This window comes from Gordonia oryzae (genome assembly GCF_003797185.1).
Taxonomy (GTDB): domain Bacteria; phylum Actinomycetota; class Actinomycetes; order Mycobacteriales; family Mycobacteriaceae; genus Gordonia; species Gordonia oryzae.
The window spans coordinates 1-56,020 of the sequence record NZ_RKMH01000002.1; the positions used below are offsets into that span (position 1 = coordinate 1).

Annotated in this window: 59 protein-coding genes, 1 tRNA gene and 3 pseudogenes (1 of these 63 cut by a window edge); 46 read left to right on the forward strand and 17 right to left on the reverse strand. The window is 67.2% G+C overall.

What is annotated here, in order from left to right; genetic code table 11:
- Positions 1–186 (forward strand): annotated as a pseudogene (locus tag EF294_RS21640) (hypothetical protein); the annotation flags it as partial.
- An 84-nt stretch (positions 187–270) separates the two neighbouring features.
- A pseudogene (locus EF294_RS21785) lies at positions 271–363 on the forward strand (HNH endonuclease); the annotation flags it as partial.
- A 230-nt stretch (positions 364–593) separates the two neighbouring features.
- Here EF294_RS21785 and EF294_RS01930 read toward each other — a convergent pair.
- Complete coding sequence (locus EF294_RS01930; protein ID WP_123925341.1) at positions 594–1,673, reverse strand: UDP-N-acetylmuramate dehydrogenase; 1,080 nt, start codon at positions 1,671–1,673, stop codon at positions 594–596.
- 68 nt (positions 1,674–1,741) lie between these two features.
- Here EF294_RS01930 and EF294_RS01935 point away from each other — a divergent pair, with 68 nt between their 5' ends.
- The 6 genes from EF294_RS01935 (at position 1,742) to EF294_RS01960 (ending at position 6,579) form a co-directional block, all read left to right on the forward strand.
- On the forward strand, positions 1,742–2,236 hold the full coding sequence (locus tag EF294_RS01935) for a DUF2505 domain-containing protein (RefSeq protein WP_123925342.1): 495 nt from the start codon (positions 1,742–1,744) through the stop codon (positions 2,234–2,236).
- A 15-nt stretch (positions 2,237–2,251) separates the two neighbouring features.
- The gene (locus EF294_RS01940) at positions 2,252–2,761 is read left to right on the forward strand and encodes a DUF2505 domain-containing protein (protein ID WP_123925343.1); all 510 of its coding nucleotides are present in this window, start codon (positions 2,252–2,254) and stop codon (positions 2,759–2,761) included.
- Positions 2,762–2,795: 34 nt separating this feature from the next.
- Entirely contained in the window at positions 2,796–3,548 is a 753-nt protein-coding gene (locus tag EF294_RS01945; protein WP_123925344.1) for a class I SAM-dependent methyltransferase, read from the forward strand.
- Positions 3,549–3,557: 9 nt separating this feature from the next.
- Entirely contained in the window at positions 3,558–4,385 is an 828-nt protein-coding gene (locus EF294_RS01950; RefSeq protein ID WP_123925345.1) for a carbon-nitrogen hydrolase family protein, read from the forward strand.
- A gap of 33 nt (positions 4,386–4,418) precedes the next feature.
- Entirely contained in the window at positions 4,419–5,699 is a 1,281-nt protein-coding gene (locus EF294_RS01955; protein ID WP_123925346.1) for a hypothetical protein, read from the forward strand.
- A gap of 73 nt (positions 5,700–5,772) precedes the next feature.
- Positions 5,773–6,579 (forward strand): DUF1542 domain-containing protein, encoded by an 807-nt coding sequence (locus tag EF294_RS01960; protein WP_123925347.1) that lies wholly within the window; start codon positions 5,773–5,775, stop codon positions 6,577–6,579.
- Positions 6,580–6,664: 85 nt separating this feature from the next.
- On the opposite strand, the gene deoC is transcribed toward EF294_RS01960, so the two are convergent.
- Complete coding sequence (gene deoC / locus EF294_RS01965; protein WP_123925348.1) at positions 6,665–7,342, reverse strand: deoxyribose-phosphate aldolase; 678 nt, start codon at positions 7,340–7,342, stop codon at positions 6,665–6,667.
- Between the two features lie 28 nt (positions 7,343–7,370).
- Between deoC and purU the strand changes: the two genes are divergently transcribed.
- Positions 7,371–8,327, forward strand: a complete 957-nt coding sequence (purU, locus tag EF294_RS01970; protein WP_123925349.1) for a formyltetrahydrofolate deformylase — start codon at positions 7,371–7,373, stop codon at positions 8,325–8,327.
- A gap of 94 nt (positions 8,328–8,421) precedes the next feature.
- On the opposite strand, the gene EF294_RS01975 is transcribed toward purU, so the two are convergent.
- Positions 8,422–9,387 carry an NAD(P)/FAD-dependent oxidoreductase gene (locus EF294_RS01975; protein WP_123925350.1) on the reverse strand — a complete coding sequence of 322 codons (966 nt, stop codon included), beginning with the start codon at positions 9,385–9,387 and terminating at the stop codon, positions 8,422–8,424.
- Entirely contained in the window at positions 9,384–10,259 is an 876-nt protein-coding gene (locus EF294_RS01980; RefSeq protein ID WP_246007623.1) for a class I SAM-dependent methyltransferase, read from the reverse strand. Before EF294_RS01980 ends, EF294_RS01975 begins: the two co-directional genes overlap by 4 nt.
- Before the next feature lie 48 nt (positions 10,260–10,307).
- On the opposite strand from EF294_RS01980, the gene EF294_RS01985 reads away from it, so the two are divergent.
- Together EF294_RS01985 and EF294_RS01990 are read left to right on the forward strand one after the other, a co-directional pair.
- Positions 10,308–10,898, forward strand: coding sequence for a helix-turn-helix domain-containing protein (locus EF294_RS01985; protein WP_123925352.1), 591 nt, complete (start codon positions 10,308–10,310; stop codon positions 10,896–10,898).
- A gap of 58 nt (positions 10,899–10,956) precedes the next feature.
- A complete protein-coding gene (locus EF294_RS01990; RefSeq protein WP_123925353.1) occupies positions 10,957–12,213 on the forward strand; it encodes a L,D-transpeptidase in 1,257 nt (418 codons plus the stop codon).
- Between the two features lie 381 nt (positions 12,214–12,594).
- Here EF294_RS01990 and EF294_RS01995 read toward each other — a convergent pair whose 3' ends face one another.
- A complete protein-coding gene (locus tag EF294_RS01995) occupies positions 12,595–13,350 on the reverse strand; it encodes an SDR family NAD(P)-dependent oxidoreductase (protein ID WP_123925354.1) in 756 nt (251 codons plus the stop codon).
- 122 nt (positions 13,351–13,472) lie between these two features.
- On the opposite strand from EF294_RS01995, the gene EF294_RS02000 reads away from it, so the two are divergent.
- The 3 genes from EF294_RS02000 (at position 13,473) to EF294_RS21270 (ending at position 15,720) form a co-directional block, all read left to right on the forward strand.
- Positions 13,473–14,603 carry an ROK family transcriptional regulator gene (locus EF294_RS02000; RefSeq protein WP_123925355.1) on the forward strand — a complete coding sequence of 377 codons (1,131 nt, stop codon included), beginning with the start codon at positions 13,473–13,475 and terminating at the stop codon, positions 14,601–14,603.
- Positions 14,604–14,655: 52 nt separating this feature from the next.
- The gene (locus EF294_RS02005) at positions 14,656–15,468 is read left to right on the forward strand and encodes a transglutaminase-like domain-containing protein (RefSeq protein WP_185090918.1); all 813 of its coding nucleotides are present in this window, start codon (positions 14,656–14,658) and stop codon (positions 15,466–15,468) included.
- 87 nt (positions 15,469–15,555) lie between these two features.
- Positions 15,556–15,720, forward strand: coding sequence for a hypothetical protein (locus EF294_RS21270; protein WP_185090919.1), 165 nt, complete (start codon positions 15,556–15,558; stop codon positions 15,718–15,720).
- A 30-nt stretch (positions 15,721–15,750) separates the two neighbouring features.
- Here the strand turns inward: EF294_RS21270 and otsB are convergent, their stop codons facing one another.
- The 4 genes from otsB to EF294_RS02020 all read right to left on the reverse strand — a co-directional run bounded on the left by otsB (position 15,751) and on the right by EF294_RS02020 (position 19,835).
- On the reverse strand, positions 15,751–16,533 hold the full coding sequence (gene otsB / locus EF294_RS02010; protein ID WP_123925356.1) for a trehalose-phosphatase: 783 nt from the start codon (positions 16,531–16,533) through the stop codon (positions 15,751–15,753).
- Complete coding sequence (locus EF294_RS02015; RefSeq protein WP_123925357.1) at positions 16,530–18,116, reverse strand: alpha,alpha-trehalose-phosphate synthase (UDP-forming); 1,587 nt, start codon at positions 18,114–18,116, stop codon at positions 16,530–16,532. The genes otsB and EF294_RS02015 overlap by 4 nt, the downstream gene beginning before the upstream one ends.
- A gap of 3 nt (positions 18,117–18,119) precedes the next feature.
- Positions 18,120–18,287, reverse strand: coding sequence for a hypothetical protein (locus EF294_RS21275; protein ID WP_185090941.1), 168 nt, complete (start codon positions 18,285–18,287; stop codon positions 18,120–18,122).
- A gap of 120 nt (positions 18,288–18,407) precedes the next feature.
- Entirely contained in the window at positions 18,408–19,835 is a 1,428-nt protein-coding gene (locus tag EF294_RS02020; RefSeq protein ID WP_123925358.1) for a threonine/serine exporter family protein, read from the reverse strand.
- Positions 19,836–19,839: 4 nt separating this feature from the next.
- On the opposite strand from EF294_RS02020, the gene EF294_RS02025 reads away from it, so the two are divergent.
- Positions 19,840–19,914 (forward strand) — tRNA-Thr (locus EF294_RS02025).
- Positions 19,915–20,045: 131 nt separating this feature from the next.
- On the opposite strand, the gene EF294_RS02030 is transcribed toward EF294_RS02025, so the two are convergent.
- The gene (locus tag EF294_RS02030; RefSeq protein ID WP_123925359.1) at positions 20,046–20,882 is read right to left on the reverse strand and encodes an SGNH/GDSL hydrolase family protein; all 837 of its coding nucleotides are present in this window, start codon (positions 20,880–20,882) and stop codon (positions 20,046–20,048) included.
- A gap of 272 nt (positions 20,883–21,154) precedes the next feature.
- On the opposite strand from EF294_RS02030, the gene EF294_RS02035 reads away from it, so the two are divergent.
- The 3 genes from EF294_RS02035 (at position 21,155) to EF294_RS21795 (ending at position 23,003) form a co-directional block, all read left to right on the forward strand.
- On the forward strand, positions 21,155–22,378 hold the full coding sequence (locus EF294_RS02035; RefSeq protein WP_123925360.1) for an arginine deiminase: 1,224 nt from the start codon (positions 21,155–21,157) through the stop codon (positions 22,376–22,378).
- A gap of 2 nt (positions 22,379–22,380) precedes the next feature.
- A complete protein-coding gene (locus EF294_RS21790; protein ID WP_246007624.1) occupies positions 22,381–22,713 on the forward strand; it encodes a carboxylesterase family protein in 333 nt (110 codons plus the stop codon).
- Between the two features lie 128 nt (positions 22,714–22,841).
- Positions 22,842–23,003, forward strand: a complete 162-nt coding sequence (locus EF294_RS21795) for a hypothetical protein (RefSeq protein ID WP_246007625.1) — start codon at positions 22,842–22,844, stop codon at positions 23,001–23,003.
- A gap of 736 nt (positions 23,004–23,739) precedes the next feature.
- Here the strand turns inward: EF294_RS21795 and EF294_RS02045 are convergent.
- Complete coding sequence (locus EF294_RS02045) at positions 23,740–24,486, reverse strand: hypothetical protein (protein ID WP_123925361.1); 747 nt, start codon at positions 24,484–24,486, stop codon at positions 23,740–23,742.
- Between the two features lie 383 nt (positions 24,487–24,869).
- Between EF294_RS02045 and EF294_RS02050 the strand changes: the two genes are divergently transcribed.
- The 5 genes from EF294_RS02050 to rlmB are packed head-to-tail and all read left to right on the forward strand — an operon-like array spanning position 24,870 to position 28,971.
- The gene (locus EF294_RS02050; RefSeq protein ID WP_006372593.1) at positions 24,870–25,358 is read left to right on the forward strand and encodes a CarD family transcriptional regulator; all 489 of its coding nucleotides are present in this window, start codon (positions 24,870–24,872) and stop codon (positions 25,356–25,358) included.
- Between the two features lie 12 nt (positions 25,359–25,370).
- Complete coding sequence (ispD, locus tag EF294_RS02055; RefSeq protein WP_123925362.1) at positions 25,371–26,099, forward strand: 2-C-methyl-D-erythritol 4-phosphate cytidylyltransferase; 729 nt, start codon at positions 25,371–25,373, stop codon at positions 26,097–26,099.
- On the forward strand, positions 26,096–26,566 hold the full coding sequence (ispF, locus tag EF294_RS02060; RefSeq protein ID WP_123925363.1) for a 2-C-methyl-D-erythritol 2,4-cyclodiphosphate synthase: 471 nt from the start codon (positions 26,096–26,098) through the stop codon (positions 26,564–26,566). The genes ispD and ispF overlap by 4 nt, the downstream gene beginning before the upstream one ends.
- A gap of 59 nt (positions 26,567–26,625) precedes the next feature.
- Complete coding sequence (gene cysS, locus EF294_RS02065; RefSeq protein WP_123925364.1) at positions 26,626–28,020, forward strand: cysteine--tRNA ligase; 1,395 nt, start codon at positions 26,626–26,628, stop codon at positions 28,018–28,020.
- The gene (gene rlmB, locus EF294_RS02070; protein ID WP_123925365.1) at positions 28,021–28,971 is read left to right on the forward strand and encodes a 23S rRNA (guanosine(2251)-2'-O)-methyltransferase RlmB; all 951 of its coding nucleotides are present in this window, start codon (positions 28,021–28,023) and stop codon (positions 28,969–28,971) included.
- Between the two features lie 4 nt (positions 28,972–28,975).
- On the opposite strand, the gene EF294_RS02075 is transcribed toward rlmB, so the two are convergent.
- Positions 28,976–29,761 (reverse strand): LamB/YcsF family protein, encoded by a 786-nt coding sequence (locus tag EF294_RS02075; RefSeq protein WP_123925366.1) that lies wholly within the window; start codon positions 29,759–29,761, stop codon positions 28,976–28,978.
- A gap of 23 nt (positions 29,762–29,784) precedes the next feature.
- On the opposite strand from EF294_RS02075, the gene EF294_RS02080 reads away from it, so the two are divergent.
- A complete protein-coding gene (locus tag EF294_RS02080) occupies positions 29,785–31,404 on the forward strand; it encodes a carboxylesterase/lipase family protein (protein ID WP_123925367.1) in 1,620 nt (539 codons plus the stop codon).
- Positions 31,405–31,441: 37 nt separating this feature from the next.
- Here the strand turns inward: EF294_RS02080 and EF294_RS02085 are convergent, their stop codons facing one another.
- On the reverse strand, positions 31,442–32,248 hold the full coding sequence (locus EF294_RS02085; RefSeq protein ID WP_123925368.1) for an alpha/beta fold hydrolase: 807 nt from the start codon (positions 32,246–32,248) through the stop codon (positions 31,442–31,444).
- 85 nt (positions 32,249–32,333) lie between these two features.
- Between EF294_RS02085 and EF294_RS02090 the strand changes: the two genes are divergently transcribed.
- The 3 genes from EF294_RS02090 (at position 32,334) to EF294_RS02100 (ending at position 33,681) form a co-directional block, all read left to right on the forward strand.
- Positions 32,334–32,555 (forward strand): hypothetical protein, encoded by a 222-nt coding sequence (locus tag EF294_RS02090; protein ID WP_123925369.1) that lies wholly within the window; start codon positions 32,334–32,336, stop codon positions 32,553–32,555.
- Between the two features lie 10 nt (positions 32,556–32,565).
- A complete protein-coding gene (locus tag EF294_RS21280) occupies positions 32,566–32,814 on the forward strand; it encodes a hypothetical protein (RefSeq protein ID WP_123925370.1) in 249 nt (82 codons plus the stop codon).
- Positions 32,815–33,162: 348 nt separating this feature from the next.
- Positions 33,163–33,681, forward strand: a complete 519-nt coding sequence (locus EF294_RS02100) for a DUF2599 domain-containing protein (protein ID WP_342774305.1) — start codon at positions 33,163–33,165, stop codon at positions 33,679–33,681.
- Positions 33,682–33,714: 33 nt separating this feature from the next.
- On the opposite strand, the gene EF294_RS02105 is transcribed toward EF294_RS02100, so the two are convergent.
- Genes EF294_RS02105 through EF294_RS02115 form a run of 3 tightly spaced genes read right to left on the reverse strand, consistent with a single transcriptional unit; the run spans position 33,715 to position 36,370 of the window.
- Complete coding sequence (locus tag EF294_RS02105; RefSeq protein ID WP_123925372.1) at positions 33,715–34,602, reverse strand: metal ABC transporter permease; 888 nt, start codon at positions 34,600–34,602, stop codon at positions 33,715–33,717.
- Entirely contained in the window at positions 34,599–35,426 is an 828-nt protein-coding gene (locus EF294_RS02110) for a metal ABC transporter ATP-binding protein (protein ID WP_123925373.1), read from the reverse strand. Before EF294_RS02110 ends, EF294_RS02105 begins: the two co-directional genes overlap by 4 nt.
- Entirely contained in the window at positions 35,426–36,370 is a 945-nt protein-coding gene (locus EF294_RS02115; RefSeq protein ID WP_123925374.1) for a metal ABC transporter solute-binding protein, Zn/Mn family, read from the reverse strand. The genes EF294_RS02110 and EF294_RS02115 overlap by 1 nt, the downstream gene beginning before the upstream one ends.
- A 518-nt stretch (positions 36,371–36,888) precedes the next feature.
- Between EF294_RS02115 and mshA the strand changes: the two genes are divergently transcribed.
- The 8 genes and pseudogenes from mshA to EF294_RS02155 all read left to right on the forward strand — a co-directional run bounded on the left by mshA (position 36,889) and on the right by EF294_RS02155 (position 44,070).
- Complete coding sequence (mshA, locus tag EF294_RS02120) at positions 36,889–38,229, forward strand: D-inositol-3-phosphate glycosyltransferase (protein WP_123925375.1); 1,341 nt, start codon at positions 36,889–36,891, stop codon at positions 38,227–38,229.
- Between the two features lie 56 nt (positions 38,230–38,285).
- Positions 38,286–38,900 (forward strand): type III secretion system chaperone family protein, encoded by a 615-nt coding sequence (locus tag EF294_RS02125; protein ID WP_123925376.1) that lies wholly within the window; start codon positions 38,286–38,288, stop codon positions 38,898–38,900.
- 135 nt (positions 38,901–39,035) lie between these two features.
- A pseudogene (locus EF294_RS02130) lies at positions 39,036–39,874 on the forward strand (AMP-binding protein).
- Between the two features lie 31 nt (positions 39,875–39,905).
- Complete coding sequence (locus EF294_RS02135) at positions 39,906–40,559, forward strand: DUF1361 domain-containing protein (protein ID WP_185090920.1); 654 nt, start codon at positions 39,906–39,908, stop codon at positions 40,557–40,559.
- A gap of 32 nt (positions 40,560–40,591) precedes the next feature.
- A complete protein-coding gene (locus EF294_RS02140; RefSeq protein WP_123925378.1) occupies positions 40,592–41,338 on the forward strand; it encodes a phosphoglyceromutase in 747 nt (248 codons plus the stop codon).
- A 67-nt stretch (positions 41,339–41,405) separates the two neighbouring features.
- Entirely contained in the window at positions 41,406–41,726 is a 321-nt protein-coding gene (locus EF294_RS02145; RefSeq protein WP_123925379.1) for a GNAT family N-acetyltransferase, read from the forward strand.
- 186 nt (positions 41,727–41,912) lie between these two features.
- Positions 41,913–43,307, forward strand: coding sequence for a sensor histidine kinase (locus tag EF294_RS02150; protein ID WP_246007626.1), 1,395 nt, complete (start codon positions 41,913–41,915; stop codon positions 43,305–43,307).
- A gap of 76 nt (positions 43,308–43,383) precedes the next feature.
- A complete protein-coding gene (locus tag EF294_RS02155) occupies positions 43,384–44,070 on the forward strand; it encodes a response regulator transcription factor (RefSeq protein WP_123925380.1) in 687 nt (228 codons plus the stop codon).
- On the opposite strand, the gene EF294_RS02160 is transcribed toward EF294_RS02155, so the two are convergent.
- Positions 44,071–44,910 (reverse strand): DUF3109 family protein, encoded by an 840-nt coding sequence (locus EF294_RS02160; protein WP_123925899.1) that lies wholly within the window; start codon positions 44,908–44,910, stop codon positions 44,071–44,073.
- A 114-nt stretch (positions 44,911–45,024) separates the two neighbouring features.
- Here EF294_RS02160 and EF294_RS02165 point away from each other — a divergent pair, with 114 nt between their 5' ends.
- The 11 genes from EF294_RS02165 to EF294_RS02220 form a co-directional block, all read left to right on the forward strand.
- Positions 45,025–46,002, forward strand: coding sequence for a Ppx/GppA family phosphatase (locus EF294_RS02165; RefSeq protein ID WP_185090921.1), 978 nt, complete (start codon positions 45,025–45,027; stop codon positions 46,000–46,002).
- Positions 46,003–46,079: 77 nt separating this feature from the next.
- On the forward strand, positions 46,080–48,020 hold the full coding sequence (locus EF294_RS02170; protein ID WP_123925381.1) for a GtrA domain-containing protein: 1,941 nt from the start codon (positions 46,080–46,082) through the stop codon (positions 48,018–48,020).
- Positions 48,017–48,928, forward strand: coding sequence for a sugar phosphate isomerase/epimerase family protein (locus EF294_RS02175; protein WP_123925382.1), 912 nt, complete (start codon positions 48,017–48,019; stop codon positions 48,926–48,928). The genes EF294_RS02170 and EF294_RS02175 overlap by 4 nt, the downstream gene beginning before the upstream one ends.
- A 1-nt stretch (position 48,929) precedes the next feature.
- The gene (locus EF294_RS02180; protein WP_123925383.1) at positions 48,930–49,811 is read left to right on the forward strand and encodes a thioesterase family protein; all 882 of its coding nucleotides are present in this window, start codon (positions 48,930–48,932) and stop codon (positions 49,809–49,811) included.
- A 58-nt stretch (positions 49,812–49,869) separates the two neighbouring features.
- Entirely contained in the window at positions 49,870–50,703 is an 834-nt protein-coding gene (proC, locus tag EF294_RS02185; RefSeq protein WP_123925384.1) for a pyrroline-5-carboxylate reductase, read from the forward strand.
- 217 nt (positions 50,704–50,920) lie between these two features.
- Positions 50,921–51,154 (forward strand): helix-turn-helix domain-containing protein, encoded by a 234-nt coding sequence (locus EF294_RS02190; RefSeq protein WP_006372728.1) that lies wholly within the window; start codon positions 50,921–50,923, stop codon positions 51,152–51,154.
- Positions 51,155–51,381: 227 nt separating this feature from the next.
- Positions 51,382–51,483: a 30S ribosomal protein bS22 gene (locus EF294_RS02195; protein ID WP_003402602.1), complete on the forward strand. Its 102-nt coding sequence runs from the start codon at positions 51,382–51,384 to the stop codon at positions 51,481–51,483.
- Between the two features lie 180 nt (positions 51,484–51,663).
- The gene (locus EF294_RS02200) at positions 51,664–52,725 is read left to right on the forward strand and encodes an NAD-dependent epimerase/dehydratase family protein (RefSeq protein ID WP_123925385.1); all 1,062 of its coding nucleotides are present in this window, start codon (positions 51,664–51,666) and stop codon (positions 52,723–52,725) included.
- Positions 52,726–52,975: 250 nt separating this feature from the next.
- A complete protein-coding gene (locus EF294_RS02205) occupies positions 52,976–54,130 on the forward strand; it encodes a lysophospholipid acyltransferase family protein (RefSeq protein ID WP_123925386.1) in 1,155 nt (384 codons plus the stop codon).
- A gap of 57 nt (positions 54,131–54,187) precedes the next feature.
- On the forward strand, positions 54,188–54,862 hold the full coding sequence (locus tag EF294_RS21800) for a hypothetical protein (RefSeq protein WP_246007627.1): 675 nt from the start codon (positions 54,188–54,190) through the stop codon (positions 54,860–54,862).
- On the forward strand, positions 54,862–56,020 hold the 5' portion of the coding sequence (locus tag EF294_RS02220) for a zinc-binding dehydrogenase (RefSeq protein ID WP_123925387.1). It continues 5 nt past the right edge of the window; the window shows 1,159 of its 1,164 coding nt (coding positions 1–1,159); the start codon lies at positions 54,862–54,864; the stop codon falls past the right edge of the window. The genes EF294_RS21800 and EF294_RS02220 overlap by 1 nt, the downstream gene beginning before the upstream one ends.

A 56,020-nucleotide genomic window follows, 5' to 3' on the forward strand; every position in this document is an offset into this window, starting at 1 on the left:
CACGCCCACCACCCAAACGAAGGTGCTCAACACCATTCACCACGCTCCAGAAGGCCGGATCGGTGGATCGAGGCTAAGGCCAACAGGGACTACCGCGACGTCTACGCCGAACTCCTAGGTGCCGTCCTCGGCGCCGACCCGACGCCGTCGGTGGGGCAGGGGCTGCGGGCGGTCGGATTGCGGTAAGCCGAGCGGAGGTGGTGGTTTCAGCTGCGGTGGGTGGAATGCGCTTTGGCGCGGGCGGTCTCGAGGTCTCGTCGAAGAGCGCCTGGAACCGACCGGCATCCGTGGCTGATCCCACCCGCCAGCATCGACTCGCAACGCCGACCCGTGCCCTCGTATCACCAACGGTCCGTGCGACTCGCACGACACCACGCCCTGACCCGCACTGTCCCGCCGCCGATTTCCGCACCCGGCCGGACCGGAGCCGCGTCTGTTGTGAGAACTCCATAGCGATAGCCCCACCCGCTGGTCGAGGATTTCGAGTGCCCGTGGCCCTGATAGCCCTCCTCGGCACCAGGACTCGAGACCGGAGCTATCGCTGCGTCGCACCTCCACCAGCGCAACCACAGTCCTCGCCCGGCTCCCGTGGTCTACAGCGCGCAGGTCACCAAGACCGGCTCCGGGTGCAGGGTGACACCGAAGGTGTCGGCGACGCCGTCACGCACGTCGCGGGCCAGCGAGAGGAGTTCTTCGGTGGAGGCGCCACCCCGATTGGTCAGGGCCAGTGTGTGTTTGGTGCTCAGGCGCACAGGGGAGTGGGGGCCGGGGTAGCCCTTGGCGTAGCCGGCGCGCTCGATGAGCCAGCCCGCGGAGAACTTGACGCCATCCGGTGCCGGATAGGTGGGGACGGCGACTTCGGGACCGAGCCGGGCGGCGATGCGGTCGAGAATGGCCGGTGCGTCGTCGGACCCGACGATCGGGTTGGTGAAAAATGAACCGGCACTCCAGGTGTCGTGATCATCGGGATCGAGCACCATGCCCTTGCCCGCACGCAGCGCCAGGACCGCCTCGCGGACCGCCGAGGCGTCGGCGCGGCCACCCGGCTCGACCCCCATCTCGGCGGACAGTTCGCGATACCGCAGTGGCTGACTGGCGCGATGGTCGTTGAGCCAGAATGACACCGCAACCACGACCATCTCGTCGCGATGCTTGAGTCGCGACGTGCGGTAGGCGAGACCGAGTTCACCCGGGGCCACCCACCGCAGGGTCCCCGAACGACGGTCGAGTACTTGGACCTCGCGCAGTACGTCGGCGACTTCGACGCCGTAGGCGCCGACATTCTGTACCGGCGTCGCGCCGGTCGATCCGGGAATCCCGGAGAGACATTCCAGCCCACCGAAACCGGCCTCGACCGTCGTGGCCACCAGATCGTCCCAGGTGACCCCGGCGTCGGCGGTGACATGGGCCCGGCCCGATTCGCGGCCGGTCCCGAATTCGATGCGGCTGCTCTCGATGCGGATCGCGGTTCCGCCGAAGCCCGCGTCGGCGATGACGAGGTTCGATCCGCCACCCATGACCAAGACCGGCTCGGAGGTGGCGTCGGCGGCGAGGATCTCCTCGACGACCGATCGGGTGTCCTGACAGCGCAGCAGTGCCCGCGCCGGGCCGCCGACCCGCAGGGTGGTCAGGCCGGCCAGCGGCACTCCGGGCTGCAGCGAAGTCTCGGTCACGGGGCCAACGGTAACCCGAGGCGGCGCACGACAGCCGACGTCGGTGGCGTCGAGTAATCTTTCATCCCATGGCGAGCCCGCTGCAGCACTCGGTGTCCTATCCGTTCTCTGCCGACCGGTACTGGGAGATCGTGTCGACCGAGCAGTATTGGCACGACCTGCTTGAGGCCACCAACTCCAGCCACGGCAGGCTCGAGTCCTTCTCGTCGGATGGCACCACGGTAACCGTGGCGATGCTCCAGGGGGTGCCCGAGGATAGGCTGCCGACGGTGGTCACCAAGGTGCGTCCCGGCGACCTCGAGATCCCACGCACGATGACTTTCACCCGGGCGAAGGACGCGGTCAACGGCACGATGCACGCCTCGGTGTCGGGCGCCCCAGCCGACGTCGAGGGCGCTCTGGTGGTCTCCGGTGACCCGGCCGGCGCCGAATACACGGGCACCGCCAAGGTGGGGATTCCCTTTGTCGGCGGCAAGATCGAGAGCGCAGTCATCGAACAACTGGTGAACCTGCTCGACAACGAACGGGAGAAGACGGTGACTTGGGAGGCCGATCACCGCTGACGTAACCTGGCCGTTATGGCACGACGTCTCAGCTACTCCGCACGCTATGCGCATCCCGTGGAGAAGCTCTACGAAGCTCAGAGCACCCGACAGTATTGGGATGACATGATGGCGGGCTTCCAGATGATTTCGCCGCACTGCGAGGTGGAGGATTTCCGGTCCGATGACACCGGCCTGAAAGTGGTGCTCAAACAGCACATCGGCCGCGATCAGTTGCCCCCGATCGCCCAGACCGTCCTGATGAAGGACATGGTGATCACCCGCGAGGAATCATTCGGGCCGTTCGACCCGGACAACACCAAGGGCAACTACACCGCGTCGATCCCCGCGGGCCCCGGCAATTTGCAGGGCTGGCAGGAACTGTTCCCCACCGAGACCGGCTGCACGATCCGCAAGACCACTGAGGTCAAGGTCTTCATCCCGTTTGTCAACGGCAAACTCGAGCAGCTCATGCTGGTCAACCTGGTGGATTTGTTCCGCGCTGAGGCCGAGTACTCCAAGGACTGGATCGACAAGAACCTCTGACCGCGTGACACCCACCCCGAGACCTCACGGTCGGGTGACCCGGGGTACCACCAACATCAACCGTCTGCGCCGCGTCGACCGGTGGATGGCGCACGAACCGTCGATCGTCGCGGCGCTGTCGGCCGTTGCGCGACCGATCGTCGTGGATCTCGGATACGGCGCACGGCCCGACACCTGTGTCGAGATGGCCCGGCGACTTCGGCCCATTGCACCCGACTTGCAGATGATCGGCCTTGAGATCGATCCCGACCGCATCGTCGCCCCGGTCGACGGCGTGCGATTCGCGCTCGGCGGTTTCGAGCTCGCCGGGGTGCGGCCCCAACTGGTCCGCGCCTTCAACGTTCTGCGACAGTACGACGAGCACGAGGTGGCCCCTGCGTGGTCGCAAATGATGACGCAACTGGCTCCCGGCGGGCTGATCGTCGAGGGCACCTGTGACGAGATCGGCCGTCGATGCGCATGGGTACTGCTCGATGCCGACGGGCCGCGCAGCCTGACCCTGAGCTGGTCGCCGGCGCACACCGGCAGACCCTCGGACCTCGCCGAACGGCTCCCCAAGGCGCTCATCCATCGCAACGTCTCGGGTGAGCGTATCCACGAGTTGCTCGTCACCGCCGACCGCTGCTGGGACAACGCCGCCGGTCAGACGGTCTTCGGCCCACGCGCACGGTGGGCGCAGACCCTCACGCTGATGTATGCGGCCGGCGTCGACGTCGCGATTCCGCGCCGCCGCGTGGTCGACAATCTGTTGACCGTGCCCTGGGAGACGGTCGCACCACGCGGGTAGTTTGGCCACATGCGCATCGCGATGGCCCAGATCACCTCCGGTACCGACCCGGACGACAATCTGCGTCTGGTCGCCGAACACACAGCCGCAGCCGCCGCCGACGGAGCCGTTCTCGTCGTGTTCCCCGAGGCGACGATGTGCCGGTTCGGGGTGCCGCTGGGCCCGGTCGCCCAGTCCCTCGACGGGCCGTGGGCCTCAGATGTCTCGCAGATCGCGCGCGAGAACTCGGTGACCGTGATCGCGGGCATGTTCACCCCCGGCGACGACGGGCGGGTCGCCAACACCCTGCTCGTCGCAGCACCCGACGGCACCCGCATCGGCTACGACAAGATCCACCTGTACGACGCCTTCGGCTTCCGGGAATCAGCCACTGTCGCACCCGGAGACGTCGCGCGGACCGTGACGGTAGACGGCGTCCGCGTCGGTGTGGCCACCTGCTACGACATCCGCTTCCCGGCACTGTTCACCGCACTCGCCCGAGAAGGGGCCGAGGTGATCGTCGTCCCCGCGTCCTGGGGTGCCGGGCGCGGCAAGGTCGAGCAGTGGCGGACGCTGGCCACCGCACGTGCCCTCGACTCGACGTCCTACGTCGTGGCCGTCGGGCAGGCCGAACCCGCCGACGACGAGCTCCGCGCGTCGAAAGCGCCGACCGGCGTAGGACATAGCCAAATCTCAGATCCCTTCGGTAGCGTGGTCGCGTCGTACACGGGGGAGCAACGGCTGGGTGTACACGACCTCGACCTGGGTGTTGTCGCCAAGGCTCGCGAGCAACTCGCAGTCCTCGCCAACCAGCGGGAATTCCGAATCGAACCGACGCCCGTCGCGTACGAACTGTGATCACGCAAGACCGACGCCCCTAGGACGGAGTGCATGGCCGACGACACGACCGACGATCCGCAGACCCCTCGTGGTCCCGAGGATCCGGATGCCACCAAGCAGGTCGGTCGGGAGAACGCGCCGCGCGACCACTCCGCGGGAGGGGACTTGCCGGCCGAGCAAGTACCGGCCGATCAGACTCCGGCGGAGCCGACTTCAGCAGCGCAGACTCCGGCCCAGCAGGGTGCGGGAGAGAATCCCGCCCCCGACACCGAGCAGTGGGAGCCGACCACCACCTCCCGCCACGCGCGCGCCTACTCGCAGATCTCCGACGCCACCACGACCCCGGTGACGCCGCCACCACCCGCGGCTCACCCGCAGACCGCGCAGTTCACCACCGGGGAGAACCCGATGGGCGAAGGGGATCCGGGAACGGGTGTGCATGCGGCTCCTCCGACCGGCGACGGCGTGGTCACGACGGCGCCGACGAAACGCGGCAAGGGAAAGTTCATCGCGCTCGGCGCGGTCGGGCTGGTGTTGGTGATCATCATCGCGCTCGTCGGCACCGAACTCTTCTTGCGCAGCCGGGCGACCGATTGCCTGGAGAAACAGTTCGGCGCGCTGACCGGTCAGCCCACCAACGTGTCGATCAGCAAGAAACCCATTCTGCTGCAGAAGTTCTCGAACGATTACCCCTACGTCCAGGTGGACACCAGCGACTCCAATTCGACGCAGATGCAACTGCACGTGCGGGCCGATGGGGTCAGCCAGGACGGGAACACGGTCAAGGTCGATTCGCTCGCCGGCACCGGGTACGTCCCGTTCCAGCGGGTGATCGAGCTGAGCAAGCAGGGGCAACTCTCCGGTGGCTCGACCGACAACAGCGGGACCAACGGAGGCACCACCAACGGCGGCATCGGAACCGAGGGCTCCGGAATCGAGGGCTCCGGGATCTTGGGCAGTACCCAGGTCAGTTCGGTCACCGGCAACGCTGCCGACGGCACGATCAAGGTGGACGCCGCGGTACAGGTCGCGATCTTCCCGGTGCCGGTCAGCCTCACCATGAAGCCGGTCCTCAACCAGGGCAAGGTGCGCTTCCAGGTGGAGCAGGCCAGCGCCTTCGTCTTCGGGATTCCCGCCGACTTCGCCCAGCAGTTCGTCGACGGCTTCGGCGACAGCCTCTTCGGTGAACTCACCAAGGAAATCAAGGTCACCTCCCTGAAGGTCACCGACCAGGGCGTCGACTTCGCCGTCACCGGCAGCAACGTGAATCTCGGGTCGGCGGCCGCATCGACCTCGAGCTCGGGTTCGGCGCCGACCTGCTCGATCCTCTGAGCCGGATGGACCACACCACCTCGCAGGTACGCTGGGAGATGTCCGACTTTCCGACCCCGTTCCGGAGGAATCCGTGGGCCAGCTGCTCCTGATCGCCGTCGTCATTCTGCTCGTCGTGGGGGTGGTGGTGGTCATGCAGCGGCGCTCCGGTGCCAACACCGCCCGCACCCTCGACGATGCGAAGGCCGATGCCCGACAGGCCATCGAACGGCTCGGCGGTCAGGTGTACATGCTGGTCGGTGACTCGCCCGCGGCCAAGCAGGCGCTCGCCGACGCTGCCGAACGGCACACCGCCGCCGGTTCACAGATCGACCAGGCGACCAGCCCCGCGCAGGCACGACTGGCCAAGCAGACCGCCATCGAGGGCTTGTACTACATCCGCGCCGCGCGGACCGCGATGGGCATGGACCCCGGACCGGCGATCCCCGAACTTGACGGCCGGAAAAGTGCTGGCGAGGTCACCGAGAACCGTGAGATCGACTTCGAAGGACGCACCGTGCAGGCCTCGCCGGCGCCGTCGCCGACCACCCCGAACTACTACCCAGGTGGCCGGGTCGCCGGCCGGCCGGTACCGGCCGGCTGGTACTCCGAACCGTGGTGGAAGCCGGCGCTCGTCGCCGGAGCGTGGGGTGTCGGCTCGATGTTGCTGTTCTCGGCACTGTTCTCCGGCATGGCCGGGGTCAACTACGACGCGACCGCCTTCGAGAACGGTATCGGCGACGGCACGGATGCCGGAGCCCTCGATGCCGGGTATTACGGCGGTGGAGGCGGGGGCGACATGGATGGCGGCGACGCTGGGGGCGACGTGGGTGGCGGTGATTTCGGTGGCGGTGATTTTGGTGGTGGTGATTTCGGTGGCGGTGATTTTGGTGGGTTCTGACCGCGAATCACCCATGCGCCCAACTCTTTCCGGGGTGATCCTTCTCCGGGTGTTCTCTTTGGCCTGAACCCGAGACGGCCGATCGCTATTCGGCGAAGCCTTCCAGCACCGCACGGCTGCCCGACAAGCCGAGTCGGGTGGCGCCGGCAGCGATGAGTTCGGCAGCGAAGCGGGCATCGCGGATTCCGCCGGACGCCTTCACCCCGACGCGCCGAGGAACGGCGGCCCGCATGATCTCCACTGCCCGCACACTCGCGCCGCCGGCCGGATGGAACCCGGTCGAGGTCTTGACGAAACTCGCCCCGGCGCGGGCAGCGTGCGCGCAGACCTCGGCCAGGGTGTCCTCGTCGGCGAGGTCGAGCAGCGCCGCCGATTCGACGATCACCTTGAGGACCGTCTCGTCGCCGACGGCCTCACGCACGGTGAGCACGTCGGCGAAGACTTCATCGAATCGTTGTTCCACCGCGGCGCCGACGTCGATGACCATGTCGATCTCGTCGGCACCGGAGTCCACGGCCAGGCGTGCTTCGGCAGCCTTGACCAGCGAATGGTGCTTACCCGACGGGAAGCCGACAACCACACAGGACTTCTGGGCGCCGGTGTCGATCGGCAGCATCGACGGCGACAGGCAGACCGCGTAGACACCGAGCTCCGCGGCCTCGGCGATGGTGGCCTCGGCGTCGGCGCGGGTGGCCTCCGGCTTGAGTAGGGTGTGGTCGACGAGGGCCGCGACATCGGCTCGGCGTAGGTCGGTGATCGTCACACAGACGAGCTTGGCACACTGAAGTCCCGTGACCACCCCCGCCACCGCTGTCCCATCCAGCTCAGTCCTCGCCACCGCGGTACCCACCACCGACGACTCGGGTGCCGACCGTCGCTACGTGCTCACCCTCGGCTGCCCCGACCAGACCGGGATCGTCGCGCGGATCTCGAGCTTCCTCGCCGAGATCGGCGGTTGGATCACCGAGGCCGCCTACCACTCCGACGAGGACTCCGGATGGTTCTTCACCAGGCAGGCCGTCCGCGCCGACACGGTGACGATCCCCCTCGACGAGGTGCGGGCCCGATTCGCCGACATCGCAGCCGAATGGGGACCGCAGACCGAGTGGAAGGTCACCGACACAGGCGAGGAGAAGTCGGTGGTACTGCTCGTCAGCAAGGAAAGCCATTGCCTCACCGACCTACTCGGTCGGGCCGACCGTGGTGAACTGCCGGCGACGGTGTCCGCGGTCATCGGCAATCATCCCGACCTCGGCGAACTGACCGAACGCTTCGGCGTGCCGTTTCATCACGTGCGCTTCACCGGACCCGACGGGAAGTCCGGTGCGCGCGCCAAACGAGCAGCGTTCGATCGGGTTGAGGAGATCGTCGACAGCCATACCCCCGACGCGGTGGTGCTCGCACGTTTCATGCAGATCCTGCCCCCCGAACTGTGCGAGGCGTGGGCCGGGCGCGCGATCAACATCCACCACAGCTTCTTGCCCAGCTTCATCGGTGCCCGGCCGTACCACCAGGCATTCGCCCGCGGCGTCAAACTGATCGGCGCGACCTGCCACTACGTGACCGCCGACCTTGACGCCGGCCCGATCATCGAACAGGACGTCACCCGGATCGATCATTCCGACAGCGTGCGCGACATGGTCCGGCAGGGCCGCGACATCGAGACCCTGGTCCTGGCACGGGGTCTGCGATGGCATCTCGAGGACCGTGTGCTGGTGCACGGCCGCAAGACTGTGGTGTTCAGTTGACCGTGGTGTTCGGTTGACCGTGGTGTTCGGTTGACCGAGGTGTTCGGTTGACCGAGGTGTTCAGATGATCATGCCGGTCAGCTGAGACCAGTGCTCAGCCGGCCGCCCGGCTCTCGATCGCCCGCCGGGTGTCCTCCTCGATGAGGTCGGCGTTGATCATCGCGCCGCACTGTACCCCGGCCGCCGCCGAGGCCCCGACCATCGCGACAGGATCCATGCAATTGCCTGCCGCCCAGACTCCGTCGATCGGGGTTCGTCCGGTCCGGTCGGCGGGGATGATGCTGCCCATCGGGTTGTCCTCGAGTGTGCCGCCGAGCGAGGTGTAGATCTCGGCTCGGGCGCGCATTCGTGGCGCGACGACGAGTGCATCGAGCTCCAGCTCGCGTCCGTCGTCGAACAGCACTGCGCGCAAACGGTTGTCGGCGTCGGCGTCGACCCGCGCGACCGGTCCGCCGATGATCTCGACCCCGCGAGCCTTGGCCTGCAACCGCTGTTCCGGGGTGAGTGGTGGCATGCCGTGATCGATAAGGATGATGTGAGAGGTCAACTGCGAGAACAGCATTGCCTGGTGCATGGCCATCGGCCCGGTGCCGAGGACGCCGACCCGCCGACCACGCACCTCGTAGCCGTGACAGAACGGGCAGTGGAGCACGTCGCGGCCCCAGAGTTCGGCGAGCCCGGCAATGTGGGGGAGTTCGTCGACGAGTCCGGTCGCGATCAGCAGGCGGCGGGCGACGACGGTCGGTCCGCCGGTGCTGGTCACCTCGAAAGTGTTGTCGCCCTGGGTTTCTGATCGTGCCACGGAGGTCGCAGTGCCGTCGCGGATGATCGCGCCGTATCCGACGGCCTCCGCGCGTCCGGCGCGCAGCAGTTCGGTCGGGGCGATGCCCTCCCGGCCGAGGAGGTTGTGCGCACCGGCGGCGGGTGCGTTGCGGGGTGCGCCGGCGTCGATGACGACGACCGTGCGCAGCGATCGCGCGAGGGTGACCGCGGCCGATAGCCCGGCTGCGCCGCCGCCGATGATGGCCACGTCGATGGTCTCGGTTGCCGTGGTGGTCATGAGATCTCCTGGTTCGTGTCGGTGGTCGATGCGGGCACGGTCGCGATCCAGATCGTGCGGGCGGCCCGTACGGGCAGGTCTGGGCGGTGGCGCAGGGAGGTGGGTCCGTCGCCGAGTAACTCGTCGAGGATGGCCGCGTCGGTGTCGGTGAGGTCGTCGGTGAATCCGGTGCGCACCCGGGAGAGCCATTCCTGCGCGTAAGTGCGGGTGAGTTCGGTGGGTTCGAGAATGTCGATTCTCACGGTGTGCCGTCTGCGCATCTCGAATCCGGCGGCGGTGATTGTGTCGGTCCAATCGGGAAAGCTGTTGGCGCCCTTGGTTCGCATGAGCTCCTCGATCCGGTCACTGAGGTCGGAGTGGTGCGGTTCGGCCTGCAAGAATCGGGGCTGATGCGGCATCTCGATGACCGCCAGCACGCCGCCCGGCCGCAGATGGCTCCGTGTGGTGCGCAGGAACGCAGCGGGGTCGGCGATGTGATGCAGCGACGCCGACGCCCACACGACGTCGGCGGCCCCGACGCTCGCCGGCCAGCCGGCGTCGAGGTCGGCGGTCACCGTCCGCACGGTGGCCGGTCCGGCGGCGTCGATGCGTGCGGTCATCTCGGGGGAGCCGTCGATGGCGACGATCTCGGCGTCACCGAAGGCCGCTGCGAGGGCTCGGGTGCCGACCCCGGTTCCGGCGCCGGCATCGACGATGACCTCGATGGGCCGGGCGGCCTCGGTGTGGATGAGGGAGATCGCCTCGGCGAGGTAGGTGCCGGTGACCGCGGCGTCGAGTTCGAGCAGAGCGCCGATGTCGGTGCCGTCATGATCATGTGTCCGATGAGAGTGACGTCCGTGGTGTCGATGTTCTGGTCCGTGTGAGCTGGCCATGATGGCGAGGCTAGCGAGCTTATGCGCAAGGGGCATATCCTCTTGCTCATGGAGCAAGAAATTGATGCGGTGGTCCGTCAGCGCATCCGCGCGATGCGCGTGGCCAAGGGGTGGACCTTGGATTCGCTGGCACACCGCTGTCACCTGAGTCCGTCGACGCTCAGCCGGATCGAGACCGGGCATCGGCGGGTCGCGCTCGACCAGCTCGTCCCGATCGCCCGCGCGCTGGGCACCTCACTCGACGTCCTGGTCGAGCCGGTCGGCGACGCCGACGTGGTGATCCGTCCCGAACCGCACACCACCGAGGGCATCACGGTGTGGCCTTTGTCACGTGACAACGCCCCGGCCGGTGTGACCGTGGCAAAGATGCGGCTCGACGAATCGGTTCGGGACGCTGCCCGCACGCTGCGGGTGCACCCCGGACACGAGTGGTTCACGGTGCTCAGCGGCACGATCCGGCTCCGGCTCGGCGAGCGGACGATCATCATTCCCGCAGGCCACGCCGCCGAGTTCGCATGCACGATTCCGCATTCGTTGGGCCCCGACGACGGGCCCGCCGAGGTCCTCTCGATCTTCGACCACGACGGTGAACGCGCCCATCTGCGTGGGTCGCCGGCGTCGGCGGCATCGCTGTCGTGACCTGGTCGCAGCAGACAGAGAGCCGTTCATCAGCTGGTCTCGGTACCCTGGACCCGACATGAACACGCAGCCGACACCCAGCCGACGCACCGTTCTCGCGGCGGCGGGCATTGCCACCGCGGGCCTCGTGGCCGCCGCCTGTGGACGATCCGACGACACCACCTCCGCACAGAAGTCGAAGCAGCCGACCGTCAAGGTCACCTACACGCCTGCGCTCGATGACCCCGCCGCACCCAACCCGACCGCCACGGTCGAGGTCAAGGCGTCCGGCGGCACCCTGAACCCTGACGTCAAGCTGGTCAACGCCAGCGGCAAGGCGGTCGCCGGCACGCTCTCCGACGATCGCACCACCTTCACCGTCAACGAGGTACTCGGCTACGGCACCACCTACACCTGGCAGGGCAGTGCCGTCGGACAGGATCGACTGACGGTGCCGGTCAAGGGATCGTTCACCACCCTCGATCCCAAGCAACAACTCAACGTCGTCGTGAACATCGCAGACGGGCAGGAAGTCGGCATCGCCGCGCCGCTGATCCTCAAGTTCGACGGGACCGTCGACGACAAGGAAGCCGTCGAGCGCGCACTGACCCTGACCACCACACCCCCCGCGGAGGGCAGTTGGGCCTGGCTCGGCGAGGACAACGGTTCACGCGTGCACTGGCGCTCCAAGGAGTACCTCACCCCGGGCACCAAGATTCACATGTCGGCCAAGCTGTACGGGCTCGATCACGGTGACGGGGCCTACGGTGCCGCCGACGTCACCAGCGACTACACCGTCGGCCGATCGCAGATCGTCAAGGCCGACGCGCCGAGCCACCAGATCGTGGTGGTCCGTGACGGATCGACACTGATGACCCTGCCGTGCAGCTACGGCGAAGGCGACGTCGACCGCAACGTGACCCGCTCGGGTATCCACGTGGTCAGCGAGAAGTACGAGGACTTCTACATGTCCAACCCGGCCGCTGGGTACTTCAACGTCCACGAACGCTGGGCGGTGCGCATCTCCAACAACGGCGAGTTCATCCACGCCAACCCCGAAACCGTTGGCGTGCAGGGTTCGTCGAATGTGACGAACGGCTGCATCAACCTGTCGCTGGACAACGCGCAGCAGTACTTCGCCACCGCGATCTACGGTGACCCCGTCGAGGTGACCGGCACCCGGATCGATCTGTCCGAGGCCGACGGCGACATCTTCGACTGGACCTACGACTGGAACACCTGGAAGTCGATGTCGGCGATCAAGGGCACCCCGCAGTCGGCGTCGGTACCCGCGACCCCGAGTAGTGCCCCCTCGTCGGTGAGCGCTCCGAACTAGCGTGCTTCGCACGCCGCCAGCTCCTGTGCGTCCGTGCCGGTGAGCGCATTGCAGGATGCTCGCCTCGAGCGCTCGTTATCGATGACGACTCTGTGCTGGCCAGGCGTTCTGGGCTCGTGTACCGATCCACGGGTGACCACTTTGTCGAGAAGGGTCGATCACACTTCGAACTCACTTGCTGAGGTCGGCCAGGTCGGTTGACCAGAGCGTCCACCTGGAATTGCGTAAAGCAGTCGTCCACGCACTCATGGACCAGCTCGGCTACCTCGATCGAGAACCCGCCCACCAGGTCGTGCTCGCTGAGAAACACGATCAATTTCTTTGCGCGTCGACAGCGAACCGGAACTCACCTGGCAGTCGCGTCGCGACGCACCCCGCCGCCTAACCGGTCTTGATGTTGCGCCGCGCCGAGGCCTGATCGCGCGGTTTGAGCACGATCTGATCGAGATTCACGTGCGGCGGCCGGGAGGCGACGAAGCCGATGACCTCGGCGACATCGTCGGCGGTCAGCGGAGTCAGGCCTTGGTAGACGGCGTCAGCGCGTTCCTTATCGCCGTCGAAACGCACCAGCGAGAAGTCGGTGTCGACCATGCCGGGCGCGATCTCGGTGAGCCTGATCGGCCTGCCGAGCAGTTCGTAGCGAAGCGTCCGATGCAGCACGCCCTGAGCATGCTTCGCCGAGGTGTAGCCGGCGCCGTTGTCGTAGGCCTCCAGCGCGGCGACCGAGGTGATGGTGACGATCAGTCCGTCGCCGGAGGCCTCGAGCGCCGGGAGTAGTGCCCTGGTCATCCGCAGCGTCCCCAGAACATTGGTCTCCCACATCCAGCGCCAGTCGTCGAGGTTGGCGGTGGCCACCGGATCGAGGCCCTTCGCGCCGCCGGCGTTGTTGACGAGCACGTGCACCGAGTCCAGGCCGTCAACGAATCGGGCCACCGACTCCTCGTCGGTGACGTCGAGTTGCATTCCGGTGCCACCGATCTCGGCGGCCAGCGCCTGAACCCGATCGACCCGGCGAGCGCCGAGGACCACCTGGAAGCCCTGTGATGCCAGGGCGCGGGCGGTGGCCGCGCCGATTCCGGAACTCGCGCCGGTGACGACGGCGACGGGGGTGACCTCGGCGGCGGTGGACTCACTCATGATCGTGAGTTTACGTGCCGAGCGGGGTGGGGCCTGCGCTGCGGGACCGGCACTGAATCCCGGCCCGGGTTTCGCCGCCGATCGGGGTGCGCCTGTCGACGGCGATGCTAGATTCTCCAGTCATGCACACGGTCATCCCGGCGACACTCGGTGTCGGGACGACCCCCGCGGCGCAGGTGTTGCAGCGCATCCGGGTTGGTGCGCCCATCACCCGCGACACCCTTGCCGCCGAGACCGGATTGTCCCCGGCCACCATCAACCGCCAGGTGACCGCGCTGATCGAACTGGGTTTCGTCGTCGAACGCCGCGACCTCGTTCATGCCGGCAGCATCGGTCGGCCCAAGCATCCCCTGACCCTCGACCGCGACCGCCTCTGCGTTGCGGGGATGCACATCGGTGCCCGACGGACCCTGCTGGCCATCGCCGACCTCGGTGGACGCACCCTCTATAGCCACGCCGTACTCACCCCGCACAACGATCCGCATGCGTCGGCGGCCGAACTCTGCCACGCCTTGCGGGAACTCGCCGACCGATTCTCCGGGCGCCGCCTGCTGTGGGGCGGGGTCGCGCTCGGCGGGCGCGTCGAACGCGCCGGCGGTGTGGTCGATCATCCCGTCCTCGGCTGGCGCAACGTCCCCGTCGGAGCGCGACTCGCCGAGGCACTCGGCGTGCCGGTGTCGGTGTGCGAGCATGTGCAGGCCATGGCCGCAGCCGAACTGTTGCTGAGTTCGGCTCGCAGAAGCGCGAATACCGGACTTTTCTTCTACGCGCGCGAAACCACGGGCATGGCCGTGACCGTCGGTGGGCAGGTGGTGGTCCCCGACCGCGGGGCCGGCACGATCGCCCATATCGGTGTCGACGCTCCGACGCTGTGCGGGGGTGCGGCCACTCTGCAGGACGTGATCGGTGTCGACGTCGCACGCCGCGCCGCGCAGCGCCTCGGCGTGTCACCGGACTCGTCGGCGATCACCGACGAACGCGCCCGCATCCTCGGGGAGGTGGTCGCTGTCTTCCGCGACGCGGTCAATCCCGATGAGGTGATCGTCGCCGGTGATGCGTTCGCTGCGCATCGGCAGGGGCTCGGTCCGGTGCAAGCGGCCTTCGACGCCGCATCCAGGATCGGTTGGCCGCTGGAACTCACGACGTCGCGGTTCGGGTTGTCGGTTCAGGAGAGTGCGGCAATCGTGGTGGCACTCAGCGTGATCTACGCCGACCCGGTTGCCGCGATGACCCACTGCCGCGCCCGACCGTAGCGCAGCGGCGCTTGCGACGCAGAGTCCGGCGTTTTGCCCTACCGTGACAGGTATGACGATCCCCTCTCGCGACGTTGCCGCGACCATGTCGATCTCCGTCACCGCGCCGACCGAGATTGAGATGCAGATCGCGGTGGCCCGCATGCCTGGGCTGTCGCTCGACGAAACCCTCCAGGTGACCCTCGACGGGAAGCCGGTGTCGGTGGAGGAGATCGTGGACAACCACGGCGGCCGCATCCACCGGCTGTCAGTGGAGTCCGGTCGGCTCGACGTCGACTATCGTGCCGAGGTGACCACGCCTGCCGATCCGGCCCAGGTCGCCGTCACTGATCATTCGATCTACTTGCGCCCTAGCCGATATGCCGAGGCTGACAAGTTCTTCGGATTCGCCGCCGGCCAGTTCGACAGTTCCTTGCCGAAGGGTGAACTTCTCAACCAGGTGACGGCGTTCGTGGAGGATCGGCTCGATTACATCCCGGGTGCGAGTGACCCCATCGACGGCGCCGCCGACACGCTGCTGGCCGGTGCGGGCGTCTGCCGCGACTACGCGCATCTCGTGGTGGCGTTGCTGCGTGCGTTGAACATCCCGGCCCGGTTGGTCGCCGTGTACGCACCGGGCTGCGACCCGATGGACTTCCACGCGGTTGCCGAGGCACTCATCGACGGCGTCTGGGTGGTGGTCGATGCCACGCGGCTCGCGCCACGCCAGGGGCTGGTGCGCATCTCGACGGGTCGGGACGCCGCCGACACCGCATTCCTCGACAACCACGGGGGTTCGATCAACCTCGACTCGTATCAGGTGACCGCGGTGGTGCGCGGTGATCTGCCCATCGACGACGGAACGGGCCGCATCAGCATCGGCTGAGCGGCGCGCGCGCACTGATGTACCCGATCTGAAATCCGCTGTCGGGATTCGAGAACCAGAACTGACCCCGCTGAGTGGCTGTCGGCCATGTGTAATCGCGTCAACCAGGTGATGGGCGGCGCGCCGCTGTCTCCCATCGACGTCCGGCAACCGGTGGCACGCACACTCGGCTTTGCCCTACGCGTGATCCGGCAGTCGGCCAAGCGTGATCCGGTCACCGATCCGGTGGCCGACGAGCCTGCGGTGTCGTGATCCCTACCAGTCGACCGGGCCGCGGTCAGGTCAGCCGAGCGCCTCGCGGCGATGAGCGGCGACGAATTCAAGGACGGCGGCCACATCCGCCGGATCGCCGATGCGATACTGCGCGGCGGTGTCACCGGGGCCGACCTTGATGCTGATGTCGTGGTCGTGGCGCAGATGGGCGAAGGCCTTCTCGTCGGTGACGTCGTCACCGAGATAGATGACGACGTCGGCGCCGGTGCGGTCGCGCAAGAGGTCGAGCGCGCGGCCCTTGCTGGTCTCGATGACGGCGAGCTCGATGACCGCCTTGCCTTCGGTGGTCTCGATCCCGTCCCACCGAGCCGGGCCGAGACGAGCGCGGTCGAGGGCGGCCGCGGCGTCGGCGGGGGTCGCGTTGCGGACGTGCAGGGTGGTGCTGACCGGTTTGACCTCCACCGTGACACCGTCGAATTCTGCTGCGATGGACTCGAAGTCGTCGATGATCCGGTCGAGGAGCTGCTGCTGCGCGGCGGTGACGGGCTGGCCGAAGCCGGTGTCGAATTCGCTGCCGTGGCTGCCAACTAGGGTGATCGGGTCGTTGGTGAGACCGGACAGCGCGGCGAGATCCGACAGCGCCCGGCCGCTCACCACGGCAACCGCGGTGCGGTCGAGTCGGGCGGCGGCCCGTAGCGCTTCGATCGATTCGGGCAGACCGACCGCGTCCTGCGGCCGGGAGACGATGGGAGCGATACAGCCGTCGTAGTCCGACGCGAGCAGCAGCCGGTCCACAGTGCTCGCCCGCAGCAGCGCGTCCGACAGTGGTGCGGGGATGCCCTCGGCGCTCATCGCCGGTCGGCCGACTCGTCGGCCCCAGACTCGATGGACGCAGACTCGATGGACGCAGACTCGATGGACGCAGAATCGACTGACCCAACCTCGTTGGATTCGGAATCCAGCAGGCGCACACCGCGGTTCGCCGATACCTCGGTCTCGGTCGTATCGGCCAGGGTGCCGAGGAAACTTGCCGCCCACTTGCCGACATCGTGTGCCAGAACCTGTCTACGAAGGGCCCGCATGCGGCGGCGGCCCTCTTCCGGTGCCTGCTCGACGGCGGCGACGATCGCGTCCTTGACGCCGTCGAGGTCATACGGGTTGGCCTGATATGCAGTCCGCAATTCGGCTGCGGCGCCGGTGAACTCGCTGAGCACCAAGGCGCCGCCGAGGTCGTTGCGGCACGCCACGTACTCCTTGGCGACCAAGTTCATTCCGTCACGCAGAGGCGTCACGAGCATGACGTCGGCGGCAGCGAAGAATGCGATGAGGTCGTCACGAGGCACGGGTCGGTGCAAATACTGCACGACCGGCCGGGCGACTTCGCCGTACCGACCGTTGATGTTGCCGACCAGCTGTTCGATTCCGGCCCGCATCTGGATGTAGCTTTCCACGCGTTCGCGACTAGGTGTCGCCAGCTGGACCATGACGGTGTCGGCGGCGTCGATCCGCTTCTCCTCCAGCAACTCCTGGAGCGCTCGTAGCCGGACATCGATGCCCTTGGTGTAATCGAGCCGGTCGACGCCGAGCATGATCGTCTTCGGGTTGCCGAGCTCTTTGCGGATCTCGGCGGCGCGTTTGCGGATCTCCTTGGATCGCGCCTTCGCGTCGAGCTCGCCGGAATCGATGGAAATCGGAAAAGCCCCGACCCGTACCGTGCGGAAACCGACCTGCACCACACCGAACCGCGCCCGCACACCGACGGTGCCCTTGCTGGTGGCCTGACCGGCGAGGCGTCGTGCGAGATAGAGGAAGTTCTGGGCGCCGCCGGGGAGGTGGAAGCCGATGAGGTCGGCACCGAGGAGCCCCTCGACGATCTCGGTTCGCCAGGGCAGCTGCATGAACAACTCGACCGGCGGGAAGGGGATGTGCAGGAAGAACCCGATCTTGAGGTCGGGGCGCAGCATGCGCAGCATTTTCGGGACGAGCTGCAGTTGGTAGTCCTGTACCCACACGACCGCACCCTCGGCGGCGGCCTTCGAGGCGGCCTCGGCGAAGCGTCGGTTCACCTCGACGTAGGTGTTCCACCACTCGCGGTGATACTCGGGTTTGACGATGACGTCGTGGTACAGCGGCCATAGGGTGGCGTTGGAGAAGCCTTCGTAGTATTCGGCGATCTCCCTCGTCGACAAGGGCACCGCCTGGATGCCGATGCCCTCGACATCAGGGTTCTCGTCGGAGTCGGCGATGCCCGACCACCCCACCCAGGCGCCGGTGTGCGAGCGGAGGATGGGTTCGAGAGCGGTGACCAGACCGCCGGGGCTGCGCTTCCAGGTGACCTTGCCGTCGGTGTCGACCGACTTGTCGACGGGCAGCCGGTTGGCCACCACGACGAACTCCGCACCGGACTCGGGTACCGCTCGGCTTTCCGGGGTCACGGGTCAGGCGTTCTCGCCCGGTGCGATCCCCAACATCGACAGCAGCATCCGGCACTCGTCTGCGTCTGTCGCGTAGGCGGCGACGACGCGTCGCGCGGAACTCGCAGTCTCGTCGGCCACCGGCTCCAGGTCTTCGTCGGCGATGTCGGTGGTCTTGGCTGCTGCCATCATGTCCCCTCGGTCGTGGCCCCTGATGGGGCACCGCGGTCGTCGGATGTCGTGGTCGGCGCACCCGGTGTGAGGTGCGTGCGACCTCTGATGGTACCCGGTCACCCGCTGAGGGCTTCGCGGTCACCACTCGATCCGGCGGCGTCGGCGCAAGCGGCGACGGTGTGCCCATTCGGGCCGGGTGATCCGTGGCCGGCGTAGGGTGCGGGCGATGAACTCGCCCAGCGTCACACCGGCGGCCAGTGCGCAGCCCACGCCGAGGGCGCTGCCCGCCCAGGTGAGCCCGTCGAGTGTCTGTTCATTGAGCAAACCGTACAGGCCCCGGTAGACGGCGAGTCCCGGCAGCAGGGGCGTGATGCCGGCGACGGCGACAACCAGTGGTGGGGTAAGTGCGCGGCGGGCGAGCAGACCGCCGAGCATGCCGACGCAGACCGCGGCCAGCCCGGACCCGATGACGTCACCGACCGGGATGAACGAGGCACCCGCGGCCACGCCGACACCAATGACACCGGAAACGAAAGCGACCGGTAACGCCCGCCGTTCGGCGTAGCAGGCGAGCGCGAACGCGAATGCGGCGAAGGCGCCTGCGGCCACCCGTGCGGGCAGGTCGACGGCGGCGAACTGTGTGGTGGTGGTGATGGTGGGCAGGTAAATGCCCGTGGCGGCCAGCATCCGCAATGCCATACCGACGCCGGCGATAATGCCGCCGGTCATCAACAACAACTCGAAGAAGCGAGCGACACCGGTGATCGGTGCGCCGGTGATGGCGTCCTGCACCGAGCCCACCAGCGACAGCCCCGACAGCAGTACCACGATGCCCGCCGCGATCACTTGGGAGGGCATGATCTCCAATCCCAGTTTCTCACCGGCCTCGAAGACCAGTGCCGCCGGCACCACCGCGACGAAGCCGCCGGTCACCTGTTGGAAGAAGATCGGCGTCCCGATGCGATTGAGCAGCCGGTTGATCGTCACGGTGACCCCGGTCGTCACGAACGCCAGTATGGCGATCAGCGGACCGCCGCCGAGTAGCACGCTGATGCCTGCGGCCATCAGCGCCCATGCGAGAGTCGCGACCTTGTACGGGTAGGGGTGCGGGGCGGCGATGATGGCGTCGACCATCCGGTGCGCGGTGGCCGGAGTGATCGCCGAATCCCGGATGCGACGAATGAGCTTGTCGACCTGGGCGAGTCGGGTGAAGTCCAGCGAGCGGTACTGGACGGTCTCCATCGTCGTGATGGGCGGCAACGTCGCGCCGCGTCGGGCGCTGACGACGATGGTGTTGTAGGTGACGTCGACGTCGACGTCTTCGATGCCGAAGACGCTCGCGACGAACTGGATTTGGCTGCCGGTGTCGATCGCGCCCGTCCCCGAGTCGAGCAGCACCGCGCCGATCTTGGTCGCCAGGTCGAGCACCTCGGTGATGGCCCCGACGTCGAACCGATCGATCGGTCGACGGGGCGCCACCATGATGGAGCCGGGTTCGATGGTGTCGATGGTGGCCTGGCTGGTGCCGATGAGGCGGCGGGCGGTACGGCGGATATACTCGCGCAAGCATGCCTCCTTAGCTCAGTGGTAGAGCACTCGCCTTGTAAGCGAGCGGTCGTCAGTTCAATCCTGACAGGGGGCTCCAAGATTTAGGCCGTTTGACCAGCATAAAGGTCGAATCGGAGCGGCGGCCGGCAGCGGGGCCGGCGGATCTGGCGGCATCGTCAGCGCATGGCAGAAGGGCGCGACGGATCACCCGGTGCGGTTCCGGTCCGCTCACGAGCGAGGTCGGCGCAACTTTTCGACGATCAGGCGGGCCATGTTCTCGGAGCCGAGCGGCGTCGGGTGGCGCGTCTGAGTATTCCCGCGGGGGAAATCTCCGAGGAACCACTTCTGCGCGCCCGCGCATACATCGTGTCCTCGCGCCGGCCCGGCGATATCGACGTACTCGGCGCCTGCCCGGTCGGCCGATTCGCGGAGGACGTTGTTGAATCGGGCGAAGAAGTCGGCCACGGTAGGTGCGTCAGCCGCGCTCATGTTTGCGTCCGGGGCGCAGCCGTGCGTCCCGTAGTAGCCGCCGTGGCCGACGACCACTATGCGGGCATGGGGTGAGCGGCGGCGCACCTCGGTGAGGACACGGTCGACTTCCGCTGGTAGCGCGCCCAGCTGGGTGGCGATCGCCTTCTGCATGGCCGAGTTCTCCCGGCACTTGCCGTCACCGCCCACCAGTGGGAAGCATGGCGCGATCAGATTGGTCCACTTGATGTCGTTTCCGCCGATCGACAGCGTGACCAGTGCGGTGTCGGGCGACAACGCATCGACCTGTGGTGGGACGGGCCGGATCGCGAGGGCTCGCTGCCCGTGCAGGACGTCGTCAGTCGTCGCGCCGACACACGCGACGGACCGGTACGACACGCCGAGTTCGGCGGCGACCTTGGCGGGGTACGCGTCCGGCGTGCGCCCGCAGTTGTCGCCCGACAGCACCGACGTCCACGTCGGTCCGGCGGCTCGGGAGTCGCCGAGGGCGACGTACACCGGTCCGGAGTCGGCGACGGCGACGCCAGCGCCCGAGACCAGGAGTAACGCCGCAAGGGCGCTTACGAGCAGCTTCACGGCGTCACCTTATCCCGGCGGTCGCCGCCGGGATGGGTTCGCCTCCGAGATCGTCAGATGCGGTAGCCGTTGGGGTGCTCGCGGTCCGCGATCTCCAATCGGGGGTCGTCAACGGATCGAAAGAGAATCCTAAGTCGCTACGTGTGTGCCAACTCATGCGGGCCCGTCCGGTGTGAGCGTCGGACGAGCCGTCGGTCGTGGGTGGGCGCTGGCCGGTCTCGTCGAGGTGTCATCGTCCCGCGCCGGCCTGTGTGCGCGATTAGAGTTCGCGTATGAGTTTCCACGTCGATTCCGAAGTGGGGCTGCTGGCCCAGGTCATTCTGCACAAGCCGGGGATCGAGTTGTTGCGTCTCACGCCCGACAATGTCAAGGGTCTGCTGTTCGACGACGTGATGTGGGCCGAGAAGGCGATGGAGGAGCACGAGCAGTTCCAGCAGATCCTGCGCGACCTCGGGGTGACGGTGCATCTCTACCAGGATCTCCTCGCCGAGGCACTGGCCCAGGATGGTGCGCGCGACGAGCTGGCGGCCGAGCTGATCACCGAAACCCAGTTCGGGACCGAACTCGACGGACCGCTGCAGGAGTTGCTCGACGAGCGCGCACCAGATCAGTTGGCCGAGTTGTTGATCGGCGGCCTGCTCAAGAGGGAGGCCGCGCCACACCTCGGTGGTGTGTCGAGCCTGCTGCTCCACAGCCTCGACGACGACGGCTTCCTCCTCGCCCCGCTGCCCAATCACCTTTTCCAGCGCGACAATTCGGCATGGATATACGCCGGGGTCAATCTCAATCCCATGGCCAGACCGGCACGGCAACGCGAGACCATCAACTCCCGGCTGATCTACAACTTCCATCCGATGTTCACCGCTGAGCAGTTCGCCTTCTACAACGGCCACGATCCGATGCGGCACACACCGGCCACCATCGAGGGCGGCGACATTCTCGTCATCGGTAACCGCACGGTGATGATCGGTATGAGCGAACGCACCGCCCCGCAGGGTATCGAGGTGCTCGCCGAAAGCCTGTTCACGGCGGGGGCCGTTGACAAGATCATCGTCGTCGAGCTGCCGATGGAGCGGGCGTTCATGCATCTCGACACCGCCATGACCCAGGTCGATCGCGACGCGTTCAGTGTCTATCCCTATCTGCCGGATACGTTGCGCTCATACACCCTGGTGCCGCGAAACGACCAGGGACACTTCACCGTGACCGAGAACGCCGACCTGTTCGCCGTGGTGGCCGAGTCGCTGGGGGTGGATGCGCTGCGGGTCCTCAAGGCGCCGATCGATCGGCTGGAGGCGGCTCGGGCGCAGTGGGACGACGGCAACAACTTCTTGACCGTGTCGCCGGGTGTCGTGGTCGGGTACGAACGCAATGTCACCACCAACAAATTCCTGGGCGACAACGGCATTCAGGTCATAGCCATGTCGGGCTCGGAACTCGGGCGTGGTCGAGGCGGGCCACGGTGTATGTCCTGCCCGATCGAGCGTGAGGCCTGAGCATGAGCGACACCCGAGCCGACGGTGGCTCCTGGTCTCCGGTGGTGGAGACGACCTCGAGTGCTTATCGCGGTGTTCGCGACCACTGGATTCACGTGTGCAAGGGCGTCTGGTACGCCGCACCAGCCGTGGGTGAGAATCGCTGGCGCCGATCGCGTTCGGCAACTCCGCACGCAGGTGTCGCCGACGCGGACCGGGTCGGTGCGGAGTGTGCGCAGGCGCGTCACCCCGCGATCGGTCTGGGCGGCGATCCGATCATGGACGAGGACTACCGGTTCCTGAACGTGTGGGCCCCGGTGGCCGGCGCCGAGTCGCCGCGACCAGTGATCGTGTAGGTATGTGGTGCCTACTATTCGGATCCGGCCAGTCAACCGCTCTACGACGGCACCCAGATGGCTGCGCAGCGTGACGTCGTGGTGGTCACGATCAACCTACCCATGTCGGCGCATTCGGCTTCGCCGACATGGGTTCGAGGATCGACGGTGCGGTGAAAGCCCAGAGTTCACCGGCGACGGTTGGTGGCTCCGGCGCCGCGAATGGGATCGTCTGCGAGCACATCGCCGCCGCGATTCCCGGCGATCTGGGCTCCGCGTCGTCGGCGCTGTTCGTCGACGCACAGATGTAGGTCTTCGCCGAAGTGTCACAGGAGGATCCAGGAATCCTGCCGTTCACGGTCACCGTCGACGGGGATCTGATTCCGCGTATCCGAAGACCGTTCCGCTGAGGTATCACGGGACGAACCCAACACCGGTGCAGGTGAACCTCACCCGGCCCGGTCATCACGATTCCAGGTGTATGTTCGGGCTTCACCGAATGCCGACAGGTCCACTTGAAGACACCCAATTCGGGGTCAGTCTCGAGGTAAGTCAGAACACCCGGTCAAGCCCTACCTACATTCTCACCGTCTCGAGGTTCGCCGCTCGCGGCTCACACCTCTGTGCTGTCGGGGGAGGGCGCAAGTCGCCGCAGGGCGATGCCGGCTTACCGCCCGAGACCCGGTGCGCCGATGGGCATCCAGGCCCAGGCGCGACCACCTCGGACAGCGGGTGAGATTTTCGATGGAGTTCTCCAACTACAGGGGCGCTCCCCGAGGGTCGGGGGTAGGAATCCGGCTGCGGCACAGAGCAGGTCAGGCCGCGGTGTCGTCGAGTCGCACAGTCCATCGGTGATATGACGACAGCGGCGGCGTTTCGGATCCAAGTTGGCGGGCGGGATCGGCCACGGGTGTCGGTCGAAGGCGATTCCAGATTGCGTCGAATGTCGCGCGCAAAAACGACCGCGGGCCGCACCCTTTGAAAGGTGCGGCCCGCGAATCCGTCTGCAACCGTTGCCCCGGTACTTCTCTTGCCGGGGCACGAGTGTCAGTGCCCGCCTTCGCCTTCGGTCTCCTGGCCGCCGCGCGGCTGATCGACTCTGGTCTGCAGGGTGGTCGCGTCGACCGAGGCGTTGGCCTTGATGGTGCCCGCGTCGATCCAGTTGCCGTTGCCGTCTTGCACCTGGAAGTAGAAGGTGAGTTCGGTGGTCAGTCCCGGCGCGACCGACTTGCCGGCGCCGTCGAGCTCGGCCATCATCGCCGACTCGCCGAGTAGGGCCGAAGTCGGGCGGGCTGTGCTGCTGGTCGTGGTCGCGCTGGACTCCGTGCTGCCGGACTGTGCAGTGCTGCCGGACTGTGCAGTGCTCGAGGCCCCACTGCTCTGCGACTCGCCGGAGGCGCTTGGCGTCGAGCCGTCCGGCCGGACGTTTGCCGGGTTTCCTGCGCGCACGGCCTGTCCGGGTGCGATGGCCGTGTCGCCGGTGATGGTCACCGTCGCCGACGACGGGGCGCCCTGTTGGGATACTGCGATCTTCGTCAGTTTGTAGGTCTTGGTCGGGCTGCTGTTGGCGATGGTGAACGAGAGCTCGAACGGTCCGCCCTTGTCGAACACGGTGTCGGCCTGATCGGCCGGGTAGACCACCTGGAGGTTGCGGATTTCGACCTTGTCCCAGGTCGCGGTGGCCTCTCCACCGTTGACCCCAGGCAGCATGTTGGAGGTCTGCGCGATCTGTCCCGCACCACAACCGGTGGTGCCCAGTGCAATCGCGACTCCCGCGGCCGCGAGGGCGGTCATCGACGCCAAGCGTCGTGCAGTCGAAGGTCGTCGCCGAAGTCGAGTTGGCACGGACACCCGTTCCTCCCAGGTAGTCGAACGCATAAACGCAGTGAACGAACGCTGCACTACGCAGCGTAGTGGGAGCGCGTCACAAAATCCCGGCGGGGTGCCAGATTGACCCGTGTCGTGGCGAGCGCACCGCAGGAGCGGACCCGGCAACCGGACGTGAGTGCGGCTGTGGGCGCCATGGTTGCGCAGACGTGAGGTGGTTGCCAAGGGGTGGTGCCTCACCTGCCCAAACGCCGAGGACGGACCGCCATCATGGCCTTGACCTGCGCCGTTGTGTGGGCCGTCCGGGGCGCCCGTGTTAGACTGGCCATACTCGAAAGGGGCACGGAACATTGAATTTCAAAGTTGGCGACACCGTTGTCTATCCCCATCACGGTGCTGCTCGGGTCGAAGACATCGTGATTCGGACCATCAAGGGCGAACAGATCGAATACCTGGTTCTCAAGGTGGCCGATGGTGACATGACCGTCCAGATTCCCTCATCCAAGCTCGAGTACGTCGGCGTGCGTGACGTCGTCGGCGAGGAGGGGCTCGATCAGGTTTTCCAGGTTTTGCGCGCCCCGCACACCGAGGAACCCACCAACTGGGCTCGCCGGTTCAAGGCCAACCAAGAAAAGCTCATCTCCGGTGACATCATCAAGGTCGCCGAGATCGTCCGTGACCTGTGGCGTCGTGAACAGGATCGTGGACTGTCGGCAGGCGAGAAGCGCATGCTGACCCGCGCTCGTCGCGTCCTCGTCGACGAGCTCTCGCTTGCTCAGAACACCGACGACGAGAAGGCCACCAGCATTCTCGACGAGGTTCTCGCCGCGGCGTCGTAGACGTCGTCTGCTGTGACCGAACAACCCGGGCCGGTCGCGTCGGCCCCGGACGGCCATGTGAGTTCGCAGGTCTGCGTGATCATCCCGGCCGCAGGTTCGGGAACACGGCTCGGTGAGCCGATTCCGAAGGCTTTCGTTGATTTGCGCGGGCGCACCATACTCGAAAGGTGTGTCGATCAGGTTCTCGATCTCAACGCTCGTGTGGTCGTCGTCGTTCCCGCTGACCTCGTCGCTCGAGCACGGCTTCTTCTTCCCTCACAGGTGAGTGTGGTCGCCGGCGGCGCCCATCGTTCCACCTCGGTGCGGGCCGGACTCGCCGCGGCCGGCGCTGCCGGGATCATCCTGGTGCACGATGCGGCCCGTCCGCTCACCCCGGTGAGCGTGTTCCGTCGAGTCATCGATGCGATCCGCTCCGGGCATCGTGCGGTGATCCCGGGGATTCCGGTCGCCGACACGCTCAAGCACGTCGAGCAGATCGGCGCCGGTCTCGCACAGGTCACCACGACTGTTGATCGAGATCTGCTTCGCGCGATCCAAACCCCGCAGGGCTTCACCCGCGAGGCGCTCATCGCCGCACACGCCGACGACGAGGGCCTGGCCACCGACGACGCCGGTCTGGCCGAGCGTATCGGGATCCCGGTGTGTGTCGTCGACGGCCACCCGATGGCCATGAAGATCACCACCCCTTGGGACCTGCGGGTCATCCGTCAGATCCTGGACTCCGGAGAGGTCGTCACATGAGGGTCGGAATCGGCTCCGATGCCCATCGCGTGGAGTCGGGCGCACCGTGCTGGATGGTGGGGCTGCATTTTCCCGACGACGCCGGCTGCGAGGGCCACTCCGACGGTGACGTCGGCGCCCACGCGCTGTGTGACGCGGTGCTCTCGGCGGCCGGACTCGGCGATGTCGGCTCCGTGTTCGGGACGGGCCGCCCCGAGTGGGAGGGCGTGTCCGGAGTGCAGATGCTCACCCATGTCGCCGCACTGGTGTCGCAGGCAGGATTGCGCGTCGTCAACGGTGCCGTGCAGGTCATCGGCAATCGTCCCAAGATCGGCCCGCGCCGCGCCGAGGCGCAACAGGTGCTCTCGGCCGCGCTCGGCGCACCGGTGTCGGTGTCGGCGACCACCACCGACGGGCTCGGCATGACCGGACGGGGCGAGGGTATCGCCGCGGTGGCCACGGCGCTGCTCGACGATGCGCCGGACTGACCAGCCCGTCGTGCGGGGGTGGGCGGTCACGGGCATCGATCCGGGTAGAATCGCACGTCGTGACCCTGCGCCTGTATGACACCGCCACCCGGGAGGTCCGCGACTTCGTGCCCCTGCGCACCGGGCATGTGTCGATCTACCTGTGTGGCGCCACCGTTCAGGGGGTTCCGCACATCGGTCACGTCCGCAGCGGCATCGCCTTCGACATCCTGCGCCGCTGGCTGTTGCATCGTGGCGACGACGTGTTGTTTGTGCGTAACGTGACCGACGTCGACGACAAGATCCTGCGCAAGGCCGCCGAGGCCGGACGCCCGTGGTGGGAGTGGGCGGCCACCCATGAGCGGGAATTCTCCGCGGCCTATGACGCACTCGGCGTCCTGCCGCCGTCGGGGGAGCCGCGGGCCACTGGATTCGTCACGCAGATGGTCACCTACATGGAGCGTCTCATCGAACGCGGCCACGCCTACGCCGCCGACGGCAACGTCTATTTCGACGTGCGCAGTCTGCCCGAGTACGGTGCGCTCTCGGGTCACCAACTCGACGATGTCCATCAGGGCGAGAGTGTGGGCACCGGCAAACGTGACCCGCGCGATTTCACACTGTGGAAGGCGGCCAAACCCGACGAGCCGCAGTGGCCCACCCCGTGGGGAGCAGGACGTCCGGGCTGGCACCTCGAGTGCTCGGCAATGGCCACCTCGCTACTCGGTTCGGAGTTCGACATCCACTGCGGTGGAATGGATCTCATTTTTCCCCACCACGAGAACGAGATCGCCCAGGCGCACGGCGCCGGCGACCCGTTCGCCCGGTACTGGCTCCACAACGGCTGGGTGACCATGGGTGGGGAGAAGATGAGCAAGTCGCTGGGCAACGTGGTGTCTATCCCGGCGATGCTGGCGCGCATGCGGCCGGTGGAGTTGCGCTACTACCTCGGCAGTGCCCACTACCGCTCGATGCTGGAGTACTCCGACGGCGCCCTGACCGAGGCGGCAGCGGGCTATCGGCGTGTCGAATCCTTTGTCGAGCGCGTACATTCGCGCGTGGCCGAGGTCGGCGTGGGTGAGGTGCCAGCCGAGTTCGCGGCGGCCCTCGACGACGACCTGGGTGTGCCGGCGGCGCTGGCTGTCGTGCATAACACCGTGCGTCACGGCAACACCGCCCTCGAGGGCGGTGACGGACCCGGGGCCTTGTCCGCGGCATCGGCGGTGCGGGCCATGACGGGCATTCTCGGCGTCGATCCGCTGGATCCGCATTGGCGTTGCGATGCCGCAGACGACTCGGCGGCCACGTCCGCACTCGACGTGCTCGTGCAGGCCGAACTGGCCCGACGGTCGCAGGCGCGCGCAGATAAGGACTGGGCCACCGCCGACGCGGTACGGGACCGACTGGCGCAGGCCGGTATTGAGGTGACCGACACCCCCGACGGGGCACAATGGAGCTTGAAAGGCCGGGAGTAGATGGCGGGCAACTCGAAACGCAAAGGCGCCGTGCGCAAAGACGGCAGCAAGAAGGGGCAGACCGTCGGCTCTGGCGGGCAGCGACGCCGCGGACTCGAAGGGCGCGGGGCCACCCCGAAGGCCGTGGACCGTCCGTACCATCCGGCGCACAAGCGTGCCAAGGCCGCTGCGAAAACCACTGCGGGACGGCCGAGGTCACGCAAGGACGACGGCCCCGAGTACGTCCTGGGTCGCAACCCCGTCGTCGAGTGTCTGCGCGCCGACGTGCCGGCGACCGCACTGTACGTCGTCACCGGCAGTGATCCCGACGACCGGGTCGCCGAGGCGGTCAAGCTGGCCGCCGACCGCGCCATCTCGATCCTCGAAGTGGGCAAGGGCGAGCTGGATCGGTTGTCGGCCAACGGTATGCACCAGGGTATCGCCTTGCAGGTCCCCGAATACAGTTACGTCCACCCCGACGACCTGATGCGCGACGCCCTCGATAGCGGCACCCCGCCACTGCTGGTGGCGCTCGACAACATCACCGATCCCCGTAACCTGGGGGCGGTTATCCGTTCCGTTGCCGCTTTCGGCGGGCACGGGGTGCTCATCCCGCAGCGACGCAGCGCGTCGGTGACCGCGGTGGCGTGGCGCACGTCGGCGGGTGCGGCGGCCCGGCTGCCCGTCGCACAGGCCCCGAACCTGACTCGGACACTCAAGGCGTGGGCGGAGACGGGTGCGCAACTCGTCGGTCTCGACGCGCAGGGGGATGTGACGCTCGACGACTACGACGGCACCGGACCCACCGTCATCGTCGTAGGGTCCGAGGGTAAGGGTCTGTCGCGACTGGTCCGCGAGACATGTGACTCGATCCTGTCCATTCCGATGGCCGGCGACGTCGAGAGTCTCAACGCCTCGGTGGCCGCGGGCGTCGTACTGGCCGAATGTGCCCGGCAGCGGCGACTGGCGTAACGCACTACGACGCGGCGGTGACCCGAATCCCGCTCAGCTGCAACGCTTCCCGCACCTCACGGGCGTGTCCGATGGCCCCAGGTGTGTCGCCGTGGAGACAGATCGACTCGGCGTCGATGCGGAGCACCGACCCGTCGACGGCCACCACGGTGCCCTCGGACACGAGTCGCACGACGCGCTGCGCGATCTCGCCGCTGTCGGTGAGCACGGCGCCCGGCTCGGTGCGCGGCACGAGGGTGGCCTCGGGGGTGTAGGCGCGGTCGGCGAACGCCTCGGCGATAACCGGAAGTCCGGCGTCGCGGGCGCGGTGCAGCACAGGCGATCCCGCGAGACCCATCAGCGGCAGGGTGGCGCCGATCTCGCGCAACGCGTCGATGACGGCATCGGCCTGCCGGGTGTGGTGCACGATCGAGTTATACAGTGCGCCATGTGGTTTGACGTAGGTGACCTCGACGCCGACGGATCTCGCGAGGCCCTGAAGTGCGCCGATCTGGTAAAGGATGTCGGCGGTGAGTTCGGCCGGGGCGATGTCCATGAAGCGCCGGCCGAATCCGGAGCGGTCCGGGTAGGAGACCTGCGCGCCGACGCGTACCCCGGACACCGCGGCCCCGCGGCACGTCGCACGAAGTTCGGCGGGAGTGCCGGCGTGGAAACCGCAGGCAACGTTGGCGCTGGTGACGATCGCCAGCATCGCCTCATCGTCGCCGACGCCCTCACCGAGGTCGGCGTTGAGGTCCACCGACCGCCCGGCCTCCCGCCCGGTGGGCACACGCACAGTGTTCGACGTCACTGCCGCATTGTAGATTCGACAGCATGGGAGTTCCGAACACCGCAGTGGCCGACACCAGAGTCTCGACCGCGGAGGGGATCGTGTCCGGGGTCCGCGGCCGGCGTTCCCGCCGCGGCACCGTCGCCTGGCGGGGCATTCCGTATGCGGCTCCGCCGGTCGGCGGCGGACGTTTCGACGCCCCACAGCCGTTGGCCCCGTGGCCCGGCGTGCGGCGCTGCGAGAATTTCGGTGACGCCGCGGTACAGGACAAACTGCTCACCGCGACCGGCCTCGGACGATTCCAGCCGGTGAGCGAAGACTGCCTGACCCTCAACGTCGTCGCCCCCGATACCGTGGCGAGCACGCCGCGACCGGTGATGGTGTTCATCCATGGCGGCGCTTACATCCTGGGCACCGCGGCGACCCCGCTCTACGACGGCACGCACCTCGCGCGTGCGCAGGATGTGGTCGTGGTCACCATCCAGTACCGGTTCGGGCCGTTCGGGATGCTGGATTTCAGCGGCTATTCGACGCCGGAGCGACACTTCGACGAGAACCCCGGTCTCAAGGACCACATCGCCGCTCTGCAATGGGTGCAGCGCAACATCGCGGCCTTCGGCGGTGATCCCGACAACGTCACGATCTTCGGCGAGTCCGCGGGCGGGACCTCGGTGCTGTGCCTGCTCGCCGCACCCGGCGCTCGCGGACTGTTCCACCGGGCGATCGCCGAGAGCCCGGCGACGGACCTGGCGATCTCCCGCGAGAGCGCTTTGCTCTTCGCCGACGAGTTCCTGCGGCTGCTGACCGACCCGGACCGGCGCAGCAGCGACGACACCAGCGCACGCGAGCCGATCGACCCGCACGAGGCGGCCAGGATTCTCGACGCCGCCTCACCCGGGGAACTCCACCGCGCCGGCCGGCGCCTGATGGGCTTCGCCCGCCACGCCGACAGCCTCGAACCGACCCCGTTCGGACCGGCCTATGGCGTGCCGTCCCTACCGCAGTCGCCGTATGCCGCGGCCCGCGACGGCAACACCGCACCGGTCCCGCTGATCATCGGCACCAACCGCGACGAGGGCAAACTCTTCGACAAATTCTGGGATCTGCTGCCCGACACCGAGCGCACGTTGCTGGCCATCCAGGACGAGACCGCGCGCCAGGAGATCATGAACGAGTACGCAGGTGGCCCCGACGACCAGTTGCGGCTGACCGCCGACAGCATCTTCTGGGCTCCAGTCACCGCCTTCGCTGACGCGCATCGCGAAGTAGCACCGACGTATGTGTACCGCTTCGACTTCCACACGCGCGCCCTTGCGCGCGCCGGGCTCGGCGCCACGCACGCAACCGAGTTGTTCGCGGTGTTCGGCGGTTATCGGATGCCGGTGTTCGCCGGGCTGGCGACGGCCGACTGGCGTGCCGCAGGCGCGATGGTCGACGAGATGCAGTCCCGGTGGGGTGATTTTGCGCGCGGACGGCCTCCCGGACCGGGTTGGCCGGCATACGACGCGGCCCATCGGCCGGTGATGGTGCTCGACCGCACCAGCCACGTCGAGTCCGACCCGGACGCGTCGCGCCGGCAGGCGTGGAACCGGGGGCGTCAACTCCTCGTCGTATCCGGCGGTTCACCGCAAGCGCCGTCCGACGTCGTCGCGCTCGACGTCTGAACGGGCCGGGCCACCCGGCGGTCGCAGGCTCGAGCGGTCACGGGGTCCAGCGACTCGGCGGGTCCGACATCAGGAACGACAGCACCAGCGGATTGAACAGTTCCGGTGACTCGATCGGCAGGATGTGCGTGCCGGGGAGTATCGCGAGCCGCCCGCGGGGCAACGTGCGTGACAGTTCCAGGCTGTGATCGAGGTGCACCACGCCGCAGTCGGCGGCGACGACGAGTACGGGTGCGTCAACCTCGGCGAATTCGGTGACCGTGTACTCCGGTCCGTTGCTCAGGAAGTCCTCGGTTTTCGCGTACACCGCATCGAAATGCTCTGGGCCGTCCGGACTTTCCTCGTCGTAGGTGCTGCGCAGGAAGTTGACGAAGTCCGGTTCCCGAGCGGTCATCCGGGCGAAGAACTCCGGCGCGTCCCGTCCTGCGGAGTTGATGTAGTTGCAGGTGAGCACCACCCGGGACACCAGCTCAGGGCGGACCCGCGCGACGAGGAGCGCGAGCATCGCGCCGTCACTCCAGCCGACCAGGTTGGCCGGCACTCCGACCACCGTCTCGAGATAGCCGATGACCTGGGCGAGCATCGCATCCATCGACCACCGCCCGGCCACATCCGGACTGTGACCGTGGCCGCTGCGTTCCGGGACGTACACATGCAGGCCGGCATTGGTGAAGCCGGCGATCTGCGCACCCCACGTCGCCGCCGAGGCGAAGGCGCCGTGCAATAGGACCGTCGGTGCCCCGGCCGGGTCGCCACCGACGAAGTGCCAGATCAGGGTGCCGCCGAGGTCGATGTAACAGCCGGCGTCGACGCGATCGCCGACGCGGATCCCCGAACGGGTCATCGCCGATGTCGGGGACACGGCGCGCTATGTCGGAGGACGAACTCGGTGGGCATGGTGCCCATGCTCCCAGAATCCCCATAGCGCAGTGAGAACGTTTAAGAGTCGAAACGGCATCGGTCCGCCCGTCGCGAAGCGGGCGCGGCTGAACTCGCCGACCCCGATCCCGACCGCTACGACCGCGCAGATCGAGCTGCAGCCGGGCGGTGTCACCGTCAGCGCAGACGCCGCCGAGGCCGGTGCGGTGATCCTGGCGCTGCGTCGTCGCCGGTCTGCCGGTGTCGCCGACAGCACCCCATACGAGCGGTGATGGTCCCACCATGACGGTGATCGAGCCGCCCGGACGGGTGCTCACCGCCATCGCCTTCGGGGCCACCATCCTCGCCGTGGCGGCGGGGACGCGTGTGCTGACGCTCCTCGTCATCATGGGGCGGCGCCGAGCTGGTCGCGCGCGGGCGGCCCCGGCGGAGCCGAAAGTCGCGCAGACCTGCGCCGAGCCGGGCTGGCAGGGGTGCGGTGGGCCGGGTCGCAACCGCCAGTGCCGAAGCTGCTGGTCTCCGAGTCACTGACGAGTTCCCAACCGGCGGAGGTTGCTTGGGCGGCTCAGTGTTTCACTGAGATCGACATGGAGAGTCGGTGTAGGTCGTCGCATCGACGGCACGGGTGTTGCTTCGTGGTCGGTGTAGGACGAGCGGTCCTCGAAGCTCGCGGTATCGAGCGGACAGAAATCCGTTCCGCTGTTGCGCTTGTTGACCGCGAACCGCGCATACGGGTTGAGGCGGGTGAGGGCGCGCGGCGCAAGCGGCCGGCACGATGCCGATGGCCGTGGTTCGTACACGAGTGTGACCACTCGGCACACCGCGCTGGTTACTCCGGTGACTATTGTCGCGGAGGTGAGAGGTGAACCGTGGCCCCGAATGCTGGCTTCTGTCGCGGCCACCGTTGCCTGCGTTGTGCTGCTCGTCGGCGTGGCCGGCTGCGACGACGAGTCCTCTTCTGCGACGGGTTCGGAGCCGAGTACGTCCCCGTCGCCATCGGCCGCGTCGCCTGCGGCTTCCTCTCCTGTCGCTTCCGCACCGTCGTCGTGGATCGAGCCGACAGCCTCCCCGACGACCGATCCGGTGAACCTGCCGCCCTACATCGATCACGTGCAGTGGGTGCAGACGCAGGTCGGGCCGAGCCTGCAGATCCATCCGACGTCCTCGGGTCGCAAGACGACATCCGACAACGGCGCCGATGTCGCGTGGGCCGAGGTGCTCGCGCTGGCGCCCAACGCCGACACCGCGGGGATGCGTGCCCAGTTCGATTGCCACTGGACCTACGCGCGGATCGTCGCGCCCGACAAGCCGAGCTGGAACATCGAACCCGACCGCCCCGTGGTGTCGCAGCAGGAGATGATCAACAGCATGTGCAACCCCGGCGGGCCGGAGGAGTGACGCCTCGGTGCCGCCGCCGAGGGTGGTGCCGGGTCAGGTGCGGGTGGCGTGGGTCCGCCGGGAGCCGATCGCTCGGCACACGAGGTAGATCACGAACGAGATCGTGGTGACGAATACCGAGACCGGTAGTTGCGGCGCCAACGACAGCAGCAGACCGCCGAGGGCGGCGATCTCGGCGAAGAGCACCGACAGGCCCAGCACGACCGTCGGATTGGCGCTCAGACGCGCGGCTGCGGCGCCGGGGGTGATCATCAGTGACATCACCAGCAGCGCCCCGATGATCTGTACGCCCTGCGCGGCGGCGAGGCCGACGAGGATCGCGAATACCACCGACAGCGCCCGCATCGGCACGCCGCGCGCCTGCGCGACCCGGGGGTCCAGCGAGGCGAACAACACCGGGCGGTAGACGACGGCGAGCACTGCCAGCACCACGGCGGTGGTGATCGCGATCGCGGCCATCCCGTGCACGCCGACACTGACGACCTGCCCGGTCAGCAGCGCGAACCCCGCACCGATGCGGCCGTAGAGCGCCAGGAACAGCACGCCCAATCCCAAGCCGAATGCCATCACGACGCCGATCACCGAATCGCGTTCGCGGGCACGATTTCCCATGAATCCGAAGACGGCGGCGGCGAGGACCGCGCCGATCACCCCGCCGAGGTTGATACTGACACCGGCGAGTAACGCGGCGGCGGCGCCGGTGACCGACAGTTCACTCGCGCCATGCACGGCGAACGACATCTGCCGCGACACGATCAGCGGGGCGAGGACGCCGGAGAGCACGCCGAGGAGTGCCAGCGCGATGAGCGCCTGCCAGACGAAGTCGTAGTGCAGCAGTCGCGCGGTCTCGGCGAAATCCCAGAAGTCGCGGAGTTCGACGTTGGCGGCCACGACGGTCCGGGCGGCCAGAACGGTACTCACAGGCCCCGATGCTCCTCGTCGGTGTGGCAGTGTGCGATGCCCTCTTCGCCGCCGACGACGAGGAGGCGGCCGTTGACGCGCACCACCTCGACATGACTGCCGTAGAGCGCTGAGAGCGTCGCCGTTGTCATCACCTTCTCCGGCGGCCCCGCGAGGAACTCGCCGCCGACGAGGTAGAGCACCCGGTCCACATACGGCATCACCGGGTTGATCTCGTGCGTCACCAGGACCACTGCGGTTTGTGCGGTGCGCCGGCGACGGTCGATGAGTTCGACGACGCGTTCCTGGCTGGCCGGATCGAGGCTGGCCAGTGGCTCGTCGCAGAGCAGTAGCTGCGGATCGGTGGTCAGCGCCTGCGCCACCCGCAGACGCTGCTGCTCACCGCCGGAGAGGAGCCCGACCGGGGCATCGGCGTAGGGGGTCGCACCGACCTCGGCGAGCGCGGCATCGACGATTCGTCGGCGTTCGCGTCGCCCGCGCAGACCGACACCCCACCGCGATCCGTCTACGCCGAACCCCACCAGGTCGCGGGCACGGAGGGCCATCGTGTCGGCCTCGTCGGCGTGCTGTTGAGGGATGTAGCCGACGGCGTCGGTGACGTCGAGATCCCCGGCACTCAACCGATACTGGCCGAGCAGGGTGCGCAGGAACGACGTCTTGCCCGAACCGTTCGGACCGAGGACGGCGACGAACTCGCCGGCCTCGATCGTCAGGTTCAGGTTGTTCCAGAGCACCCGCTCGCCGAAGGCGAGGCGCGCGTGGCGAAACGCGGCGACCGGGATCGGCGTGGCGGTGGCCGGTGTGGCGGGGATCGGGTCGGTCATCAGGCGTTGGACGAGTTCAACGCATTCGCGAGGGCCTCGGCCTGGCCGCGCTGCCAGATGACGTAATCGCTGACACCGTCGGGCAGCGTTTCGGTGAACTTCACGACCGGTACTTTCGCACCTTGGGCCACCGTGAGCAACGCCTCGGTCACCGAGTCGACGGCCTGGGTGTTGTAGATGAACGCCTTCACGGTGCGGGAGGTGAGGAGGTCCTGTAGGGCGGCGCGGTCGGCGGCCGAGGGAGACTGGCCCTCCTCGACGGCTGCGGTGAAGCCGGCGGGGGAGACGTCGTCGAGCCCGGCCTCGGTGAGCAAGTATCCGGCCAGTGGTTCGGTCTGGGCGACCTTGGTCCCGTTGTGGGCGGCCTTGATCTGGCTCACCTGATTGCGGACGGCGGCGAGTTCGGTGTTGAAGCGTAGGGCGTTGGCGCGGTAGGTCTCGGCGTGGGCGGAGTCCTTGGCGGCCAACGCTTCCCCGAGTCTGGTGGCCACTTGTCCGACCACAGCCAGGTTGTAGAACACGTGCTCGTTGACCTCGTGCGAGTGGCCCTCGTCGGTGCCGGTCTCTGTGGTGGACTCCTCGTGACCGCCCTGCATGATGTCGAAGGCGTTGATCACCGTGCCGGAGCTGTTCTTGGCGGCCTGCTCCATGTACTCGTCGTAGTGGCCGCCGTTCATGAGGATCACCGAGGCGTCGGCGACCTTCGCGGTGTCCGTCGCCGACGGCTCGAACTCGTGCGGGTCTTCGGTGCTGTTGGTGAACAGCGCGGTGACCTCAGCGTCGTTTCCGGCCACCGCCGAGGCCACCGAACCCCACACGTTGGTCGAGGTGACCACGGTCGGCTTACCGCCACTCGACGAGCCGCCGCCGTCGTCCGAACAACCCGACAGGACCAGGGCCGCGGCGGTCAACAGACCTGCGGAGGCGATCAATGCACGCTTCATGGAATAGCGCCCTTCGACGAAAACGACAATCGTTACCGAATGCAGTGTAGGCGACGGCCTTCGTTGCGACCAATCGGCGCCCGTTCGCCGGTGGGTGCGGTGTGCGCGGGAGAAGTTCGGGGGTTTTGGTACCAGTCGGGACATCTCGACGCCGAACCGTGCAAACAGGGGCCGGGTTCGGGCGCACCTCCCCCGGACAGTGTGGTCTCGCTCGCGGTGATCAGCCGATCGGGCCGGTGTGCCGATGATCGTCATCGACCCAGTCCGCGCAAGGCAGGGTGGGGACTGCATGACCATCGGTGGGTTGTCGGCCAACCCGATGGCCTCGATCTGGACGAAAAGCGGCTCGTGAGACGAATACCGTCATCACGGCGGGACAATGAGGCGCCGTGGTGAATGTGTCAGTGTCTCCAGTCGAGAAGTGTGGGCATGTGCAGCACACATGATGGATGCTCGGAGCAATCCGGGCTGGGGGCACTGACCCGAGCCGTCGCCGTGTGCTTCTCTAAGCTGAGGGGATGAGTTCGTCACGGCCCCGGCGCATCGCGTTGATCTCGGTGCACACCTCGCCGTTGGCGCAGCCCGGTACCGGCGACGCGGGCGGGATGAACGTCTACGTATGGCAGACGGCGCAGTGTCTGGCCCGGCGTGGGGTGAAGGTCGAGATATTCACGCGCGCGACCTCCTCGGCAGATGCGCCGACGGTGGCGGCCGCGGACGGGATCACCGTCCGACATATCGTGGCGGGGCCGTTCGAGGGGCTCGACAAGCGGGATCTGCCTGCTCAACTTTGTGCGTTCACCGCGGGGGTACTGCGCGCCGAGGCGATGCAAAGGCCCGGTTACTACGACCTGATCCATTCGCACTACTGGTTGTCGGGGCAGGTGGGGTGGCTCGCCCGGGAGCGATGGGGTGTGCCGCTGGTGCATACCGCGCACACCTTGGCAGCGGTGAAGAACGCCGCACTGGCCAAAGGGGATGCGGCCGAACCACGACTGCGTGTGATCGGCGAGCAGCAGGTGGTTGCGGAGGCCGATCGGCTCGTGGCCAACACCGACACCGAACGCAACGAGCTGATCACCATGTACGACGCCGATCCCGGTCGCATCGACATCGTGACGCCGGGCGCCGATCTCGACTGCTACACCCCGGGTTCGCGCTCGGATGCACGCGCGGAGTTGGGACTGCCGGAAGAAGCGAGCATTGTGACGTTCGTCGGTCGTATCCAGCCGCTGAAGGCTCCCGACGTCCTGCTCTCTGCCGCGGCGCCGCTTATCGAGCGGCAGCGGGCGACCGGCCGTCGGCCGGTGCACGTGCTGATCGTGGGCGGGCCGTCGGGCAGTGGACTTGACCGGCCGACCGCGCTGATCGATCTAGCCGCCGAACTCGGCATCTCCGACGCCGTGACATTCTTGCCGCCGCAGCCCGCGACGCGCCTTGCGCAGGTCTATCGGTCATCGGATCTCGTTGCAGTGCCCAGTTATTCGGAAAGCTTCGGTCTTGTCGCCATCGAGGCGCAGGCGTGTGGCGTCCCGGTGTTGGCCGCCCACGTCGGCGGACTCGGGGTGGCCGTGGCCGACGGCAGGTCGGGGATGCTCGTGGACGGACATCTGATCGGGGACTGGACGACCGCGCTGGAGAAGATGCTCAGTAGTCCAGGACAGCTCAACGCGATGGGACGCCGCGCACGCGAGCATGCCGAACAATTCTCGTGGGAGCACACCACCGACGCGCTGCTGGCGAGTTACGCGCGAGCGATGGATTCCTTTGCGGGTAACCGTGTGCCGGCGGTCGGAGTTACCCCGCTGGTGCGGGCGACCCGCCGCTGGGGACGCCGTCGGGCGCGGATGCCCCTCTGAGTGATGGCGTCCCGAGAGATTCTCGAGGCCACGACCGCCGAAGCGGAAGGAAGACGATGAGTCACACCGACCACATCGAACTGCTGGAAAAGGTGCTCACCGACGGGGGGATTGCGTTCACCCGTAAGAGTTCCGGCGCGGCTCGGGCTGAGCACATCGTGCTCGAGCTGCCGGGTGAGCGCAAGCTCACGACAACGGTGTTGCTGACCGCGGGTACCTACGGTGTGCGGGTGGAAGCGTTTGTCTGCCGCCGCCCCGACGAGAAACACGAAGAGGTCTTCACGTTCCTACTCAAACGTAATCGCCGGCTCTACGGCGTGGCGTACACGATCGACAATATCGGCGACATCTACCTGATCGGCCGGATCTCCGGAGATGCGCTCACCTCCGATGAGGTCGACCGTGTTCTCGGACAGGTACTCGAGGCCGCCGACGGTGACTTCAACACATTGCTCGAAATCGGTTTCGCCACCTCGATCCGTCGCGAGTGGGCGTGGCGTGTCTCGCGCGGCGAATCGCTGCGCAACCTGCTCGCCTTCGAGCATCTGATTGACAAGGACTCGCTCCCCGAACCCGGAGAACCGTTGCCGGACAGGTACGTTCCCGGCGAAACCCCGGTGGTCGACGGCGCGACCGGTAGTACTTTTCCAGACCTGTTCCAGCCTCGGTGACAGCGTCACACCGGACAGAGGTCTGCGTCACAACGTGGCAACGACTGTTGATGCGATTACTCTGATCATCCTGCCCAACAGAGGTGCCATGAGTCTCGCCACTCCCTTTCCCGCTGTCGAGATCCCGATGTCGAGATCCCCGATGTCAGCCTCTGGGAGTTCTTGTTCGGGTCATTCGCCGACGCCGATCTCGAGCGGGTGGCGCTTGTTGGTCCGACGTCGGGTACGGAGACCACCTACGGGCAGCTGATCGGTCAGATCAATGCGGCGGCGGGGGGCGCTATGGGCGCGGTATCGCGGTCGGTGACGTTGTAGGGGTTGCTGTCACCGAATATCCCGGCGTTCGCCACCGTCTTCCGCGGCATCCTGCGCGCCTGCTCAACGCGGCGTTGTACAACCGTGGTCGCCGGGTCATCATGCCGCGGTTCGATCGCGTCGAATTCCTCGGCACCATCCAGAGGTATCGGGTGACAGCGCCCATATCGCGCCGCCGGTCGCCGTGGCGCTGGCCAAGCACCCGATCGTCGACAACTACGATCTGTCGTCGTTGAAGGTGATGATGTCGGGGGCGGCCCCGCTTGGCGATGAGTTGGGCAAGGCGGTGGCCAAGTGTCTGGATCTGCATATGTTGCAGGGCTACGGCATGAGTGAACTCTCGCCGGTCAGCCACCTCATCCCGATCTCCTCGACCGCTGCGCTGGGTGTCGAGGAGTCGCTGTTGTCGTCGACGGGGTGTTGTTGTTGACGCATCCGAAGATCGCCGACGCCGCGGTGATCGGGGTCAACGACGCCGACGGCGAGGAGAGCCCGAAGGCGTTCGTGGTCACCGAGCCCGATGCCGATCGATGAGAACGAGGTGATCGAGTTCGTCGCCGCACAGGTCGCACCGCACAAGAAGGTCCGCGCCGTTGAGTTCATCGACGCCACAACGAAGTCGGAGTGGCAAGATCCTCCGAAAGGACTTGCGCACGTAGGCGAAGGAGGTCATCGGGAATAATCGCTGCGGTGATCCCCTTCCGCCACCTCGTGCTTGCTGCGTCGCTGATCGCCACCACCGCCCTGACCGTCGGCCTCGGCGTCACTGACCCGGCCACGCCGCTCTACTATCCGACGCGGTTTCTGGTGTGGAATCTGTTTCTTGCCTGGATTCCGATGATCTTCGCGGTCGGATTCGCCGTCGTTCGGCGGCGCGTGTGGCTGATCCCGATCGGTGTCGGGTGGCTGGCGCTCCTGCCCAACGCTCCCTATCTCGTCACCGACCTCGTGCACCTGCGCGAGGGCTATGACCTGTGGCGGCACATCTTGCAGTACGGCTTCGCGGCGTGGACCGGCATCATCCTCGGTGTGGTCTCGCTGTTGCTGGTGCACCGGCGCCTCGGCCGGGAATTCGGCCCGATCATCGGCTGGCTGGCCGTCGCGTGCTCGGTCGGACTCTGCGCGATCGGCGTCGTCATCGGCCGCTTCCAACGCTGGAACTCCTGGGATCTGCTGGCCCGGCCCGGGTACATCGTCCGCTCAACCCTGGGATGGGTGGGTTCGCCGTTCTCCCATGTCGAATCGGCCGGCGTCGCAGTGGCCGTCGCGCTGTTCTTCGGGCTGGCCTACCTGACGATCTGGGCCATTGATGGCCTCGACGCACTGCGGCCGAGCAAGCGCTGAACCCACCCGACCGGTGTGACAAACTATCGACCATGAGCAACGGCACCCTGATTCTGATGCGGCACGGCGAGAGCGAGTGGAACGCGTCCAACCAGTTCACCGGCTGGGTCGACGTCGCGCTCACCGACAAGGGCGAGGCCGAGGCGAAGCACGCCGGCGAGCTCCTCGTCGATCATGATCTGCTGCCTGACGTTCTTTACACCTCACTGCTGCGCCGGGCGATTGTGACCGCGCAGATCGCGTTGGACACCGCCGATCGGCACTGGATTCCGGTGGTCCGCGACTGGCGTCTCAACGAACGTCACTACGGTGCGCTGCAGGGCTTGAACAAAGCCGACACCCTTGAGAAGTACGGCAAGGAGCAGTTCATGCTCTGGCGTCGCAGCTATGACGCCCCGCCGCCGCCGATTGATCCCGACGCCGAGTACAGCCAGACCCGCGATCCGCGGTACGCCGACCTCGCCGAGGTGCCACTGACCGAATGCCTCAAGGACGTCGTGGAGCGGCTGATTCCGTATTTCACCGAGACCATCGCCGCCGACATCTCCGCCGGCAAGACCGTTCTCATTGCGGCGCACGGTAATTCGTTGCGCGCGCTGGTCAAATACCTTGACGGGATCTCCGATGCCGACATCGCCGGTCTCAACATCCCGACGGGCAATCCGCTGCGTTACGACCTCGACGAGAACCTCACGCCGCTCAATCCCGGCGGCACCTATCTGGACCCGGAAGCCGCCGCGGCGGGTGCGGCAGCGGTCGCGGCGCAGGGACAGAAATAAGCGCCTGGTGTGTTCTGTAACATAATCGTCATGGCGGCGCTCGTGTGACAGGCGCTACATTGGGTGCATGGCAGATCCCAGCCACCTGCGCATCGCCCATTCGGCTGCGCGCGAGCGATACGAAGCAATCCTCACCACCGACTCCGACGGTGACGAGATCACGGTGGGATATGTCGATTACGTCTCCGAGCCATACCAGGTGGTGTTGACCCATACCGTCATCCCGGAGGCCTACTCCGGGCGCGGATATGCCGCCCAACTCGTGCAAGCGGTACTCGATGACATTCGTCAGGCGGGAAAACAGGTCGTGCCGGTCTGTTCCTATGTGCGACGCTTCATCGACCGCCATCCGGAATACGCCGATATGGCGGTACCGGTACCGCAGTGAGAATGCGCCCGTGTCACCCTGCTCAGCGCTGGTGAGCCCTGGTGGTGCTTTGACGATTCCGGTCGGGACTTGTTCGTAGGCCGTTTCGGTGCTTCGGATCACGTTTCGGTGGAACACCACGTGAACGGAAGTCGAATTGTGCCGTCGGGAATGTTCGCGCAGTTTCCGGGACCGTAAGCTGCCAGTGTGACCGCTGCATTCCTTGCCGGGGCCATCGTGGCAGTTGTGCTTGCGTTGTTGCTCGGGTACCAGTTCGGTCGTGGTGACGTAAGGGGCCGGTGGTTTCGCCGATCCTCCGGCGACGTCGCCTCGTCTCACGCCGAGTCCGTCCACTCCGATTCCGTGCACTCCGATTCCGACGTGATCCCCAGCGGCGCACCCGTCGTCGCCGACCGTCCCCGCGTGGTCCCGGATTCGGCGGCCCTGCGCGAATCCGATCTCCCCGTGGTCACCCCGGACGGTCAGATGACCAAGGCCGGGCTGCTCAGCCTCATAGTCCGCAATTCCGAGGTTGCCGTCGCCGTCGTCGACGACTTTCGCGACGTGGTTCTCTACAACCATCGCGCCGTCGAGCTCGGGCTCGTCTCGGAGTATCTGCTCGCCGAACCAGTGTGGGAGCACTCGTTGACCGTCCTCGAGACGGGTGAGCAGGCGCGTTTCGATTTTGTCCCGCCGACCTCTACGCTGGGATTTCTCTCCACCGGGCGCGCCACCAAGCGCAGCGCTGAATCGGTGCGCTGCCTGGCACGACTTGGCTATCACGGCCACGAGCGCTACGTGATGATCTATGGCACCGATGACACCGAGAACCTGCGGGTGGAGGCCACCCGCCGTGACTTCGTCGCCAACGTGTCCCACGAGCTCAAGACCCCAGTCGGTGCGATCGGACTGCTGGCCGAGGCGCTGATCGAATCCGCCGACGACGCCGATTCCGTCGAGCACTTCGGGCACCGCGTCGTCGCGGAGGCCGCCCGGATGGGCAACATGGTGTCCGAGCTGATCGCGCTGTCCCGACTCGAGGGCGGCGAGAAGCCGCATTTCGCGGCCGTCGACGTCGACGATCTCATCGACTCCGCCATCGACGGGACCGCGGTGAGCGCCGAGGCCGCCAACATCGTCCTGCGCGCCGACGAGCCCATCCACACCTGGGTGCGTGGCGACCGGATGCTGCTGCTGACCGCGTTGAGCAACCTGATCGTCAACGCCATCGCCTACTCGCCGGAGAACACGACGGTCTCGGTGAGCCGGCGCGTCACCACCTCGGCCGGGGTCCCGATGGTGTCGATCGCGGTCACCGACCGCGGCATCGGTATCAACCCGTCTGATCAACAGCGCGTCTTCGAACGTTTCTTCCGCGTCGACAAGGCGCGGTCGCGTCTGACCGGCGGCACCGGTCTGGGCCTGGCGATCGTCAAACACGTTGCTGCCACCCACGACGGAACCATCAACCTGTGGAGTCAACCCGGCACCGGGTCGACGTTCACCCTCTCGATTCCCCAGGACCTCGACGCCGAGAATGCTGATGCGTCAAGGCAATCCGATAAGGAGTCGTCCCACCGAGCCGACCCCCAGATCGCGTGACCTCCTCGGAGGAGGACGACGAGAGTCACGTGACCACGCAACTACGAGAACGTCTGAGAAACAAGGAGCTTCACGAGTGACGCATGTACTGATCGTCGAGGACGAGGAGTCGTTGGCCGATCCGCTGGCCTTCCTCCTGCGCAAGGAGGGGTTCGAAGCGAGCGTCGTCAACGATGGTGCACAGGCCATCGCGGTGTTCGAGCGCATCAGCCCCGACATCGTCCTGCTCGACCTCATGCTCCCCGGGGTGTCGGGGACCGAGATCTGCAAATCACTGCGCGCCCGGTCGAGCGTGCCGGTGATCATGGTGACCGCCCGCGACAGTGAGATCGACAAGGTCGTCGGACTCGAACTCGGTGCCGACGACTATGTCACCAAGCCGTATTCGGCGCGTGAGCTCATCGCCCGCATCCGGGCGGTTCTGCGTCGTGGGGGAGACGTCGGCGAGGACGACCTCGCCTTGGCGGTCCTCGAATCCGGACCGGTCCGGATGGACGTCGAACGCCATACCGTGGCAGTAGATGGTGAGTCGATCACGTTGCCGCTCAAGGAGTTTGATCTCCTCGAATACCTACTCCGCAACTCCGGGCGGGTACTCACCCGCGGGCAGTTGATCGACCGCGTGTGGGGTGCGGACTACGTCGGGGACACCAAGACCCTCGACGTCCACGTCAAGCGGCTGCGGTCGAAGATCGAGCCCGATCCGGCCTCGCCGAAACACCTTGTGACGGTGCGTGGATTGGGGTACAAGTTCGAGCCGTGATCAGCCCGCGGCGTCGGCGTCGAGTAGCTCGTACTTGATGTCGGTGTCGCGGCGGCTGGTCGCGGCCCGGGTCGCCGGATGGATCGCGATGAGCCCGAGTCCGTTTCGGCGTCGGCACGCATCGGCGAGCGCCTCGTAGGCGGGACGGCCGATCAGCTCGACCAGTTCGGGCTCGTAGGACTGCCACACTTGGGACGCCCCGACGTGCGCGTCGGGGGATCCCGAGCAGTACCACGTCAGGTCGTGACCGCCCTCCCCCCAGCCGCGGCGGTCGTACTCGGTGATGGTGGTCTTGAGGATCTGTGTGCCGTCGGGCCGCTCCACCCAGTCCTGCTCGCGACGTACCGGAAGTTGCCAGCACACATCGGGTTTCACGGTCAGCGGTTCGAGACCGCGCCGCAGCGCCATCGCGTGTAGCGCACAGCCGGGGCCCTTCTCGAAGTCCGGACGGTTCAAGAAGATGCACGCGCCCTTGTGTTGGCGGGTCTTCAGGGCGGGCTCGTCGTCGAGCTCGTCCTCGACGAGGTACCCACGCGGGCCAAGTGCATCCTTACCCGACCCCTTCTTGTGGAACTGCCAGTCGTCGGCGGTCAGCATCGCCACACCCTTGGCCAGGCGTCTGCGGTCGTCCTTGTCCGACAGGTACGCCCCATGCGTGCAACATCCGTCGGTCCCGCGGCCGTCGACGATTCCCTGGCAGGCGGGCGTGCCGAACACGCACGTCCAGCGCGAACACAACCACGTGAGGTCGGCGTTGATGATGTGCTCGGGATCGGCCGGATCGGTGAATTCGTACCATTCCCGTGGGAAGTCGAGATCGACCTCGGGAGCGGGCGTCATCCGCGGGGCTGCGCTGGGCTTGGGCACATCTCAACGGTAACCGTCACCGCCGGTTTGCCGCACCACGGCGACCCGCCGCAGACAACCGAAACTGCGACGCACTACCGTGTATCCGTGCGTTTAGGAGTCCTCGACGTGGGCAGCAACACAGTTCATCTCCTGGTGGTCGATGCCCACCGCGGAGGACATCCGACCCCGATGAGTTCGACGAAGGCGGTGCTGCGACTCGCCGAGCACATCGATGCAGACGGGCGTCTCACCGCCGGTGCCGCCGAACGGCTCGTCGACTCGATCGAGGAGTTCACCCTCATCGCCAAGAGTTCCGGCTGCGAGCAAATGATGGCGTTCGCGACCTCAGCGGTCCGCGACGCCACCAACTCTGACGGCGTCCTCGCGCGAGTGGCGGCCAAGACCGGCGTCGGGGTGGAGGTTCTGACCGGTCGCGACGAGGCTCGGCTGACGTCGTTGGCCGTGCGGCGCTGGTACGGCTGGAGCGCCGGACGCATCCTGGCGCTCGACATCGGCGGGGGCTCGCTGGAGATGTCGAACGGCGTCGACGAAGAACCCGACGTAGCGCTCTCGCTGCCATTGGGTGCCGGCCGCGTCACCCGCGACTGGTTACCCGACGATCCGCCGGACCGGCGCCGGGTCGGCGTCCTGCGTGATTGGCTCGACGCCGAGATGCGGCCGGCCGCGAAGGAACTCCTCGGACCGGGTAAGCCGGACATCGCTGTCGGAACGTCTAAGACCTTCCGCAGCCTTGCCCGACTGACCGGCGCCGCCCCGTCGGGGGCTGGTCCCCGCGTCAAGCGGACCCTCACCGCCGGTGGACTGCGGCAGCTCATCGCGTTCATCTCGCGCATGACCCGAGACGACCGGGCCGAACTCGAGGGCGTCAGCGCTGATCGGGCCGGACAGCTCGTCGCCGGGGCACTTGTCGCCGAGGCGGCAATGCGCGGACTCGGGGTCGATACACTGGAAATCTGCCCGTGGGCGTTGCGGGAGGGGGTTATCCTTCGTCGCCTCGATGCGGAGCCGGCCGACAGCTCGGATCCGGCTGCATCAGGCATCGGTGCACGCAACGTCCACTGACACGCGAACGACGCGAGTCGCTGTACCGCCACTCCTGGCGGCGCGGCGAGATTGGTGAGGACGGAGAGCGCACTTCGATGGCGAACACACCCGGCGGCAACGACCCCGGCGGCCGCAACACCGGTGACCCCGACGGGGCGACCGAGTCCCGGCCCATCTCGGTATCGGAGCTGCTCGCCCGCACGCAGGCCGCTGACGCGGCGAACGCCACAACCGGCTCGCGCCGGGACCGGGGACGTCGGCGTGCGGGGCGTGCCGGAGCCGTGTCGGTGTCCGAGCTGACCGGTGAGATTCCGCGGGTCGAGGGCCCTGCCGGGTCTGACACCCAGGTTACGACTCCCGACCTCCCCAGCACCCCGGCCCCCAGCACCCCGGCCCCCAGCACCCCGGCCCCCAGTACCCCGGCCTCGAGTAACTTCGCCCCTAGTAACCCGGTTGCGAGTGCGCCCGCACGGAGCACCTCCACGCCGGACGGCCCGCAGACAGCACCTTGGTCGCCGTCTCCGTCCTCGGGTGCGTTCCCCCGGTCGCAGAATCCGCTCGCCGCACGCGGCCCGGCAACGGGTCCGGTCACCGAGCCCGGCCCACGGGTCGGTCGCGGTGCGAGTTCGGGAGCGGCGAGTGGCATGCCGAGCTTCGCTCCGCCCCCGACCCGGGACTTCACTTCCGATGACGTCTCGCGTCGATTGCGGGACCAGCCGGTCGATCGCACACCGGCCGCCGCCGGTTCGGAACCCGGCGGTCCCGACCCGACCAGCCACGACCCCGCCGCCGCGAACGCGGTCACCGGCATCATCCCGCTCGTCGACGATGCCGATGCCGATGCCGATGCCGGCGCCGACACCGAGGACACAGCGCCCCGCAACGGCCGGTTTGAGGAGGTCTTTGACGAGGACTTCGAGGCATATCGTTCGTTCGCCGACGTCGAGCACGCCGAGGAGAAGCCGAAGAAGAAGCGCCGCTGGTTCGGTCGCGGCAAAAATCGGGACACCGCGGCAGTAAGCGCCGCCGCGGAGAATGCGGCTACCGCGGGTGCGGCCGCGACGGGTAAGGCAGCCGCAAATACCGACGAACCCGCCGACACCGCGACTCGCGCGGATATCACTCATCAGCCCGAGGATGTCGCCGCCGATGCCGTCACCGGCATCATCCCGATCGTCGACGACAGCGAGGTGGGCGCCGACGTGCACATTCTCGACGCCGATGACGTCGAGGGCGCCGACCTGGCCACGCCCAGCGGGTCATTCGGTGTCGAGCACGGGCCGTTCGATCAGACCGACCACGAGCACACCCCGACTGTCGCCGCGAACGTCCTCGATCCGGCCGACGAGCCCGAATCACACCGCGATGAGTGGCACCGCGATGAGGCGGGCCGCGACGACTCCGCCGCAGGCGCGCTGGCCGCAGACGTCGGACTCGGTGGATTGGTCGCCGCGAGCCGCCGGGCGCGCGATACCGACTTCACCGACGAGCCTGCCGAGACCGTGGCCGCGAATGTCCTCGCCGACCATGCCGACGCCGACCCCGCCGACGCCGACCCCGCCGACGCCGACCATGCCGACGCCGACCCCACCGACGCCGACCCCACCGACGCCGACCATGCCGCGGACCACCCCACCGACGCCGACCACGCCGAGAGTGGGCCCGTCGCCGACGAGACCGCCGCCCCGGAGTCCCGAGATCGCGGCCGGAAGGCACGCAGGGCTCGAAAAGCCGAGGCCGCCAACTCTGATGATGGGCGTGAGTCGTGGGTCGATCGCAAGCCGGTGCTGGCGTGGCTCGCGGTGATCGCCGAGGTCGTCGCCGGACTGGTCATCGGTGTGGGTCTGTTCTGGGGGTTCACCGAGTTGTGGAAGTGGAATCCGTACTTCGCGCTGGTGCTCGCGGTGCTGGTGATCTTCGGAATCGTGACGTTCACTCATCTGGTGCGCCGGACGTCGGATCTGATCACCACCTTGCTCGCGCTCGCCGTCGGGCTGATCGTCACGATCGGCCCGCTCGTGCTGTTGTCGACGTGAGCGAGTCGCGCGAGGCCCTCGATCCGTCGACGGTGACCGGGGAGATCCCGGTCGGACTCTCCACCGCATCGGTCTACCCGCAGAACACCGAGGCGGCCTTCGCCTACGCCGCCGACCTGGGCTTCGACGGGGTGGAGTTGATGGTGTGGGGCGACCCGGTCAGCCAGGACATCCGGCATGTCGAGCACCTCTCCGAGCGCTATCAGGTGCCGGTGCTCTCGATCCACGCTCCGTGCCTGCTCATCACCCAACGGGTGTGGGGACGTGATCCGCTCAACAAACTCGCGCGCGCCGCGCACGCCGCCGAGGCGCTCGGTGCGGCCACCGTCGTCGTCCATCCGCCGTTCCGCTGGCAGCGCACCTACGTAGCGGGCTTCGATGATCTGGTGGGCGAGTTGTCGGAATCAGACGTCTCGATCGCGGTCGAGAATATGTTCCCGATGCGTGCCGACCGCATGTTCGGGGCCGGTGAACGCTCCGCGCGTCGGCTCACCCGCCGCGGTGGCACACCTGGGCCTGCGGTATCGGCGTTCGGCAAGTCCATCGACCCCACCGACGACGGTTACGACCACTACACCCTCGACCTCTCGCACACCGCAACCGCCGGCACCGACGCCGTCGCCCTGTACGAGCGGATGGGCGCCCATCTGACGCACCTGCATCTCGCCGACGGAACCGGGGCGGCCACCGACGAGCACCTGATCCCCGGCGACGGGACCCAGCCCTGCGCGCGGGTGTGTCACCGGATCGCCCGCAGTGATTTCTCCGGCGCGGTAGTTCTAGAGGTCACCACCTCCTCGGCGCGGACCAAACCCGAACGGCAGGCGATGCTTGCGCGTTCGCTAGATTTTGCCCGGCAGCACCTCAGGCGTGAGACGAGCCGGACCCGGTGGCTGCCGGAGAGATGACATGAGCCCGAAGCTGACCGAATTGCTGAACCTCGCCGTGACGGGCGGTCCTGTCGCCGCACCGGCGGAACAACCGTCGATCACCTACACCACTTCGATCGATCCGGTGTTCACCATCGGCCCGAAGGTGCATGGCGGCACCATGCAGATGATCATCGCGCGGGCGGCCTCACGCGCCTTCGACGATCTCGCTCCCGGCAGCCCGGACACCTCGCTGCATTCGGCCGACCTCGTACCGGTCGCCATCGCCAGCGACTATCTCGCCGCGCCCGATCCGGCGACGGTGCAGGTCACCGCGACCGTCCGCAAACGCGGGCGCACCGTGACCCTGCTGCACGTCGACCTCGCCCAGAACGGCCGGACCATGGTGTCGTCGTCGGTGACGCTGGCCCGCCCGGACACCGGTCCCTCGCGACATTCGTCGCCCCACGTGCTCGACGATCTCGCCCCGACCCCGGACGCCGACGCCCTGCGCATCGCAGACTCGCCGATGGCTGACGTCATCCATCTCGGGGCGGCCCTCGACACCGCGGTCGACACGCACAGTTTCCCGGCGGCACACGGGCAGAACGGCGATCCGGTGGTGCGCGGCTGGTGTCGTCCCAGGGATGCCGAACCCGACGCGGACTTCGCGGTTCTGGTGTGCGACATCTCGCCGCCGGTCGTGATGAACCTTGCGGTGTTCGGATGGGCGCCGACGGTGCAGTTGACCACCTACATCCGTCGCGAGCCGGCCCCAGGCTGGCTGCGTTTCGCCGCGACGAGCCTAGAGGTGGGCCCCGGGATGTTCGAGGAGGACCACCTCGTGGTGGACTCGACGGGTGCGGTCGTGGCCCAGTCACGTCAGCTCGCCTTGATCCCGGCCGGGGTGAGTGCCCGATAGTTCTGACACCGCTGACCCGGCCCCAACAGACCCGTGAACGAGAGAGGCATTCCCACCAGTGACCGAGCGCATCGCGATCGTCGGCGGCGGCAAGATCGGTGAGGCCCTGCTCGCCGGGCTGATCGCCGCCGGCAAACAGCCAAAGAATCTCGTCGTCGTCGAACGTGTTCCCGAGCGGGCCTCAGAAATCGCCGACGAGTACGAGGTCTTCGTCACCGACGACCTCACCACCGCGGTCAGTTCGGCGCAGTTCGTCTTCCTGGCGGTGAAACCCGACGACGTCGAGGGTGTCCTGCGCACACTCGCCGCCGCCGACGACAGCGCCGAGTCCGAACGCGTGACGGTGACCCTCGCCGCGGGCATACCGCTGGCCCGCTACGAGAAGATGTTGCAGGCGGGTTCGCCGGTCGTGCGCGTCATGCCCAACACCCCGATGCTGGTCAACGAGGCGATGTCGGCGGTCGCGGCCGGACGCCACGTCGATGACGAGCAACTGCGTGCGGTCGTTGCGCTCCTCGAGTCGGTGGGTCGCGTCGCGGTGGTACCCGAGAAGCAGATGGATGCGGTCACCGCGATTTCCGGGTCCGGGCCCGCCTACGTCTTCTTGATGGCCGAGGCGATGATCGATTCCGCGGTATCGCTGGGACTGACCCGTGCACTGGCCACCACACTGGTCGTGCAGACCATCCGCGGCGCCGGCGTTCTGCTCAGTGACTCCGGACTCTCCCCGGTCGATCTCCGTGCGGCGGTCACCTCGCCGGGCGGAACCACTGCCGCCGCCGTGCGCACCCTGGAGACGCAGGGGCTGCGTGGGGCGTTCTACGAGGCGACCGAAGCCGCCGCCGACGCCAGTGCACGTGCTGGACATCGAGCTGACGTTGAGGGTTCATAACCCTGACACGCTGACCCTTTTGCACCACGATTAGTGGTTGCTCCTCGAGAAACCCCAGTATGTTGTGGTTGAGTACCGCAAAACCGGAGTTTCCTGGCCACTCACGTCGCTTTTTTCACATCAGCCACGCTAAGCTCCATTAAGCACGTGCGTGTCTGGTGTCCGCCGGAGGGGAAGCCGGCGGCCGCGACGCGTGCTCCGGAGGTATGAGAATTTCATGGCACCTGCAGAGACGCCAGGAGACAGGTCGGCATCGGTCGGCAACGCGGCTTCGGGGTCGCAGTTCTTGACCGTCGCCGAGGTCGCATCACTGATGCGGGTCTCGAAGATGACCGTCTACCGCCTGGTCCACAACGGTGAGCTACCTGCGGTACGCGTGGGTCGGTCGTTCCGTGTGCACGCCAAGGCCGTGCACGACTACCTGGAGACGTCCTACTTCGACGCGGGCTAGGCCCTCGGGTGTGCGGACCGCTCCATGCCGCGATGGTCGGACTCCGGTGATTTCGGTTTGACGGGGTCCGGCCGGTAAGGTGGCAATTCGGCTACGCCGCACCGGCTCGCCCGTCCGCGTCGGATATCCGTCGGAGATTCATCCCGACAGTGGTCGCGACGCCCGGCGACCGTCCCGCAGCACTTGCGGGCTCGATGAACATTGCACGTGAAGTGAGGAAGCACCCCATGGGTTCAGTGATCAAGAAGCGCCGCAAGCGCATGTCGAAGAAGAAGCACCGTAAGCTGCTGCGTCGTACTCGGGTGCAGCGCCGCAAGCTCGGTAAGTGAGCTGACCGCCGGGGCCTTCTGGAGGTTTCGGCAGCACAATATCCGGTGTGGCCCGGCCACGCATCACAAGAACCCGCCGCCGCGCGGGTTCTTGTTGTTTGGCGCGTTGTGTGGAGGTCACCGGTGCCCGGTGACCTGCTTGCCCGGTGGGCCTCTGTGCACTCGGGTTAGCCTGATGCCATGACCGATGCGACCGATGCGACCGACGCGACGCCGCGGACCGTTCTGGTTACCGGCGCCGCGACCTTTCTCGGGGGCTATCTGGTGGCCCGGCTGGCCGCCAACCCCGACATCCGCCGGGTGATCGCCGTCGACTCGCGCGTGCCGCGCAAGGATCTGATGCGACGGATGGGCCGCGCAGAGTTCCTGCGGCTGGACATCCGCAGACCGGCGATCGCCAAGGCCATCGCCAACTACGACGTCGACACCGTCGTCCATGCCGCGACGTCGATCATGGACACTGCGCCGCACTCGGCCGCGATCAAGGAGTTCAACGTCGTCGGCGCCATGCAGGTGTGTGCGGCGTGCCAGCGCAGCCCGTCGGTAAAGCGCGTGATTCTGCGGTCCACGGCGATGGTCTACGGGGCGAGTGCGAGCGATCCGTCGCACTTCTCCGAGGAGATCCCCGCCAGGCGCGAACCCACCCGCAGCTATGGTCGTGATCTGCTCGACGTCGAGGGATACTTTCGCGGGCTCGGGCGCAGGCGTCAGGACATCGAGGTCACTATCATGCGGCTGCAGGCGATGTTGGGGCCGCGGATCAACACCCGGATGGGTTCGTATCTCTCGTTGCCGGTGGTGCCGACGGTGTTCGGATTCCAGTCGCGGTTGCAGTTCCTGCATGAGGAGGACGCGCTCGCGGCGATGGAACACGCGACCATGACGAGCCGGCCGGGCACGTTCAACGTCGCCGGCGACGGCGTGGTCACGCTGAGGCAGGCGGTGCGGCGCACCGGGCACCTCGAACTGCCCGTGCCCGGTCGTCTACTCGCGCCGATCACCGGGGTGCTCCAGGATCTCCGGTCGGCCAAACTCCGTAGCTCACAAACCGAGTTCCTCACCTACGGACGGGTGCTCGACACCACCCGGATGCGATCGGAACTGGGATTCGCGCCGCGCTACACGACCCTGGAGACCCTCGACGACTACATCGCGCGCAGCGGGGTCACCCCGGTCATCAGCGCCGACCGCTGGCGCGGACTCGAACGCAGCGTCGTCCGGACTGCCCTGCAGTTGCGCTGACGCTTGGGTCGGGTTCGCGGCGGGACGAAATGACAGTGACGCCGAACGCCCGGTGTGGCAAGCGATGTCCCGGTTCCCCTCCGACCGCACCGCATACGGCATGCGACCCCGCTGCGAGCCGAGTATCATGGGAGGTCAGCAGGTCGTCCGGTGTCGAACACGCCGCCCGTGGCAGGGCTATCGTTGAGGCGTAGACAGTGACGACAATGTCCGGCTTGTGCATCGACATCAGGGTTGTGGGGGTGAGAGCGTGGGGGGTGGTCCGGTACCTGATACGCGCACCGCGAAGGTCATTCAGCTCTACGCGAGTTCGGCGCCCTCGTCCGAACGACAGTCCGGTCTGGACGCAGGCAGGGGTCGTCATCCCAGCCAGCAACCGGGGCCGGTTCGTTCGACCGAGCCGCCCCGTTATGAGCCGATGGGTCATCCCAACACCGACGGGTTCGGTCGGGAGCCCGCGTCAGTGACGCCCATCAGTGACGAGATCGCCGTCGAGGACAGTCTTGGCGTCGAGCATGGGCGCGTGCGGTCCTCGCCGCTGTTCAGTCTCGGTGGCATCCGCAACGCCGTCGCCGACTCACTCACCGCCACAGCGGGTTTCATCCGTGAGCGGATGACCGGGGATTACGAGGTCGACGATTTCGGTTTCGATCCGCACTTCACCGAGTCGGTGTGGTTTCCCGCGATCCGGCAGGTCTACGAGAAGTGGTTCCGGGTCGAGGTCACCGGGGTGGAGAACCTGCCCGTCGACGGTGGGGCTTTGCTCGTGGCCAACCACGCCGGGTCGATCCCGATCGACGCGATCATGACCTCGCTGGCCGTCCGCGACAATCATCCGACCGGCCGTTATCTGCGAATCCTGGCCGCCGACATGGCATTCGATTCGCCAGGTGTCAGTGAGGTGGCACGCCGGATCGGTGCCACCCTGGCTTGTACCGCCGACGCCGACCGACTGCTGCGCCAGGGCGAGCTCACCGCGGTGTGGCCGGAGGGATACAAGGGCATCGGCAAGCTCTACAAGGATCGCTACAAATTGCAGCGATTCGGCCGTGGCGGCTTCGTCACCACCGCGCTGCGTAACGCCGCCCCGATCGTCCCGGTGTCCATCGTCGGCTCCGAGGAGATCTACCCGATGATCAGCGACCTCAAGCCGCTCGCACGGGTGCTCGGGTTGCCCTACGTGCCGATCACACCGACCTTTCCGTGGCTCGGCCCGCTGGGCTTGATCCCGTTGCCGTCCAAGTGGCACATCCATTTCGGTCGGCCCATCGAGACCGACAGCTACGACGCCGCCTCCGCCGACGACCCGATGGTGGTCTTCGACCTTACCGACCACGTCCGCGAGGAGATCCAGCAGACGCTGTTCCGTATGCTCTCGCGGCGCGGCAGCGTCTATTTCGGCTGACGCCGCCCCTCGCAAAGCGCACCTTCGGGTATGTGTGGGCCGGTATAGATTGGGCGCATGTTCTCCGATGCGGAACTGCCTCCACTCAGCTACATCGTCGTCGCCTTCGGATCGCCTCCGGTTCCGGCCTCCGGATTCACCTCCCTCGCCGACGCCGGACGCATCGGAATCCTCAACGTGGAGTTCGTCCGGCGCGCCGCCGACGGTGCGGTCGCGGCGGTCGATGCCATTGCGGCCGGAATGCCCGACTTCGCCAGTGCCCCAACCGGACTCATCGCGATGCCGACGACGTCGCGACCGCGGCCCAGATCCTGCGACCCGCAGGGTGTGGCCGTACTCGTGGTCTACCAGGACTTGTCCATCGTGGAGCAGGTGCGTCGATGGGCGGCCGACGGCGGGAGCGTCGTCGCCGAGGGCCTGATCGTCGCCGGCGAACTCCTGCATGCACTCGACCACACCGAAGTGCTCGAACCTCTGAAGGGAAATGACATGAGTCTGCTCAGGACCGCCGACCGGGCGGCCGTGGCCAGTTCGGTGCGCCCTCGCGTGCAGCGCCGCCAGCAGCAGCGTTGGGCCGCCCAGGAGGCCGCAGCTCCGGCCGCGCCCGGACCGACACCCGCGGGACCGGCCGGCGACGCGCGATCGGAACTCATGGTGTCGCTGACCGCACTGCGCAACGCCGGGGTCGCCGCCGCCGAGTTCGCCGCGAGTTCCGGAAGGAACGTTGCCTGATGCGCGCCGTCGTCTGTCACCAGGGGCAATTGAGTGTGCAGAATGTCAGTGCACCCGAACCGGGAGTGGGGCAGGTGCTGCTACGGGTCCGCCGTGCCGGGATCTGCGGGTCAGACCTCCACGCTCGCCTACACGGCGACGAGACCGCCGACGTCGCCGCCGCCGTCGGTTACGACGCGTTCATGCGGTCCGACCAGTCGGTGATCATGGGCCACGAGTTCGTCGGCGAGGTCGTCTCCTACGGACCCCGATGCCGCAAGAAGTGGGAGCCGGGTACCGCAGTGGTCTCGTTGCCGATGGTGCGCCACGGCTCCGATCCGCATCTGACGGGCCTGTCCGAACACGCCCCCGGTGCCTACGCCGACTTCGTCATCGTGTCCGAGGACATGACGATGGAGGTCCCACACACTGTCTCCCTCGACGAGGCGGCCCTGACCGAACCGATGGCTGTCGCCTATCACGCGGTCCGGCGTGGTGAGGTCGGCCGCCGTGACGTTGCCGTCGTGATCGGTTGCGGTCCCATCGGTTTGGCTGTGATTCTGATACTCAAGGCCACCGGGGTGCGCACCGTCATCGCCAGCGACCTGTCGGCGGGCCGGCGTGATCTCGCGCGAAAGGTCGGTGCCGACCTCGTCGTCGACCCGACCGTGGACTCGCCGTGGGACGCCGTCGTCGACAAGGGTCGGTACATGTCGCGGGCGTCGGATCTGTTCGGTGCTGCTTTCGACGGGATGCGTACACTGCGCCGCATCCCGGTGGTGCCTTGGGCCACGGTCTTTCACCTCGCCGACAAGCTCGGGGCCACTCCGAAGGGGCCGATCGTCTTCGAATGTGTCGGTGTGCCCGGCATGATCGAGCAGGTGATGACCGGCGCGCCGCTGCGCTCGCGGATCGTGGTCGTCGGGGTTTGTATGGAATCAGACGCCATCCGCCCGGCAATGGGCATCAACAAGGAACTCGAGCTGCGGTTCGTCTTCGGTTACGACCCGGCCGAATTCCATGACACGTTGCAGATGATTGCCGGCGGCGATGTCGACGTCACCCCGCTTGTCACCGCGACCATCGGATTGGACGGTGTCGCAGCAGCGTTCGATGCCCTCGGCTCGGCCGAGCATCATGCGAAGGTGCTCATCGACCCGGCCAGCGAGGTCGTCGCAC

Excerpts from the sequence above, each read along its gene's own strand:
- EF294_RS01935 (WP_123925342.1), top strand. The coding sequence starts at position 1,742 with ATGGCGAGCCCGCTGCAGCACTCGGTGTCCTATCCGTTCTCTGCCGAC.
- EF294_RS01940 (WP_123925343.1), top strand. The coding sequence starts at position 2,252 with ATGGCACGACGTCTCAGCTACTCCGCACGCTATGCGCATCCCGTGGAG.
- EF294_RS01950 (WP_123925345.1), top strand. The coding sequence starts at position 3,558 with ATGCGCATCGCGATGGCCCAGATCACCTCCGGTACCGACCCGGACGAC.
- EF294_RS01955 (WP_123925346.1), top strand. The coding sequence starts at position 4,419 with ATGGCCGACGACACGACCGACGATCCGCAGACCCCTCGTGGTCCCGAG.
- EF294_RS01975 (WP_123925350.1), bottom strand. The coding sequence starts at position 9,387 with ATGACCACCACGGCAACCGAGACCATCGACGTGGCCATCATCGGCGGC.
- EF294_RS01980 (WP_246007623.1), bottom strand. The coding sequence starts at position 10,259 with ATGGCCAGCTCACACGGACCAGAACATCGACACCACGGACGTCACTCT.
- EF294_RS01985 (WP_123925352.1), top strand. The coding sequence starts at position 10,308 with ATGGAGCAAGAAATTGATGCGGTGGTCCGTCAGCGCATCCGCGCGATG.
- EF294_RS01990 (WP_123925353.1), top strand. The coding sequence starts at position 10,957 with ATGAACACGCAGCCGACACCCAGCCGACGCACCGTTCTCGCGGCGGCG.
- EF294_RS01995 (WP_123925354.1), bottom strand. The coding sequence starts at position 13,350 with ATGAGTGAGTCCACCGCCGCCGAGGTCACCCCCGTCGCCGTCGTCACC.
- EF294_RS02000 (WP_123925355.1), top strand. The coding sequence starts at position 13,473 with ATGCACACGGTCATCCCGGCGACACTCGGTGTCGGGACGACCCCCGCG.
- EF294_RS02005 (WP_185090918.1), top strand. The coding sequence starts at position 14,656 with ATGACGATCCCCTCTCGCGACGTTGCCGCGACCATGTCGATCTCCGTC.
- EF294_RS21270 (WP_185090919.1), top strand. The coding sequence starts at position 15,556 with ATGTGTAATCGCGTCAACCAGGTGATGGGCGGCGCGCCGCTGTCTCCC.
- otsB (WP_123925356.1), bottom strand. The coding sequence starts at position 16,533 with ATGAGCGCCGAGGGCATCCCCGCACCACTGTCGGACGCGCTGCTGCGG.
- EF294_RS21275 (WP_185090941.1), bottom strand. The coding sequence starts at position 18,287 with ATGATGGCAGCAGCCAAGACCACCGACATCGCCGACGAAGACCTGGAG.
- EF294_RS02035 (WP_123925360.1), top strand. The coding sequence starts at position 21,155 with ATGAGTTTCCACGTCGATTCCGAAGTGGGGCTGCTGGCCCAGGTCATT.
- EF294_RS21790 (WP_246007624.1), top strand. The coding sequence starts at position 22,381 with ATGAGCGACACCCGAGCCGACGGTGGCTCCTGGTCTCCGGTGGTGGAG.
- EF294_RS21795 (WP_246007625.1), top strand. The coding sequence starts at position 22,842 with ATGGGTTCGAGGATCGACGGTGCGGTGAAAGCCCAGAGTTCACCGGCG.
- EF294_RS02045 (WP_123925361.1), bottom strand. The coding sequence starts at position 24,486 with ATGACCGCCCTCGCGGCCGCGGGAGTCGCGATTGCACTGGGCACCACC.
- ispF (WP_123925363.1), top strand. The coding sequence starts at position 26,096 with ATGAGGGTCGGAATCGGCTCCGATGCCCATCGCGTGGAGTCGGGCGCA.
- rlmB (WP_123925365.1), top strand. The coding sequence starts at position 28,021 with ATGGCGGGCAACTCGAAACGCAAAGGCGCCGTGCGCAAAGACGGCAGC.
- EF294_RS02080 (WP_123925367.1), top strand. The coding sequence starts at position 29,785 with ATGGGAGTTCCGAACACCGCAGTGGCCGACACCAGAGTCTCGACCGCG.
- EF294_RS02085 (WP_123925368.1), bottom strand. The coding sequence starts at position 32,248 with ATGACCCGTTCGGGGATCCGCGTCGGCGATCGCGTCGACGCCGGCTGT.
- EF294_RS21280 (WP_123925370.1), top strand. The coding sequence starts at position 32,566 with ATGACGGTGATCGAGCCGCCCGGACGGGTGCTCACCGCCATCGCCTTC.
- EF294_RS02100 (WP_342774305.1), top strand. The coding sequence starts at position 33,163 with ATGCTGGCTTCTGTCGCGGCCACCGTTGCCTGCGTTGTGCTGCTCGTC.
- EF294_RS02110 (WP_123925373.1), bottom strand. The coding sequence starts at position 35,426 with ATGACCGACCCGATCCCCGCCACACCGGCCACCGCCACGCCGATCCCG.
- EF294_RS02115 (WP_123925374.1), bottom strand. The coding sequence starts at position 36,370 with ATGAAGCGTGCATTGATCGCCTCCGCAGGTCTGTTGACCGCCGCGGCC.
- mshA (WP_123925375.1), top strand. The coding sequence starts at position 36,889 with ATGAGTTCGTCACGGCCCCGGCGCATCGCGTTGATCTCGGTGCACACC.
- EF294_RS02125 (WP_123925376.1), top strand. The coding sequence starts at position 38,286 with ATGAGTCACACCGACCACATCGAACTGCTGGAAAAGGTGCTCACCGAC.
- EF294_RS02140 (WP_123925378.1), top strand. The coding sequence starts at position 40,592 with ATGAGCAACGGCACCCTGATTCTGATGCGGCACGGCGAGAGCGAGTGG.
- EF294_RS02145 (WP_123925379.1), top strand. The coding sequence starts at position 41,406 with ATGGCAGATCCCAGCCACCTGCGCATCGCCCATTCGGCTGCGCGCGAG.
- EF294_RS02160 (WP_123925899.1), bottom strand. The coding sequence starts at position 44,910 with ATGACGCCCGCTCCCGAGGTCGATCTCGACTTCCCACGGGAATGGTAC.
- EF294_RS02170 (WP_123925381.1), top strand. The coding sequence starts at position 46,080 with ATGGCGAACACACCCGGCGGCAACGACCCCGGCGGCCGCAACACCGGT.
- EF294_RS02180 (WP_123925383.1), top strand. The coding sequence starts at position 48,930 with ATGAGCCCGAAGCTGACCGAATTGCTGAACCTCGCCGTGACGGGCGGT.
- EF294_RS02190 (WP_006372728.1), top strand. The coding sequence starts at position 50,921 with ATGGCACCTGCAGAGACGCCAGGAGACAGGTCGGCATCGGTCGGCAAC.
- EF294_RS02195 (WP_003402602.1), top strand. The coding sequence starts at position 51,382 with ATGGGTTCAGTGATCAAGAAGCGCCGCAAGCGCATGTCGAAGAAGAAG.
- EF294_RS02200 (WP_123925385.1), top strand. The coding sequence starts at position 51,664 with ATGACCGATGCGACCGATGCGACCGACGCGACGCCGCGGACCGTTCTG.
- EF294_RS21800 (WP_246007627.1), top strand. The coding sequence starts at position 54,188 with ATGTTCTCCGATGCGGAACTGCCTCCACTCAGCTACATCGTCGTCGCC.